The organism is Novosphingobium sp. BL-S-34 (assembly GCF_056857015.1).
The window spans coordinates 1,305,172-1,361,199 of sequence record NZ_CM166473.1; the positions used below are offsets into that span (position 1 = coordinate 1,305,172).

The window sequence follows — 56,028 nt, forward strand, 5'->3', positions numbered from 1 at the left end:
AGGGGTGTTGAGATCGGGACTGCTCAAAGAGGCAGAGACCCCGAGGGCCCAATCCCCACCCCCGACCGGGCCCCGTCACTCCATCAAGGCCGCCCCCATGCACGGTGGGCGGCCTTTCCATGTCCGGCGTAACGGCAAGACGGGCTTTTCCGGCGATCTGGGCGGTGGGTTATGGCCGCCGACCGCTTGTTGTCGGCGCAAACCCGCTCTAGAGGCCGCGCCCGGGTCCTCGCCTCTAAACAACGATGGACCGGGGGGCGGTGGCGCGCTGCGTTGCCGCCCCCTCCTGCTCGCTATCGTCCGCGGACCATGTGAAGAATACCGCGAATGTCAGAAAGAACGCGCGCCTTCGCCTTCATGGTCGGGATCGATCCGGGAGCGCAGCCGGTCGAGCAGATCGGGCACCAGATCGCGAAGATGGATCAGATCGAGGCGCGATCCCACCCGCGATGCGGCAAGATCGTAAAGCCGCTGGGCATGGTCGATCAGTTCGTCGTCGGTCATCGCAGGCGCATCCTCTGTTCGGCCATCCGCGCAAGCCGCTAGTCTTCCGCCGATGCCTGCACAAGCAGGCGCCCCGCACTATCCCCTTTCACGTCGATGGACCCTGCCGCCTCGACTTGCGGCGGCGGGCGCTCAGACCCGAACGTCCAGCATAAGGTAGCCCGGATCGAAACTGCCGCGACCGGCCAGGGCGTCCCAGTTCTCCACGCGCACCCGCCCCTGCTCGAAGAGAAGGCCGCATTCCTGGCGCAAGGCGGAGACCGTGCGATTGACGTGAACGGTGGTGAGGCCCAGCGCATCGGCCATCTGGGCCTGGGTGATCGGCAGGGCGAAATCGTCCCGCGCGTCCAGCCCGTGCGCTTCCATCCGCATGCCCATCTCGCAGATCAGGTGCGCCGTGCGGGTGACGGCATCGGCCCGGCCGAGATTGGCCGTCCATTTCGCCAGGATGGAGGCATCCGTCACGGTGTCGCGCCAGAACGCCCTGGCAATCGCGGGACGGGAATCCGCAAGCCTGCGCAAGTCGCTGTGCGGAATGTGCAGCACGACCGACGGCACCAGCGCCTGGATGCCCCAGGCAGGGAGCGGCATCGGCACCGAATGCAGATCGGCCATGTCGCCGGGAATGTGCAGCGCCGTGATCTGCCGCTTGCCGTCCGCCATCTGGTCGAACCGGGCCAGCAGGCCGTCCACCAGCAGGATCGCATGGTTCACGCCGTGGCCCGGAAGAACCAGATCCTGCCCGCGCGAAGCATGGACGCGGCGGCCGCCAAGCTGCTGCATCGCCTCCACTTCCTCGGCGGAAACCACGCTTCTCAGCTGGATACGCCTTACGAACAGAGCGACGGCGTCATGACTGTGCACAGGCGTTCTCCCCGTCTGCAGGTGCGCAAATTCCATGCGGGCACAATGGATCAGCCGGCCGTAAGTTGCGTGAGATCTGCTTCCGGCCATCTCGGGCGCGCGCGGCAAGGGCAGCCTCAGGATTCGTGGCCCATGATCTCGGCGTAGCGAGCCTCCGCGACGCCGTAGAACGGCCCGCAATACTTCACCAGGCCCGCGCGGTCTCGGATATGCACCAGTCCGCGCTGCGCCCTGATCCAGCGCTCGGCTTCGAGGTTGTGGATGGCGTGAGTTATGCTGGCCCGGCGCACGCCGAGGATGATCGACATCGCCTCATGCGTGAGCGCAAGATCGTCGTTGCCGATGCGGTCGTGGTACATCAGCAGCTTGCGCGCCAGGCGTTGCTGCACAGTGGCCCGCACGCCGGCGCTGGCGGCAAGGCTGATCTGCACGATCTGCGTCTGGATGTAACGCAGGAGGTAGCGCAGCAGCGACGGACTCGTTTCCAGCAAAGTCTGGAATTCCCCGCGATCCAGCGAAAGCGCCTCTCCTTCGATCTGGACGCAGCTGTCCCGTTGCGGAAGCAGGGTACAGATCGCACTGGCGCCGACGATACCCTCGCAGCCGACCACGCCGACTTCCAGCGGTATGGGAATGTCGCTGGTCTCCAGGTTGGAAACCACGCCCGATTCGATGAAGTAGACCTTTTCCTGAAGTTCGCCGCGTCGCTCCAGATACTGCCGGGTGGCAAGCCACTCCCGGCGCAGCAGCGATTCGACGCGCCCGCGGTCGTCTTTCGACATACCCAGCAACAACTTGTTGCAGGTCTTTCCCGTCTTCAATCCGCCTGTCATCGGCAGAGCCCTCCCCCTGGCCGGACCGACCAAGAGATATTCCATTTTATCAGGAAAATACAACGATCGATGCGCGCCAAGGTTCCTTGAGATGCGGCTTTCCCGACGCACCACGCAAGTATCTGCAAAAGCACCGTATTTTTACATATACTCATTTTCGATCAGTAGAGTTACCCTTTCGGGCTGCCCCAAACCACTGTACGCGGCCGTACAAAGTTTTCCTCTTTTTAAAACCGAGTGCGAACTGTAGATAAGCCCTCGCAAGAACGCCAAACGGCATACAATAATAATAAGTATACGATTATCGCCGAATGCACCGGCAAAGCGCCAGGGAATGCGCGTCCGGTCTTGCTGACTTATTGCGAGGAGGAACTGGATCGTCATGAGCATCGGCTCGAGGAGAGGGCGGACGAACCTGCGCGGATCGTCGTATGTCGCGGCACCGGCGCACCGGTCATGGTCACGCTCGGACAAGGATGGGCGTCCTTCGCTCACGCCTTCGGAATCGGCTGCCCTGCAGCAGCGGCTCTGGGCCCTGCTGGACGGAGACTAAGGGCGCTTGGGGCTTCGCGTCTCCCCTGGAGGCCCCAAGCACGGACGTGATGCATTCGCGACTTCGAAAGCAGCTATTGGACAGAGGATGAAGCATGATTGAGTTCGCAGGTTTCGAACAAGGCATCGATCGCGCCAGGTCCATGAGCGAGCACCTCGCCTCGACCACGCGGATCGCCGCGGAACAGATGCTCGAAAACGGCCAGGAAATTCAGGCGCAGATCGTGGCCCAGGTCTCGACGGCACGCGAACGGCTGCTGACCTGCCTGGACGGCATGGCCAAGGCCGGCGATCCGGCCAGTGCCTCGCAAGTCGGGGTGTCGTTTATCACCGATTCCGTACGCGCCTATACCGAGAACATGGCGCAATGGAGCGACCTGGTCCTGCGCAGCTGTCACCGCGGCCTCGATGCCGCCCAGCCGATCGCGGGCGAGCGAACCGTTCCCGCCGCATAACCGCCAGGCCCCGGCCTCTCCGGGACCGATCCATCGAAATTCAAAGTGCGACCCTGACTGGGCCTCGCGCGCTGGTGTGTGCGGGGCCTCATTGTCGTGCCGAAGCGGCGCAAGTCCTGCGCGTTTCACGCCCTCACCCTACCCGGCGCGGCTATCGGCAATCGTTGTCAACGGTTCGTCGCAATCGCGCGACCGGGTTGGCTAACCCGATCCTATGAATAGTTCGAGCGCATCGCGGCGCCATCGAGGAAAAGGGTTCAGGGTTCGTGGAATTGTTTGGTCTTCCGCCATATGAAGGCATTGCAACGCTGGTGTTTCTGGCGCCTCCCGTGGAACTGGCGTTCCGTTCGCACCGCAACGCGAAACCCGCTTCGGTGGAATGGCTGACCCGGCAATTCGACCGTATCGGCGACGAGACCCTGCGCGCCCGTACCGCCCAGGAACTGCGCAAGCTGGTTCGCGCCACCAAGGATATCCGCCGCGCCGATTTCACGACTGCTCTCGAACGCGCCCGCGCCGCGCTGCAGTCTCCGGCCGGCGAAGAGGCAGCGCACGCCGTCAACTGACGGGACTGCCCTCGCCGGCGCGATCTACCCCTGAGCGGCAGGCGCCTTGCGCACTTTCCCGTTTATCATGACGTGATCGAACACGATATCTTCCACGCCCTGCCCGTGGAGTTCCCCGTCGGCCAGTTGCAGAGCGAAGTTCTTCAGCAGCACGTCGCGGATTTCCGTCTGCCCCGGATTGGGCCTGATCGTGCCGAGCGCGCCGAACCGGCCGCTGATGCCGGAAAACTCCAGCCCGCGCACCCATGACATCGGCGGCGCCATGCCCTTGAGGTCGGTATACTGGCTCCAGGGCTCCACCGCCATGACCGTGCCTTCGGCATGATCCAGGCGGATGTTGCGGAAGCGGATATCCTCGTAACGCTGCGGCGTGTCGGCGCGCAGCTTGAGGCGCGCCAGCACCATCCTGCCGGTGACGCGGCAGTTCTCCATCACGACATCGCGCACGACCGTGGCCTCGCTGCCGCAGGCCAGGGCGTGATGGCCGCGCCGGAAGTGGCAGTTGCGCACGCGCAGCCCCTCCACCGGGGGGCTGTCCTTGTCTTCCAGGGCATGCGGCCCTTTCGATCCCTTGGCGGCGATGCAATCGTCCGTCACCGAGAACGTGCAGCCGTCCACCGTCACTTGCCGGCAACTGTCGACATCGATGCCATCGGTACTGGGCGCCTGGGCATAGTCGTCCGGCACTTCGAAGCGCGCATAGCGCACCAGCACGTCCTCGCAGCGATAGAGGTGCAGGTTCCAGAACTGGGAATCCTTGAAGGTCACGCCTTCGACAAGGACGTTCTTCGAATTCTCGATCAGGGCCAGGCGCGCGCGCGGCAGGCCCAGGTTCGGGAACTCGTCGGGAACGGGCGCGGCATTGCGCAGCTTCCAGAAGCGGTCCCAGACCGGGCGCCCCGCCCCGTCCAGCGTGCCGCTGCCGGTGATGCGCAGCCCGTGGCAGCCATCCGCATTGATGAGCGCCGGGGTAAAGCTGGGCTCGAAATGCCCCTCGATGCGGGTGCGGCGCGGCGGGAAATTTTCCATCCGCGTGGTACAGCGCAGCACCGCTCCTTCGGCGAGATGAAGGTGGACTCTCGGCTTGAGAAATAGCGCGCCGCTGACGAAAACGCCCTTCGGCACCACCACCGTCCCGCCGCCCCGTTTGGCGAGACTGTCTATCGCCGCCTGGATGGCGCGGGTGTTGATGGTGACGCCATCCGCCTTTGCACCGAAGCTTACGATCGACACCGCAATGTCCGGCTCCGCCCCCGCCCCGCCGGCCTGCGCCAGAAGCGGCAGCGCCATCACGGATAATGCGAAAGTACGGCGATCGCAGTGGCTGCTGGACATTTATGCTCCCGGTTCGGGTCGAAAATCGATCCCATATGGTGTTATCTTATTCCACCATACATGACCGCAAGCCCAAGGGAAGCCTCTGCATCAGTCGGTGAAGGCCGCCTCCGGCACGGCATATCCGCTCTGAACCGGCGTGATCAGCCCGGACAAGTCGAAGCCCTCGCGCTCGGCCGCTCCCAGGAAGTCCGCCGTCACGTCCGGCGCAAGATCGGCGGTGCGGGACAGGAGCCAGAGGTTGTCGCGATCGGGCGTGCCGACCAGCGCCACCGTATAGTCGGAGGATATCCGCAGCACCCAGTAGTCGCCCTTGGTGAAGGGGATCCAGCGCAGGAACTGGGGCAGGAAGCTGACTTTCAGGCGCGCATTGCTGCCGTCGATCGGGAAGGCCTGCCCGATCGATCGGTCCGGGTTCCCGTCCTTGTCGATGCAGCGGTTTTCCACCCGGACGCTGCCGTCGGGGTTGCGGGAATAAGTGGCGGTAATGTCCCGGGCTTGCGCATCCTCCCACTTGAGAGGCAAGCGGCAGATTTCGAACCATGTTCCAAGGTAGCGATCGATATCGAGCGCCGGAACGGTAGAGACTTCGCTGTCGTGGTCGGCCATGGGCTACTCCGTTTTGCGAGGAAACGAAGTGGTGCGCCGAGTTGTTCCGGCCCGCCGGAGCCGTGCTCAGCGCAATTGGCTGTCCTTGCTGCCACGCCGGTTGATGCCGGAGAAATCCGGCCGCTTGTCGCGCTGGGACTGGCAGGAAACGCATGTCCGCGCGCCGGGGAGTGCACGGCGGCGGGCGGGGGGAATGGTCTCTCCGCAGACCTCGCAATCCTCCAGCCCCTCACCCTGCGGCAATCTTGCCCGGGCGATGGAGACGGCGTCCTTGAGGCTGTCGTCGATCTGGTCCTGAACGGCGCCGTCGGGCGCCCAGCCGTTGGCCATGTGACTTTCCTTGCATGCCCCCTTCCGCCCGGTAGCGATATGGGGACGCCGGCCGGCGATTGCATCGGCTTTTCGGGAAACGGCTCTAGCTCTGGGGCTTCTGGCTGCGCAGGTAGGCGATCAGGTCCGCGCGGTCGAGCGGGTCCGGCACGCCGGGGAACTGCATCGTCGTGCCCGGAATCAGGGCGGAAGGCCCGGCGATCCAGGTGTCGAGGGTCTTCGCGTCCCAGGTTCCGCCCGCGCGCGTAAGCGCGGCGGTGTAACCGTAGCGCGTGCTGTTGGTGCCGAAACGCTTGCCGAATACCCCGAAAAGGTTGGGCCCGCCGCGGTCCATCGCGCCCTCGATCACGCTATGGCAGGCCGCGCATTGGCGGAACTTGCGTGCGCCGGAATCGGCGTCGGCCACTGTCATGAGGCGTTCGAACGAGGGATCGGGTCCGGCCGCGCGCAAGCGCTCCTCGCGCCGGTCGTCCCCGCAGCCTGACACGAGGGCGGTGGCGGCCAGCAGGACCGGCAGGGCTCTTTGCCATGTCATCGCCGTCAGTCGCGGTGGAAGAACGGCGGCCGGCCGCCCAGCACATTGCGCGCCATCTGGCCGCTGTCGTGCAAGGCCAGCGCACCGCCCGGCGTCGCCTCGTCCCAGAAACCGGGATCGGCATATTGGCCCAGCGCTTCCTCATATCGACGCAGGACATCGGCCTGCACCGAGAGCATCTCGACCGCAGCACGAACCTCGGGAAAATCGTCCCCCTCGCCCGCGCGCACCATATGCGAGAGATCGGCTCGTCCCGCCGCCTCCAGATATCCCGACACGAAACTGCGCGCCATCCCGATCACGGCGTGGCCGTAGCGGTCAGGCATCATGCTTTTCCGCCCTTGCGTTCAGGTCGGCCCAAAGCTTCTCGGTCCCGGCTTCCTGCGCCTTGTTCACGTATTGCGAGGCGACCAGCCAGCCCTTGATATATTGCAGCGGCACGATGCACCCGATCCCCAGCAGCGGGAAAGAGGTCAGCAAATGGACCCAGAACGGCGGCTCGAACGCGACCTGCAGCCAGACGGCGAAGAACGTTAGCGGAAAGGCGACGATGCAGAGCGAGAAGAACGCCGGGCCGTCGTCGGGCGCCGCAAAGCCGTAGTCCAGCCCGCATTGAGGACAGGTATCCTGCAACTTCAGCCACTTGCGAAACATCGCGCCTTTTCCGCAGCGCGGACACAAGCCCTTCAGCCCGCAATGGAAGATCCAGCGTCCCTTGCTGGGCGGCAATGTATCCGGCTGCGTCATGGTCCGATCCGAAAAATGTCCCTGGAGTCGATATTGCATCATATGGGTTTTGTATGCATACCAAGTCAATGCAAATCACATCGCAAAAATGGCTGCCGGAGATCGACCCGGCCCTCGGGCCTGTCTACCTGGCGATATGCGCGGCCATCGGGCGCGATCTGGAGCAAGGAAAGCTCGCCCCCGGCGACCGTCTTCCCCCGCAGCGCGAATTGGCGGAAGCGCTCGGCATCGACACTGGAACGGTCACCCGCGCCTATGCCGAAGCGCGGCGGCAGGGGCTGATCGATGCCGAGGGTCGCCGCGGCAGCTTCGTGCGCAATCGGCCTGCAGGCGGCATTTCCAGCGAAGTTGCGCCTTTCGATACCGGGATGAACCTGCCCCCGGTCCCCGCTGCCGGCACTTTCGCGCGGCGCTTCGCGCAGGGCCTGCAGCAGGTACTGGACGGACCGGCTGCCGCCAATCGTCTCCAGTATCAGCCCGCAGGCGGCGCGCCCGAGGACCGGGTGGCTGGAGCGCTATGGCTCCGTGCATCGGGGATCGAGGCGAACGAGGACAATGTGGTGGTCACCAGCGGCGCGCAGACGGCGCTCCATGCCGTGGCCAGCGCCATCCTCCAGCCGGGCGACGCGGTATGCACCGGCGCTTTCGTCTATCCGGGCTGGACCGCGATCTGCCGCAGGCTGGGCATGGCCATCGTGCCCCTGACCGGCGACGAAGAGGGTATCGACCCTGAGGCGTTCGAACGGGCCTGCACCGCCCAGCCGATCCGTGCGCTCTATCTCGTGCCCGAGAACGACAATCCCACGACCGGCACGCTCAGCCGGCAGCGGCGCGAGCGGATCGTGGAGATCGCGCGCCGCCACGACGTTCTCCTCATCGAGGACGATCCCTACTCGCGCCTGGACAGGACCGATATCCCCGCCCTTGCCGCGCTGGCGCCGGAGCGGACCTGGCATGTCGCCAGCCTCTCCAAGCTGATTTCGCCCGCGCTGCGGATGGCCTATCTGCGCGCGCCGCTGCTGCGCGACGCCATGCGGCTTGCCACGGATACGCACGAGACCACGATCATGCCGCCGCCGCTCAACATGGCCGTGTGCACGCAGTGGCTGGTCGACGGCACCTGGGCCGCCCTCGTCGGCGAAGTGCGCGAGGAATGCCTGGCCCGGCAGGCCATCGTCGCTTCCACTCTGCCCGCAGGCGCCTACCGCACGGCGCCTGCGGGCTATCATCTCTGGATCCCTTTGGGGGGGGAGACCCGCGCTTACGAACTGGTGAGCGCGATGCGCCCACTCGGCATCTCGGCAGTCTCCAGCGAGCACTTCCGCGTCGATCCGGCGTGCCAGCGCCATGCCGTGCGACTCTCGATCGGCGGCAGCGTGGACCACCCGCGCCTCCACCGCGCGCTCGAAACGGTAGACGCCCTGCTTCACCACCGCGACGGTCGGGCCAGCCCGATGGTCTGACGCCTTGCGACAAATGTCGCAGATCGCAACGCGCTGGCGATGCTGCAACTGCACATGCAATTTTGTCTATTGCGCTGCACCGCAACATGGCGCAAGAAGGACGGGCCTTTCAGGCATCCTCTCCCAAAACTTTTCAAGCCGGTCCCATGGGCCGGCTTTCTTTTTGCTGCGACTGCGTTGCGGCCGCCTCGCCATTTTTCGGCAGGGACCGGCGCCTGCTGGCAATTGTCACGGTTCGGTAACATTGGATGCCGATAGCCCGGCCATCATGACCGAAACCCGCCCCGCCGCCCCTCTCGCCTATTCCCGCCGCGCCGTCATGGGAGGCGCGCTGGCCGCGGGGACGCTGTTTTCGATCGGTGCACATGCGGCGGCCGGCCTGCCGCCGGGCCTGTTCACGCTCGGCGTCGCCTCGGGCGATCCCGAACCCGAAAGCGTGATTCTCTGGACCCGCCTCGCGCCCCAGCCCATGGCGCCCGACGGCGGCATGACTTCGGCCCCGGTGGACTTGCGCTGGGAGGTGTCCGAGGATGAACGCTTCTCGCGGATCGTGCGCTCGGGCGTGGCCCGCGCCGAGTCGCGCTGGGGCCATTCGGTCCATGTCGAGGCTGGGGGCCTGCGACCCGGCCGGGCCTATTTCTACCGCTTCATCGCCGGCGGCGAAGCCAGCCCGGTGGGCCGCACGCGCACGGCCCCGGCACGCGGGGCTGCCGTGGACCGCCTGCGGCTCTGCTTCGCCTCCTGCCAGAAATACGAGGTCGGCTTCTACGCGGCCTGGCGCCATGTCGTGGAAGAAGACCCGGACCTGATCCTCTTCCTGGGCGATTACATCTACGAAGGCGCGCCCAACAAGAAGGACGCTGTTCGCCTCCACCGCAATCCCGAACCGATGGATCTTGCGGGCTATCGGGTCCGCTATGCCACCTACAAGCTCGACCCGCTGCTCCAGGCCGCCCACCACGCCGCGCCCTGGGCGCTGACCTGGGACGATCACGAGGTGGCCAACGACTATGCAGGGGCGCTGGACCAGGGCAACGGCGATCCGGCCGCATTCCTGCGCCGCCGTGCCGCCGCCTACCAGGCCTATTACGAGCACCAGCCGCTGCGGGCGCGCCCACCGCGCGGGGCGGACATGCGGCTCTATCGCACGCTTGACTGGGGAAGCCTGGCCCAGTTCCAGATCGTCGACGACCGCCAGTACCGGGGGCCGCACGCCTGCCAGCCCGAGGGCCTGATCGAGGCGCACCAGCCCTATCACAGCCGCATCGGCAACTGCGCGGACCTCTATACCCCCTACCGCACAATGCTGGGCGCGGCGCAGGAGCGTTGGCTGGACGAGCGCCTGGGCAAAAGCACCGCGCAGTGGAATCTGCTCACCCAGCAGACGCTGATGCGCCAGACGGTTCAGCATTACGAGGATGGCGCCGCGGAATACTCGGCGGACAACTGGTCCGGCTATCCTGCCGCGCGCGACCGGATCTTCCGCCGCTGGGCCGAGGCCGGAACCAGCAACCCGCTGGCTCTGGGCGGAGACATCCACGCCTTCGCAGCCGCCGAAATCCACAATCCCGACCGTCCGGACGATGCGCCGATCGCCGCCGAATTCGTGGGCGGATCGATCACCTCGCTCCGGCCGGATCCGGACTTCAAGCGCCTGGCCGCCACCAATGGGCTGGCCTTCGCGGAGAACGACGTGCGCGGCTACGGCCGGATCGACATCGATGCCCGCGGGGCGGCCGTCACTTATCGCGGACTGGCGGACGCCCGGCGCGAGGATTCGGGGATTGCCGACATTGCCCGCTTCTCGCTGGAAGCCGGCAAGCCCGGCCTCCACGTGGAAAGCGTCGGGTAGCCGGCGCCTAACAGGGTTCGAAGGTTCCCGTGAGGTGCAGCCACCATGCGGGGGTCAAGTCGGCAAGGTGCTGGCGCAGCACGCCCGCAATGAGGGGCAGGAAGGCAGCCAATCAGCACGCCATCGTCAGCGGCCTCGATGCGTTTGAACAAGAACAGCTCAGCGTGCTGCTCGCCAAATTGCTGGCGACCGCGGAGTAAGCGCGCGGCGCGCAAGGGGGCAAGGATCGGGCACTATCCCGCCGCAACGTCCCTGTCCGACGGTCAGGAACTTCCAGCGCCAGAGCGCCCTGCCAGCGCGAGATGAGGGCTGCGAACATACGGTCCGGTGCGCGGTTCCGGCATGATCCTAGAGACAGCTGCGAACCAGGGCCCGCCGCAGGATCTTGTCCTCCAGCGAGTAGTACAGCCAGATGTCGTCCCCGATCACGAGGCAAGAGGCCGCGAAGGCGATGTCGGTCGCATCGCGGCTCCTTGCCGGAGGCGGCATGATGAGCGGTTCGAGGCCGCGTCCGGTCACTTTGCCGAAGTCGGGGGAGAAACTGATCCAGCCGATCCGCCACCGGGCGTCCATCGTGGCGCCGTTGTAGAACATCACCGGGTCGCGCCCGTCCTGCTGAACGATCGGGCCGGTCGACAAGTGCCAGTTGTCCCAGCCCTCTTCACGGATCGAAAAGGGGTCCTCCACCACGGTCCACGGCCCCTCCACCGTCGGGCCGATCGCCATTCCGATCCGCGAGGCATTGTCCCTGGCATATTCGTAGAACAGCCTGAAGCAGCCGTCCGTCCCCTGCGCCAGGGTCGCTTCCTTGATATTACCCTCGCCGCGCGGCGCCGTGAGCATGACACGCTGCTCGTGAAGCTCCGTGAGCGCCGGACCTTTGGCCACCAGCAGCGAGCCTTGCTGACGTGCGGCGTCTACCCCGGTATAGAAAACGAGATAGGCGCCGTCCTCGCCCCGCACGACCGTCGGGTCCTCGCATCCACCAGCGTCGTCGGGGTTGGGCCCCGGTATGATCGCCGGAGTTTCGCGCATCCGGAAATGCAATCCGTCATCGGAATCGCCGCCCCAGATGACGCCGGTAGGGTCTGCTGGACCCAGCGGGCTCGGCAGCACGCGGACGAGCATTCGATATGTCTCTCCTTCCGTCCAGACGAACGGGCTCATCAGATCGTGATGGGCGAGCCGCCCCTCAGGCCCCGCCACATCGAGCGTCACATCCTCCAGCGCCTCCACCACATAAGCGACCATGGGCTCAGGCTCCCTGGGCGACGGTGAGCGACAGGGCTCCGTCGATCGTCACGGTCGTTCCGGTGATGTAATCGGCGGCGGGCGAGAGCAGGAACAGGATGAGATCGGCAACTTCTTCCGGCGTGCCGGCCCGGCCCCAGGGTATCGCGGCCTCCTTTCGCTGCAACTCCTCCGGATGGTCCAGCGCGCTCTGGTTCATCGGCGTCAGGATCATGCCGGGGGCAATGCCGTTTACCGCGATATGCTTCGGTGCCAGTTCGAGCGCGAGCGTGGCGGTCAATTGTGCCAGCCCGCCCTTGGCGGCGTCGTAATCCGCCCCGCCTGGACGCGGCGCGCGTTCATGGATCGAAGACACGTTGACGATCCGGCCCCCGCGTCCCGCATCTTCCAGACCACGCACCATCCGGCGGCAGCTCAGAAAAGGTCCGTAGAGATCGACGCGGACAAGCCGGTCGAACTGAGCCAGCGCCATGTCCCGCAGCATGACGCCGGACATGTTCAAACCGGCAGAGTTGATGAGGAGATCGACGGTACCGAACCGCTGTTCGGCCATCGTGAAGAGATTCTCCACGGCCTGCTCGTCGCTGACATCCGCCTTTATTGCCGCTGCCTGGCCCCCGTCCTGGGCAATGGCGGAGACAACGGCATCGGCCGCTTCCGCATCTTCGAAGAAAGTCAGCACCACGGGGACGCCGCGTTTCCCCAGCTTCAGGGCGGTGGCACGGCCGATGCCGGATTCGCCGCCCGTCACGATTGCAACCGAGGTCTCTTCGAAGGGAATGCCGAGATGTGTCATGCAATCGGCAACACCTGAAAAGACCGGGAGTGCCGTCCCATGTCGAACAGCGCGCAAAAAGTAGCAACGGCGCCTGTCAGAACATCGCGCGCGCGCCGAAGACCGCCGAAACGCCCGAGACGCCCTCGCCCGCGGCACGCGCGAAATCGGCAGTCCCGCCCAGCTTGCGCTCCCAGTTCACGCCCACATAGGGTGCGAGGGAACGATTGCGCTCGTAGCGCAGCCGCAAGCCCAGTTCGAGCCGTTCGAAACCAGCGCCCACATTCAGTTCCGGCACGTCCTGGAAGGCGAAATCCACTTCGGCTTCGGGCTCGAACACCAGCGACTGGGTGATCCGCTGAGTATAGCCCGCCTTGCCGCGCGCGTGGATGTCGCCCTTGTTCGAGACCAGCAGCTGGCCTTCCAGTTCGAACCAGTAAGGCGCCAGTCCCTCGATGCCGAGCAAGGCGTAAGTGCGCCGCGGATCGGGCCGGAAATCCTGCCGCATGCCCAGTTGCAGATTGAACCACGGGTCCAGCGCATGACGCCAATAGGCGCCCAGTTCGATGCGCTCGGCCCGTTCGCCGAACAGGCCTTCGCCCTCGCTGGCCAGCACCACGCGGTCGATATCGCCCCCGTACCAGGCCTGTCCTTCCCAACCGAAGCCGTCGCCGCCCTTGCCCGACCGCCATTCGAGCTGATCGACCTGAAGCGCGAATGTGCTGAACGTCATTTCCTTCACCATTGCCGCACGCGACACCGCCATGCGCGCAGGCGGGAAGAAGCGATCGGCGGGAAAATCGGTTGGCACCGGCGGCGGCGGAGCATCGCCCGGTTCGTCGGAGGCGTTGACTTTGGGCATGGCATGCGCGGCGTGATCCATTCCGTTCATGTCACCCGCGCTCATGTCCATCTGCGCATGATCCATGGAGCCGTGATCGCTTCCGGCATGTCGTTCGGCCTGCGGTGCTGTCGCATCGGTTTCCTGCGCCTGCGCCTGCGCCTGAGCGTTCGCCTCCAGCGCCAGCATGGCACCGGGCAGCAACAGCGCGGCAAGGATCGGGAAGCGCCTCGTCATCAGGCTTCCTCCGCCCTGCGTACCGTCACGACGCGCATCATCCCTGCGTGCATGTGGAGCAGCATGTGGCAATGGAAGGCCCAGTCTCCCTCGCCGTCGGCCGTGAGGTCGAAGGAGACCTTGCCGCCGGGCAGCACGTTGACGGTATGCTTGCGCGCCCGGTGTCCCGGCTCTCCGTTGACGAGTTCGAAGAAATGGCCGTGCAGGTGGATGGGGTGCGGCATCATCGTGTCGTTGACCAGGTTGACGCGCACGCGTTCACCCAGACGGAACGGGATCGGCGCCGGGTTCTCCGACATCGCCTCGCCGTCCATGGACCACATGTAGCGCTCCATATTGGCGGTGAGGTGGACGTCGATCTGGCGGCTCGGCGTGCGCGGATCGGGATTGGCGTCGCGTGCGCGCAGCTGCGCATATGTCAGGACGCGGTGTTCCACCGTCTCCAGCCCGGTCGGCCGATCAGCCAGCCGGTCCACCGGCATGGGAGACAGCATCGCGACCCCCGGGCCCATCTTCACGCCCGGCGCGACGGACGGGTCGCGCATCGACATCGAGTGACCCTCCATGTGGCCGGTCATTTCGCCGGACGCCGGCTGGCTGAGGTCGATGACGCCGCCGGCTCCCATGTCCATGCCGGACATATCCATACCCATGTCGCGCATGGTGAGCACCGGGCGGGCGCGCAGCTTCGGCGCCTCGGCCACCAGGCCCGGCCGCTGCGCCAGCGTGGCGCGGACGAGGCCGGAACGGTCTATCGCCTCCGCCACGATGGCATGGCTCGGGGCCGTCCCCGGCTCGACGATGAAATCGTAAGTCTCGGCAATGGCGATCTGGACTTCGTCGGTCTCGACCGGCTGCACGGGATTGCCGTCCGCCGCCACCACGGTCAGCGGCAGGCCGGGAATGCGGAAATTGAAATTGGTCATCGAAGAGGCATTGATGACGCGCAGGCGCACTCTCTCGCCCGGCGCGAAGAGCCCGGTCCAGTTCTCGGCATGGCCGTGGCCGTTGATGAGGAAGCTGTAAGTGGAGCCGGTCACGTCCGAAATGTCAGTGGCATCCATCCGCATCTGCGCCCAGGCGAGCCGCTCGGCCAGGGTCTGGTCCCGCCCGGCCAGCAGGCCCGAAAGCGTCTGTCTCTGCCGATTGAAATAGCCGCCCTGCATCTTGAGCCGGCGCATCTGCTCGTGCGGATGGATCGGGCTCCAGTCCGACAGCACCAGCACATGCTCGCGGTCGCAAGCCAGCGGATCGACGCCTACAGGATCGATCACGATGGGCCCGAACAGCCCTTCGGCTTCCTGCATGCCGGAGTGCGAATGGTACCAGAACGTGCCGGAATGGGTGAGCGGGAACTCGTAGAGGAAAGTCTCGCCCGGTTCGATGCCGGGGAAGCTGACGCCGGGAACGCCGTCCATCTGGAACGGTACGAGCAGACCGTGCCAGTGGATCGAGCTTTGCACTTTCAGGCGATTGGTGACAGCGATCCGCACCTTGCTGCCTTCCCGCAGGCGCAGCAGCGGCGCGGGCAGCGTGCCGTTCACGGTCACGGCATGGGCAGAGCGGCCTCCGGTGGTGAAGTGGCTCTCGCCGATCTCCAGCGCGATGCTGTCTCCATAGAGCACTTCCGATCCCGCGCGGGCGTGAGCCAGTCCGGCCGTCCCGCTGCGCGCCCAGGCGGGAAACATGCCGAGCGTTCCGGCCACGGCACCGCCGAGAGCGAGAAAACGCCTGCGTTCCAGCAGGAGGCGAAACTGACTATCGTGAAGCGACATGCATCCGATACGCGGCGCGGCGCCCTATCCCTCGGAGAGAAACGACAATTTCTGCCGCGCGCGGTAGATCCGCGTTTCCACGGCCTTGCGGCTGATGCCCAGGATCGCGGCGGCCTCTTCCTGAGAAAGCCCCTCCACGGCGCAGAGCAGCAACGGCTCCTTCAGGGCATCGGGCAGTGCGGCAACGGCAGCGTGAATGCGCTCCACCGCGCGGCGGGAGGAGAGCGTTTCCTCCGGGCCGGACGCCGGGTCGACAAGGCCGGCCGCCGCCTCGATCGGCAGGGCGAAAGCGAAGAAGCGCCGCACTTTGCGCCGGCGCGCCCAGTCGTGGCATTTGTTGAGGGCGATGCGCAGGATCCACCCGCGAAACGGACGTGCCGGATCGTAACGGCGCAGCGCCAGGAAGGCGGCGACGAAGCTCTCCTGCGTCACGTCGAGCGCATCGGCCTCGTTGCCCAGATGGCCGCGCACCATGCGGAACACCGCGTCGCGGTGCCCCTCCATCAGCGCGGAAAAACCGGCCTGCCGCCCGGCCAGCGCCGCCGCGGCCGCTTCGGCCTCCCAGCGGACCGCTTGCGTGGCTGCCCCGGACACGCCGGGTCAGTCCTGCGGCGCGGTGGTCAATGCCTGGGCGACGGCCCGGTCGAAGCGAGCGGTCTGGTCGGCGCGCAGCACCGCGCGCATGGCGAAGACGTGCCGGAGCGTGGCTTTCTGCAATTCGCCCATGGCCACGTGCGAACGGTCGACCGCTTTCTCCACGTCCGGGCCATAGGCATGTTCATGTGCGATGGCGCGGGCGAGATCGGCGTTGGCAGCCGTCAATTCGCCTTCGAGCTGCTTCCGCCGCCCGGCGAAATCCTGCTCCAATCCGTCTATCCGCCGCTTCTGGCCAGCGTCCAGATCGAGTTCGCCGTGGAGCAAGGCGTGAATGCGGCTTTCGTCCGGCGCATCGGCGCGCAGCTTCTGGCCGATCCACAAGGCGGCCAGCGCCACCAGGAAAGACAGCAGGGCGACGAGTCCATAGCGATAGGCCTGCCGCACGATCAGGAGGCCAGCAAGTGCGAGGGAGCAGCCGCCGGCATGCCCAGCAGCGGTTCGACATGGGCATGGCGATGCTGCGTCGGTGCCAGCGGCATCGACAAGCCGCCCCAGAGCCCGACCACCGCCGCCACGCCGCAGGCCAGCACGAAGCCGCGCCGCGCCGACAGTCGCTCCCGTCCGGCGGCCAGACCTGCCATGACCGGCCCCTCCAGCCCGCCGAGCGCCGCGGGCACGGATTCCCGGCGCAGCCGCGCCAGCATGTCGTCGAGTTCGTTCATCGGCCCGGTTCCATTTTCCAACCTTCTGCTCGCGATACGCACGGGCGTAGCGCATCCCTTGAAGGCCGCGGGTAAAAATTCCTGCCGAGCGCGCAAGGGATCGGCTGAGGCCCTGCGTATGGTTTCAGGCGAGCCGGAGCAAGCAGCATCGCCCGGCCCCCTTATCGGAGCTTTCATGCGTTTTCCTGCATTCCCGCTTTCCTTGCGATCCGTCCTGGCCCTGCACCTTGCCCTTGGCGCGGCCGGGCTGGCACCCGCGGCATTCGCCCGCCCGGCCCTCGTCGCCGCCGATCCCGCTGCCGATGCCGCCGTGACCAAGCCGACTGTCCTGACCCTGACGTTCTCCGAAGCGCTCGACGCGACGCTCTCGGGGCTGGACCTTGTCATGACCGCGATGCCTGGCATGGCCCGCCATCAGCCGATGCCGATCAAGGGCTTCCCGGTGAAGGTCGAAGACCGCAGGATCGCCGCCGCGCTGCCCCGCGCCCTGCCGGCCGGCACTTACCTCCTGACCTGGCATGCCGCCGGCGCCGATCGCGACGGTGCCACGGGCAGCTTCAGCTTCACGGTGCATTGAGCCTCTGTTCCGGCGCGGTGAATTGGGGCACAGTCAACCCATGGCCGCGCTGAGGATTCCCGGGCCCACCCAGGCCCTGCGCAACCTGCTCGTGCGGCAGGTTCGCGCCGTGTTCAACGATCGCAGCAAGGGCGAAACGCCCGTCGTGCCCTCCCGGCATGCCCTGTTCGAACCGGACAGCCCCATCCGCATGGTGCATGCCGATGTCGTGGCGATGATGGTGGGCGGCATGCGCGCCCTGCTGCTGCAGATGCTCCATCCGGCCGCACTTCAGGGGGTGCTGGACCATTCCGATTTCCGGGAAGACGTGGAAGGCCGCCTGCGCCGCACCGCGCGCTTCATCGCCGTGACCACCTATGGCCATCGAGACGAGGCGGCACGCGTGGTCGGGGTGGTGAACGCCATCCATTCGCGCGTCATGGGGACCCTGCCAGACGGCACGCCTTATTCGGCCACCGATCCGCGTGTGCTCGCCTGGGTGCATCTGGCAGAAGCGACCAGCTTCCTCGAAGCCTATCTCGCCTACGGCAACCCCGCGATGCCACCCGAGGCGCAGGACCGCTATTTCGAGCAGAGCGCCGTGGTCGCCGAGATGCTGGGCGCCGCGCCGGTCCCGCGCGATCGCGCGGAAGCGGCGGCGCTGATGTCGGAAATGCGCCAGGACCTGCGCGGCAGCGCGGCAGCCCGCGAGGTTGCCGCGTTCCTGCTGGAGGGAGAGGGAGCACGGCGGCCCGGCACCGCCATGCGCGCGCTGGGCGCGGCGGCCGTCGACCTGCTGCCGCCCTTCGCCCGCACGATGCTGGAACTGCAGCGGCCGGGCCTCTCGGCCATTCCCGCACTGGCCGGAACCCGCGCCATGGCCGGCGCCATTCGCTGGGCCTTCGCGGGGAGCGGCTGAGCGCGGCACAAGCGGCGCGCGAGGAACGGCGCCCTGCGCGGGCCGAATGGTCGGCCGGCGGGGATATATCGCGCTTCCGCCCGCGTTCTGCTTCCATGTCCGACCAGCTCGCGTCCGACAAGCTCGTCACTGAAAAGGAAGTTCACATGGCAGATCTCAGCGCAATCGCCGAACACATGGAAATCATCGGCGCCGACGGCGTCCACATCGGCACCGTCGATCATGTCGAGGGCGACCGGATCAAGATGACCAAGGCCGACAGCGGCTCCCACGGCAGCCACCACCACTACATTCCGGGCGGACTGGTCGCTGCGGTGTCGGACGGACAAGTCCGCCTCTCGGCCGCGGGCGACGTGGCGCTCCTGTTCGAAGAGGAACAGGGCGGCGAAGCCATTTCCGACCATCGCGCCTGATCGACCCAATACGCGGGATCAAGCTGCGCGATCAGGCAGGCTGATCAGGCAGCGAGAGGCAGTTCGCGTGCGGCGGCAGGAGCTTCGGCTTCGGTCGCCGCAGGCGTTTCGGCCTGGGCAGTGGCCTTCGCCAGCGCGGGGATGTGGCGTTCGGCCATGACGACATCACGGCGATAGGCGAAATAGAGCGAAACAAGCGAGAACATCGGGAATACCTTTGAGGCGTGCAGCGCAGTGCTGCATTGCAACATTCCCGCTATGTGATCTCAACTTGCGCTTGCTGCAAATGCAAGCACTTCGCTTTGGATTGCATATTGCGCAATTGGGAGCCGGTACGACTGTAGAGATGTCGCTACCGGCGGCGCCATTCTCGGCAAAGCAACGCAATTGACGCTAATGCAAGCGTGATCGTGCAAACCGGGCAAAGTGTGCTCCCTGCCCCTTGCACCTTTGTCCCCTTCATGAAGAAAGACGGGACGGTTCGGCCGGACAAAACCCGGCTGCCTATACGGTTGGGAGCGGCAAAAATCGGCTCGCTGCCGCGAAAACTCAGACCGCGATCCGAGATTGCGTATAACGCAATTTTGCATGTGCGAAGCGAAACAGACCGGCAATCTTTGCGAGTCGACCGCCGCGCCGTGTGGGCGCGGCGGTCCTCTGCTTATTCCTCGTCCGGATAAGGGCCCTTGCCGCCATCCTTGATAAGCTGGTCCACGCGCTGATCGATCAGCGGCAGCGGCACGCCGCCCAGTTCCAGCACGGCGTCATGGAAGGCGCGGATATTGAACTTGGGACCGAGCGCGGTCTCCGCCTTCTTGCGCGCGTCCACGAAGGCGAGCTGGCCCATGTAGTAGGACAGGGCCTGCCCTGGCCAGGAGATGTAGCGGTCCACCTCGGTCTCGATCTCGTGATCGGAAAGCGCCGTGTTGTCGCGCAAGTATTGCTGAGCCTGCTCGCGGGTCCAGCCCATGGCATGGATACCGGTATCGACCACCAGGCGCGAGGCGCGCCAGGCCTGATAGCTGAGCATGCCGAAGCGGTCATAGGGCGTTTCGTACATGCCCATGTCCTCGCCCAGCGCCTCGCAATAGAGCGCCCAGCCTTCGCCGTAGGCCGAGAGGTAGCTGTCGCGGCGGAAGGCCGGCAGGTCCTTGTTCTCCATCGCCAGCGGCATCTGCATGGCATGGCCCGGCGCGGATTCGTGCAGGGTCAGCGCGATCTGCGAGTAGAACGGGCGGCTGGGCAGGTCGTAGGTGTTGACCAGATAGATGCCGGGACCGCCGCGGCCACCCGTGTAGAAGGGCGCAACGTCGTCCGGCACCGGCTTGATGGCGAAGCGGCTGCGCGGCATGTGGCCGAAGAACTGGTCCGCCTTGCCGTCGAAGGTCTTGGCGATCCAGGCAGCGCGATAGAGCAGCTCGTTCGGGGTCTTGGGATAGAATTGCGGATCGGTGCGCAGGAAGTGCAGGAACGCCTTGAGGTCGCCCTTGAACTCCACCTGCTGCATCACTTCGGCCATCTGCGAACGGATGCGCGCCATTTCGCTGAGGCCGATCTGGTGGATCTGCTCCGGCGTCCTGTCGAGCGTGACGAACTCGGCGATCTTCGACTGGTAATAGGCCTTGCCGTCCGGCAGGTCGTAGGCCGCCAGCGACTTGCGCGCGCCGACCTCGTATTCGCTGCGCATGAAGGTGAGCAGCTTGGCATGGGCCGGCACGACGCCGCCGGAAATGAGCGTGCGGGCCTCGGCGCGCAGCTTTTCCTGCTCGGCGGCAGGGATCGTCGAAGGTAGCTTGCGCAGCGGCTCATAGAACGGCGAGGCTTCCGCCGTCTTGGCCTGGACCACCAGCTCGATGCCCTTGTCACGTCCGGTCAACGTCACTTGCGGGCCGGTGAAGCCGCGCTTCAGGCCCGCGCGCATGTTCTCGATCTGCTGGTCGTAATAGCGCGGGATCTCGCGCAGCATCGCCAGGTAGTTCTCGGCGGCGGCCTGGTCCTTGACCGGGTTGCGCGCCCAGTCGGCCAGATCGCCCCAGAAGCTGGTGTCGGCGTTGAACGGCTTCTCGTAGTCGCGGAAGCGCTGCGAGGCGAGGAGCGCGTCGACCTGGCCCTTGTAGACGGCGAAGTTCACGCGGTTGGCGGGCGAGAGTTGCTTCTGGTCGATGGCGGCAAGCTGGCCTTCCACCTGCTCCCAGCGCGCGAGGCGCTCGGCCTGCGCCTTGGGGCCGAGGTCGGGCAGGGTGATCTTGCAGTCCTTGGGCGTGTCCTCGCAGGGCGCGAACTGACTCTGGCGCCAGGTATATTCCGCCGTGTAGACCGCCTCGAACGCCTGGTCGGCGGTCTGCTTCACGGCATGCTGGGCGGCAGGAGCGGCGGCAACCATGGAGGGCGAGGCGGCCAGAGCGGCGCCGGCCAGCAACATGGCCCGGCCAACCGAATTCTTCACGTCATTTCCCCTTTCGAGAACCTCGAGAATGTCCTGGTGGAACTTCGCCGGAATGCGCAACCCCTCCTTGTCGGATCGTGCGCGCGCGATCAGGCGGCGCGATCCCGGCAGGCGCGCGCCCTGCCCTTCGATCATGTCGAACATGGCTTCGGCGCGGCGCAGATGCTCTTCTACACCCGCGCCCAGGAAGCCGGCCGGGTCGATGGCGATGATGAATTCGCCGCCGATGGGAGAGCCGCCGCGGTCCTGATCGGCCGCCATCGATTCCGCGCTGGTCATGTCGCCGATCAGCGGACCTGCCAGCAGTTCGACCATGGCTGCGAGTGCCGAGCCCTTGTGGCCGCCGAAGGTGCGCATGGCGCCATCGAGCACGGCCTTGGCATCGCTCGATGGATTGCCCTCCGCGTCATAGCCCCAGTCGAGCGGGATTTCCTTGCCCGCGCGGCGGTGCAGTTCGATCTCGCCGCGCGCCACCGCGCTGGTGGCGAAGTCGAACACGAAAGGCGTGCGATCGGGGCGCGGCCAGCCGAAAGCGATCGGATTGGTGCCAAACACCGGCTTGGTCCCGCCCGCTGGCGCCACCCACGAGTGGCTTGGCGTGAAGGCGAAGGCGACGAGCCCCTGCTCGGCCAGCGCCTCGACCTCGGGCCAGAGCGCGGCAAAGTGGACGACATTGTTCAGCGCCATGGCGGCGATGCCGAACTTCCGTGCCTTCTCGACCAAGAGCGGCATGCCGCGCTCGAAGGGAAGCTGGGCGAAGCCGCCCTTCCCGTCCACGCGCACCAGCGCCTGGGCAGGCTCGCTCACTTCGGGCACCGCATCTGGCACCACGACCCCGCGCTCGACCGAATTGGCGGCAACGAGCAGGCGGTAAAGCCCGTGCGAGGTGCAGCCGTCGCGCTCGCCCGACACCATGGTGTGGGCGACCGCGGCGGCATGATCGGGCGCAAGGCCCCAGGCTTCGAGCACCGTGCGGGCGAGTTCGTCCGCCTCGGCTATCGTCAGGGCAACGTCTTCACTCAAGGATAGGCTCACTTCTTCTCGGTAAACAGGCGCACGCCGAAGACCGGACCGGCCGAGCTGCGATCATGCGGCACGAAGCGCACCTTCACGCTGCTCTTGCCCTTGGTCAGCGCCTCGGGCAGCGGATAGTCAACATCGAAGAACTTGCCCGCCGCATCGTTGTCGAGCTTCTGGGTGGCGATCTTTACGTTGTCGACCAGGATGTCGAACACCCGCGAACGCTCGCTGCCCCAATAGCTCGCCTGAAGCAGCAGCGGGCCCGGCTTTACCTTCATCTTGAACTCGAAGAAGCCACCCGAGCGGGCATCGCGTCCGTTGCGGCCACGATAGGAGACCGGGTACGAGATTTCCGAGGTCAGCTCGTGGTCGCGCTCGGGCTGCATTTCGCCCAGGTGCATGACGTCGATCGAGCGGGCGGCGAGGTCCTTCTGGCGTGCCTGTTCGGCCAGGAACGCGGCTTCTTCCGTCTTCCAGCCGCTTTCGGTGAAGCGCTTGAAGTAGACGGCGCTGCGGCGGTCGTACTGGCTGTAGAACGGCGCGAACATGCGGTCGCCCGGACGGATGATGCCGGTGGTCTGGTAGCGCGGACGGTCCGAGACCATCGGCGCGAAAGCGGCCAGCGGATTGTCTCCCACCATGGCGGGCTCCACCCCGGTGAACTCCATTTCGGCCGGGCCGAGATCGGCGGCCATGACCATCGGGCCGCGAACGACGGCCACCACGTCCTGCGAACCCTGCGCGGTTTCGAGGCGCAGTTCCAGCGGCAGGTTGAGCGCGATCACGTCGCCCTTCTTCCAGCGGCGGTCGATCACGGCATAGCCGCCGACGGGCGTAGCAGGCACCGGCGCGCCGTTGACGGTGATGGTGGCCTTGCCGTTCGACCAGCCCGGAATGCGCAGCGCCACGGCGAACTTGCCCTGCTTCACCGCATCCAGCGTGATCTTCACGTCGGACTTGAAGGGATATTCGGTGGCGATGGTGAAGGCCGCGCCCTTGGCCTTCCACTGCCCGGTCGAGGGGATGTAGAGGTTGACGAAGAAGGTATCATCGCCTTCCCAGAAAATGGAATCGCCGTGCTTGGAATGACTTTCCATGCCCGAGCCGACACAGCACCAGAAAGCTTCCTCGCCCGGGCCCGAATAGCCGCGCGGGGCGCCGCTCATCATCGGGGTCATGTAGGTGAAGCCGCCCGTCTCGGGGTTCTGCGCCGACATGACGTGGTTGAGGTGCGCGCGTTCGTAATAGTCGAACAGCGCGCCGTCCGGCTGCCACGCGTAGAGCTGACGCGTCAGCTTCAGCATGTTGTAGGTGTTGCAGTGCTCACAGGTCGATTCCGTGAGGTGCAACGCGACGGTATCGGGCTCGAAGAAATACTCGCGGTCGGCATTGCCGCCGATCACGTAGCTGTGGTGCTGGGTCACGCGTTCCCAGAAGAAGCGGGCGGCGCGGCCCGGCTCGTCCTTGCCGGTCAGTTCGTGGATGCGCGCCAGGCCGATCAGCTTGGGCACCTGGGTATTGGCGTGGAAGTTGGAGAGCTTGTCCTCCTGCGCCACCAGCGGATCGAGCACCTTCTTGTCGTAGATGCGCTCAGCCACCTTGAGCCAGCGCAGGTCGCCGGTCTGCGCGTAGAGTTCGGCATAGCTTTCGTTGAGGCCGCCATATTCGCAGCCCAGCAGTTCCTGCATCTGCTTGTCGTCAAGCGCGGCGAAGACCTTCTCGAAGTAGCCGCCCAGGCCGATCACGACTTCCAGCGCCTTGGCATTGCCCCAGGCCGAATGGATATCGAGCAGGCCCGCGAAGTACTTGTGCACGGTGTAGAGCGGCGACCACGATCCGTTGAGGTCGAACCCGCCGGACTTGATCTCGCCGCGCATGACCTCGGGGAAGATTTCCCGCCCGTCGACGACCTTGCCGTCCTTGGTCTTGCGGCCGAGCGCACCGATGTAGCCGTCCTGGCGCTGCGCCTGGCAGAGCGCCAGTTCGTCGACGATATAGTCGGCGCGGCGGCGGCATTCGGGGTTGCCGGTCTGCTGCCAGGTCAGCACCAGCGCGGTCATGTAGTGGCCCAGCGTATGGCCGGCGATGGTATCGGATTCCCAGCCGCCGTAGATCGGCGCCTTGGGCTCCAGCCCGGCGTACTTGCGGAAGTTGTGCAGGAAGCGATCGGGGCTGAGCGACATCAGGTAATCGACATTGACGTCCACCGCCGTGGCATAGTCCGACGGCGCCAGGCGCACGTCGGTCAGCGGCAGCGGCTTCGCCTTGATCGGCAGCTTGGGAGCGACGACGGCCGCAAAGCCCTTGAGAGGGACAGAGCAAATAGCCAGCGCCGCCACGCCAGCCATCCATTCGCGCCGATTGGCCTGCATTTTAAAACCCCTATCGAATATCGTATACGGTATTGATAGAACGAGGGGGTCTGGAGTCAATCCTTTCTTTGCAGCAATTCCGTCACGACTTCAGCGGCGCAGCGCCACTTGGGTATCGGCATGGGCGAGTTCGATCAGCGTGATCATCGCCTTGCGGGCCTTGGCGGGATTGCCCTCGGCGATCTGCGCATAGAGGGCGTGATGCTCGGGCATGGGATCGCGCGGACTGTCCTGCATGCCGTGCTTGATCGCCGTCGTCGAGGCGATGGCGGTCGAGATCGAGTTCGACAGCGCCAGCAGCATCTCGTTGCGGGTGGCCTCCATCAGCAGTTCGTGGAAGCGGATGTCCGCCGCCCGGCCCTTGGGGCTGGTGAGGGTATAGCGCTCCATCGAATCCAGCGCGTTGGCCATGTCCAGCAATTGCCGCTCGTCTCGCCGCAGGGCAGCCATTTCCGCTGCTTGCGGCTCCACCACCATGCGCAGTTCGAACAAGTCGCGCAGGAATTCGTCACTGGCGCCGCACTGGATCTGCCAGGAGAGCACATCGGGATCGAGCAGGTTCCATTTGCGCCGCTCGTTCACGCGAGTCCCCGCCTTGGGCCTGCTGCTGACCAGGCCCTTCGCCGTCAACATGCGAAACGCCTCGCGCAGGACCGAGCGCGAGACGCCGAGCAGTTCGGCATGCTCCACTTCGGCCGGGAATACGTGCCCCGGAGGATAGTCGCCATTGACGACATGCGTGGCCAGTCTCTGGGCCACTGCATGATGCAGGCGCCCGCTCAACAGCGGAAGCGCTTCGCCGGCCTCGCCTGATTCCATGCCCGGCCTCTTGTTTGCCATCATGCTCGCTCTCGTCGTTTGCATTTGGTCTGTAATATCGAAACCGATCTGGCTAGCCTGAAAATGAACAGATTATATATCGTATATTTTTTTAAGGCATCAAGAACGTCGAATGGCGGGTGGAAGATGGCCCTGCAGCGGCATGCTATAACGGCCTGACGGGAAAGCGCAGCACCACGCTCAGGCCCGGACGATTGTCGCTGAAAACGACCCTCGCCCCGTGAACTTGCGCGATCGCGGCGACCATGCTGAGCCCCAGCCCTTCACCGGGGATTCCCGCCGAACCCTCGGCGCGGTAGAACGGCTCGGTCACCCGCGCAAGATCGGCGGGGGACAGGCCCGGCCCGTTGTCCGCCACGGCCAGCAGAAGCTCTGCGCCCTGCCGCCCCGCCCGCACATCGACGCGGCTGCCGTCCGGCACATGCTTCACGGCATTGTCGAGCAAGTTGGACATCGCCTGGAACACCATGTCCAGATCGAGATCCGCCACCAGCGGCCGCCGCGCGTCGAGCACCAGATCGATACCGCGCCGCTCGGCCTCGGGCTGGTAGAATTCCACCACGTCTTCCAGCAGTTGCACAACGTCTGTGCGCTGAAGATGCACCGTCGCCCGGCCGCCTTCCAGTCGCGAGATGCGGATCAGGGCTGCGAAGATCGCCCGCAACCGGTTGGCCTCGACGATAGCTTCGGCCACTGCCTGCCGCGCGGCGGGATCGCCTCTGAAATCCTCGCCAAGATCGTGTTCCAGCACTTCCAGCTTGCCCGCCAGACGCGCCAGCGGGGTGCGCAGCTCGTGCGCGACATTGTCGGACACGCGCCGCACCGCCTCGAACAGGGTCTCGATCCGCGACAGCATCAGGTTGAGCGTCGCGCAGAGCCGGTCGAAATCATCGCGCGTGCCGCGCACCGGGACACGGCCGGACAAGTCCCCCTCCATCACCTGGAGCGCGGTGTTCACCACCGCCTCGATCCGCTTGCCGATGGCCTGGCTCATCAGCCAGCCGCCGGTTATGCCCAGCGCCAGCGAGCCGAAGAGCATCCAGAGAGCGCCGGTGCGCAGCAGGTCCTCGTCATCGACGATGTCCTGCACGTCGCGCCCCACGATCACACGCGCGCCGTCCGGCATGGCCCGGTCGCGGACGAAAGCGGAATGGTCGATCTCGAACCCGTCGACGAACTTGTCCGCCTCGATCACCGAAAGATCCCGCGCCGGCCGCGGCGGCCAGCTCGGCAGATTGGCGGCCACGATCTCGCCATCGGGCGCCACCAGCACATGGAAGGGCACGCGCGCCGCAGCGGTATGCGCGCGCCGGTCCAGCGCCGCGCGGGCCGCGGCGATCCCCGACTTGCGATAGATCCGCGCCACCTCGCCCGCCTCGGCCTCCACCGTGGCCCGCACGTCCGCCATCGGCCGCACCACCCGCCACCAGTACCCCGCGCCGAACAGCAGGCCGACGGACAGGCTGAACAGCAGCGCATAGGTCAGCGCCAAACGGAACGACAGGCTGCGAAAAAGGCGGGTCATGGCCGCATCATCCCGGTATCAGGCCGCGGTCATTCGGGGCGCATGACATAGCCGAGGCCCCTGATCGTATGGATCAGCGGCGCCTCGTCCTCCCGCGCGATCTTCTGCCGCAGCTTCGAGATGTGCTGGTCGATGATATTGGTCTGGGGGTCGAAATTGTAGTCCCAGACGTTCTCCAACAGCATGGACCGCGTCACCACCCGCCCGGCATTGCGCGCCAGATAGGCCAGGATTCGCAGTTCCCGCAGGGTCAGGTTGATCCGCCGCCCGGCGCGCGAGACGACATGGGCGACAAGGTCGATCTCCAGGTCCGCCACCCGCAAATGGTCGCTCGGCTCCGCAACCGCCGCGCCGCGCCTGCCCAGGCTCTCGACCCGGGCGAGCAGTTCGGACATGGCGAAGGGCTTGGCCATGTAGTCGTCCCCGCCCGCCCGCAGGCCGCGCACGCGCTCGTCCACATCGCCCAGCGCACTGACGATCAGCACCGGCGTGGCGTTCTCCGTCGCCCGCAGCGCCGCCAGCAGCTTGAGCCCGTCGAGCGAAGGGAGCATGCGGTCCAGCACGATCACGTCGTAGATCTCGCAAGTCGCCTGGACCAGGCCCTCGCGCCCATCAGCGCAGTGTTCCACGACATGCCCGGCCTCGCGAAGCCCTGCCGCGACATGGGCGGCCAGGCTTTCATCGTCTTCGACCAGCAGTATCTGCATTGTTCGTGTCCGGGCGGGATTAAGGACGGGAATCGTGCTCGTACCGGCACGAGGCCGCGCCGTCGAGAGCGGGGTCGGCCCGGCAAGATGGGCAAATCCAAATGTTTCCGCAATCATCCCGCGACGGAAATCGCGCATGGGGGCAGGATGTCCGCTTTGATTGCAGCCCCCTCGCACGTTCCCATGCCGCCGCCCGCCACCACGCTGCGGGGCGCGAAGCCCGGCCTCATCCATGTCCTGGCGATCGGCGGCGCGCATCAGTTGCCCCATATCGTCCCGGTGGCCTGCGAACTGGAGCGGCGCCATCCGGGCACGGTGAAGATCTTCGTGCCCAAGGCCGCCGATGCCCGCGCAGTGCGCGATCTTGCCGCCGGCATGGGGCTGCCGCTGCCGGCCCTGGTGGAGATGCGTCTTCCGCCCGCACTCGGCGCGATCGTTCCGGGCTTCGCGCGCAAGCTGGCCCGCCTGCTCTACTGGTCGCCGCTGCTGCGCGATGCCGAACTGATCCTCTGCGCCGAGCGGACCTCGACGATCCTGCCGCGGCTGTGGAAGCAGTGTCCGCCGCTCGTGCACATTCCCCACGGTGCCGGAGACCGCGCCGTCGGTTTCGAGAAGCGCTTCGAGCTGTTCGATCACGTCATCGTGGCCGGCGCCAAGGACCGCGACCGCCTGCTGGAGGCCGGTCTCGTCACCCCGGAACGCTGCACGGCCGCCGGCCCGATCAAGCTCGCCGCGATGCTGCGAACGGGGATCGACCGCGCGCCGCTGTTCGCGAACGGGCGCAAGACGATCCTTTACAACCCGCACTTCACCAGGAAGCTCAATTCCTTCGATGCGTTCGCCCGGAAACTGATCGAGGCCGTGGTCAAGGACGGCCGCTACAACCTGGTCGTCGCGCCGCACGTCCGCATGGCCGCGCGCTGGTCCGCGCGCCAGCGCCGCGAATGGGAAGCGCTGGCCGTGCCGGGGCAAGTGATCGTCGACCTGGGCTCTCCGCGCTGCAACGACATGACGTATACCTGCGGCGCGGATCTCTACCTGGGCGACGTCAGCAGCCAGGTCTACGAGTTCCTGATCCGCCCGCGCGCGTGCCTCTTCGTCAATGCCCATGGCGCCGACTGGCAGGACTGCGAGGACTACGCCATGTGGCACTTCGGGGATGTCGTCACGCCCGATGCCGACCCGATCGCCGCGATCGACCAAGCCTTCGCCGATCACCGCGCCTACGTGGCCTGGCAGAAGGAGCGGATGCGCTATTCGATCGGCGGCCTCGACTGGAAGCCCGACGGCACCCCCTTCATCGCCGGCGAGGATCCGATCCGCATTGCGGCGGATATCGTCTCGCGCACGGCCGGGCTGCAACCCGCGGCGGCCTGAAACGCGGAAATGCGCCCGTTCCTTCCGGCACGGGCGCATTTCCTTGCACTTCATTCGTCGTCCGAGCGGTGTGAGCCCTAGCTCATCCCGCCCATGGCGCGGACGTAAGCCACATTGGCCCGCATCCGCGATGTCTGGACGCTGATCCACGAACGCTGCGCGTCCAGCGCGTCGGTCTGCGCCGTCACCACTTCGAGATAGTCCGCCGCGCCGTCGCGGTAGCGCGAGAGCGCGATCTCGCTGGTGCGCTTGGCTGCCTGGGCCGCCTCGCTCTGCGCGCCGGCCTGGTTTTCGAGGTGATGCATAGCCGCGATCGCATCCTCCACGTCCTGGAACGCGCCCAGCACAGTGGAGCGATAGTTCGCCGCCACTTCCTCGTACTCCGCACGCGACATCTTCACTTGCGACTTGCGCGCGCCGCCGTCGAACAGCGTCAGCAATGCCGAGACCGGGCCGAGCGACCAGAACGTGTTGGGCGTCTTCAGCAGATCGCCATGCGTCGTCTGCCAGCCCCCTGCCGCGCCGAGGCCGATCGACGGGAACCATGCCGCTTTCGCCACGCCGATACGGGCATTGGCGGCAAAGACCCGGCGCTCTGCCGCCGCGATGTCGGGACGGCGCTGGAGCAGCTCCGACGGCACGCCCACGGAAACGCCCGGCACGTCGAGCGGCTCGCTGCGCATCGGCAGGGAGAACTCGGTCGGCGTCAGCCCGATCAGCGCGGCCAGTTCATGCTCGGTCGCCGCGCGTTCGTTGGCGACGGCCGAGACTTGGGCGCGGGCATTGCCGAGCACCGTGCGGGCGCGGTTGACGTCGATGCCCGAGGCGATACCGCCCGAATGGCGCGTATCGGTAAGCTTCAGCGCCCGTTCGAACGCCTCCACCGAGCGGTTCAACAGGTCTGCCTGCGCATCCAGCCCGCGCAGACGCAGATAGGCGTCCGCCACCGAAGCCTGCAGACTGAGCCGCGCCGAGGCGAGATCCCCGCCGGTAGCGACCGCTTCCGCATCGGCTGCCTTCACCGAATTGCGTACCCGGCCCCAGAGGTCGAGTTCGTAGGACAGGCTGCCGCCGACCACATAGTCGTTGTAGGTCCGTGCCGAGCCGGTCGACAGCGGCCGGCCCGCCGAGACGCGATCGCGCGAGGCTTCGCCGCTGACGCCGACCGTGGGATAGAGGTCCGATGCGGTGACACCGGCAGCGGCGCGGGCCTGGTCGTAGCGGGCGAGCGCGGCGGCCAGCGTGGGGCTGGCGGTCTCTGCGCGCTTTTCCAGATCGTCCAGCGTGGGATCGCCGAACATCGTCCACCAGTCACCGCGGGCCTCGGCATCGCGCGGGGCGGCCTGCGACCAGCCCGCAACCTCGCGGAAAGCGGGCGGAGCAGCGGTTTCGGGCGCGTGATAGTCGGGCGCCATGGAGCACCCGGCCATCGAGCACCCCGCAAGCAGCAGCGCAGCGGCTGCGCCGAACCTAGCCGCCATGGGCCGCGCCCTTGGCATCGGCAGGGGCTGCAGGCTTCTGGATCTTCACCGCGTCCCCGCTGCGCATCGAATCCGGCGGGCTGTCCACCACCCGCTCGCCCTGCTTGACGCCGACCGAGACCACCACCGTCTTGCCCAGATCGCGGGCGATGGTGACGGGGCGCACCGTCACGCGGTTGTTGGCGCCGACGATGGCCACGCTCGGGCCCTTGTCAGTGTAGAGGATCGTGCTGCCCGGCAGGGTCAGGCCCTGCACGCCGCCCGCCACGTCGAAGTGGGCCTGGACGAAAGCGCCCGGCTTCAGCGCGCCTTCGCTGTTGTCCGCCTGCACTTCCACGAGCACGGCGCCGGACTGGGCATCGACGGCCCCGGCGCTGCGGGTGACGGTGCCGGGGAATGTGCGGCCCGGATATTCGGGCAAGCTCAGGTCGACACCGACGCCCTGCTTGACTTGCGCCGAGTATATCTGCGGCACGCGGACATAGACGCGCATGCGGTGGACGTCGGAGACGGTGAACAGCGGCTGCGCAGCGGCATTGCCCGCCACGACAAGCGCGCCGATCTGCGCCGAACGGCTGGTCACGATACCTGCGAACGGCGCGGAGAGCCGGGTGAAGCCGCGCGTGGCCTCAAGCTCGCGCACGCTGGCGAGCGCGGCATTGGCAAGCGCGGTCTTGGCGGCGAGATCGCCCGCCTTCTCGTCCACTTCCTGCTGCGAGACCGCGTCCTGCTTGAGCATGGCGCTCCAGCGCTTGGAGGTCGTGGCGGCAAGGCGCTGGTTGGCCAGCGCGGTCTGATAGTCGGCCTTGGCCTGCGCCAGCTGCTGGTCCACTTCCGGTGCGTCGAGCACGGCCAGGGTCTGTCCGGCCCCCACCTTGTCGCCGATGTCGGCCTGCCAGCTGCGCACGTAGCCGTTGGTGCGGGCATAGATCGCCGCGCTGTTGAAGGCCTGCGCGGTGCCGGGCAGCGCAAGGCCGCCGGCATCGGCCGCGCCGGCCGGAGAGACGACCGCGACGGTGGGCACCGCGGCGTCTTCGGCCACGACTTCCAGATCGCGCGTGGCGCTCAGGCGGCTGGCGATGCCCGCGCCGACCACTGCCAGCGCGATCACCGCGGCGCCGATTCCGACGCGCTTGAGGGTGCGGCTCTCCGGTCCGGTGGACTGGTGAGCAGGTTCAGAGGTCGAATCATGCATGGGCGGCCTGCACTTCCTGGGGGGCGGCCTTCTCGCGGCGACGGCCGTGGACGAAGGCGAAGACGGTGGGAACGAAAAGAAGGGTTGCGATAGTGGCGCAGATCAGGCCGCCGACGACGGCGCGGCCGAGCGGAGCGTTCTGTTCGCCGCCCTCGCCAAGGCCGAGTGCCATGGGGCCCATGCCGATGATCATCGCCAGCGCCGTCATGAGCACCGGACGGAAGCGGACGAGGCCCGCCTCCATGGCCGCCTTCACCGCGTCGCCGCTTTCCGCGAGCTTCTCGCGCGCGAAGCTGACGACCAGGATCGAGTTGGCCGTGGCCACGCCCATGCACATGATCGCGCCTGTCAGGGCCGGGACCGACAGCGTGGTTCCGGTCGCGAACAGCATCCACACGATCCCTGCCAGGGCGGCCGGCAGCGCGGTGATGATGACGAAGGGATCGAGCCAGGACTGGAAGTTGACCACGATCAGCAGGTAGATCAGAACGACCGCTGCCAGCAGCCCCCAGCCGAGGCCGGAGAAGGCGGTGTTCATCGTCTGGTACTGGCCGCGGATGGTGATCGTCGAACCCTTCGGCGCCTCGGCCTTGAGCGAGTCGATCGCGCGCTGCACGTCGCCTGCCACGGCGCCGAGGTCACGGCCTTGCGGCGTGCCGTAGATGTCGATGACCGGCGCGATGTTGTAGTGCGAGACGACCGGGGCCGTGGTCGAGCGGGTCAGCGTGGCCAGCGCGCCAAGCGGCTGCGGGCGGGTACCGGCGGCGGCCCCTGAAACCGGCAGGTTCGACAGCTTGCTCATGGAATCCACCGCATATTCCGGTGCCTGCGCCACCACGGCATATTGCACGCCGTTGTCGGGATTCACGAAGAACACCGGCGCGGTCTGCGAGGTTCCTGCCAGCGAGTTGCCGAGGCTGGTGGTCACGTCCTTTTCGGTGAGGCCATACTGACCGGCGCGAGCGCGATCGACGTCGACGTCGAGCTGCGGCGAATTCGCCGGCTGCTGGAGACGCATGTCGGCAAGGCCGGGGATACGCGTCAGCTTGGCCATGAGCTTGCGCGCATAGACGCGCGAGGCGGCCAGGTCCTTGCCGGCGATCTGAACGTCGATCGGCGAAGGCGAACCGAAGTTCAGGATCTGGCTGGTGATGTCGGCCGGCAGGAACGAGAACTGGGTGCCGGGGAACGCGCGCGGCAGTTCGCGGCGCAGCCGCTCGACATAGCCGTCGGTCGGGGCATGGCCCTTGTTCAGCGTGATCAGCATGTCGCCGTCCTGCGGACCGATGGTGCCGCTGTTGTTATAGACGGTGTTGATCGAGCTGACCGGCAGGCCGATATTGTCGGTGATCGAGGCCACTTCGGCCGCGGGGATCATCTGCCGCACTTGCGCGCCGATGCGTTCGAAGCGCAGCGCCGTCTCGTCGATGCGGGTGCCGACCGGCACGCGGACGTGCATGGCGATCTGACCGGAATCGACGGTGGGGAAGAAGTTGCTGCCCAGGAACGGCATCAGTCCGAACGAGATGACGACGACCGCCAGGAAGCCGATCATGAAAGTCCGCTGCCCCTGAAGCGCCCGGTGCAGCAGGCCGAGATAGCCATCGCGCAGCTTCTCGAAGCGGGCTTCGAAACCGCGCTGGAAACGGACCAGCGGATTGCGCGAATCCGGCGCGCCGGCATTGTGCGAATTCTCGCCATGCGGGGCGTGCGGCTTCAACAGGTACATCGCCATGGTCGGCACCAGGGTACGCGACAGGATGAACGAGGCGATCATCGCGAAGACCACCGAAAGCGCCATCGGCACGAACAGGTAGCCTGCGACGCCTGGCAGGAAGAACATCGGCACGAAGACGATGCAGATGCAGAGCAGCGAGACGAAAGCCGGGGTGACGATCTGGGCGGCGCCGTCGAGGATCGCCTCCATCACGCCCTTGCCCTGTTCGAGGTGCCAGTTGATGTTCTCGATGGTCACGGTCGCGTCGTCGACGAGGATGCCGACCGCCAGCGCCAATCCGCCCAGCGTCATCACGTTGAGGGTCTGCCCGAAGACCGCCAGCATGGCGATCGCGGCCAGCACCGCCAGCGGGATCGACAGCGCGATGATAACCGTCGAGCGCCAGGAGCCCAGGAACAGCAGGATCATCAGCGAGGTCAGCGCGGCGGCAATGGCGCCTTCGTGGATCACGCCGTTGACCGCGGCCTTCACGAAGAGCGACTGGTCGCCCACCGGCAGGATCTTGAGATTGTCCGGCAGGGTCTCGGCGATCTTGGGCAGGGCCGACTTCACGCCGTCGACGATCGAAAGAGTGGACGTGGCGCCGTTCTTGAGCACGGTCAGCAGGGCCGAGCGGCGGCCTTCCACATGGACGACGTTCTGCTGCTGGGCGCTGCCGTCGCGCACGAAGGCCACGTCGCGCATGTAGATGGTGGCGCCGTTCACGACCTTGACCGGCAGGTCATTGAGCGCCGCGATCGAATCCGGGGTGTTGTTCAGGCGCACCGAGTACTGGGTGGCGCCGATCTTGACGAAGCCCGCCGGGTTGATCTGGTTCTGCGCGGCGATGGCATTGCCCACGTCGACCGCGGAAAGGCCCTTGGACTGGAGCGCCTGCGGATCGAGGTCGATCTGGACCTGGCGCTGGCGGCCGCCCGAGGGGAACGGCATGGCCAGGCCCGGAATGGTGACGAGGCCGGTGCGGATCTGGTTCTGGCCGATGTCGAAGAGCTGCTGCTCGGTCATCCCCTCGCCGGACAATGCCAGCTGGAGGATCGGCACGGTAGAGGCGCTGTAGTTCAGGATCAGCGGGGGCGTGATGCCGGGCGGCATCTGGCGCAGCACCGTCTGCGAAACCGAGGTGACCTGCGCCGTGGCGGTGCGGATGTCGGCGCCGGGCTGGAAGTAGATCTTGACGATCCCCATGCCCTGGAACGACTGGCTCTCGATATGTTCGATATCGTTGACGGTCGTCGTCAGCACGCGCTCGTATGGCGTGATGATGCGATCCGTCATGTCCTGCGGGGCGAGACCCGAATAGGTCCAGGCCACCGCGATGACCGGCACCTTGATTTCGGGAAAGATGTCGACCGGCGTGCGGAAGGCCGCCAGCAAGCCGCCGATGGCGATGATGATGGCCATGACGATGAATGTCAGGGGGCGGTGCAGCGCGGTCTTGACGATACCTAGCATCGAGAACTCCATAGGCCGCCCGGCACGCGGACACGCGCACCGGACAGGCGAATTCCTCTCCGAATCATTTTTTGGTTGAGTCCCCGCCGCTGCGACCCTCCTCTGCCGGAGCAGCGGAAACGGACGGGAAATCCTGCTGGAATAGTTAAGCCCCTAACGACCCTCTCGGCGATAGAAAAATGCGCTGAACGGAATACTCTCATGAATCGGTTTCATGATTGTTGCTGGTCGGTATCGCCGCCGGCCTGATAGCCAAGCGATTCAGCCGCGCGTTTCCGCGGGTTGCAGGAAGACCACCCGGAAATCGCCACGCTCCACGTCCGCCAGCGTATGCTGGGTAAAATGCAGCAGGCCCCGATCGGGGTGGCGAAAACTTCGCGTTCCGCCCTCCCGCGCCAGCACCGTCTGCGCGTTCCACGACTCCCGGAACTCGGGGCTCTGTTCCTGCAGCCACTGGACCACGCCCTGCACGCGCGGATCTGCCAGGCCGTGGCTGTAGTCGCGCCGGAACTCCGCGAGCAAGCGCCCGGCACGGGCGTTCCAGTCGGGCAGAAGCGCGCGTGCGGCCGGGTGCGTGAAGACATAGCGCAGCAGGTTCGGCGCGGGATCGTCCTCGAACAGCCCCACGAACAGCTGCCGGGCGGCCGGATTCGCCGCGCAGAGCGTCCATGCCGGGTCGAGCGCATAGCATGGCCACGCGATCTCCCCCACCAGGGCGGCGATGGCCGGAGGAGCCGCCTGCCCTGCATCGGCAAAGGGATCGACCGGATCGTGCCGCCCGGCGAGAGAGAAAAGATAGTCGCGCTCCGCCGCCGACAGGCTCAGCCCGGAAGCCAGCCGCGCCAGTGTTTCGGCGGAGGGACGCACGTCGCGGCCCTGCTCGATCCAGGCCACCCAGGTGGTGCCGATGGCTGCGCGGGCCGCTAGCTCCTCTCGCCGCAGCCCGGGCGTGCGGCGGCGCCGGTCGTGTCCCTCGGGCGTCATGCTCTCGCGCCGCGTGCGGACGAAAGCGCCCAGCAGCCGTCTTTGCTCCTCGTTCCGCATGGTAGCCTTTATAACAGGATAACAATGTTCATTGTAACAGGCTATAGTTGCGCCGATCGGGGCTTCGCAAGGAGAAACCCATGACTGAAGACCAGACCAAACCCAGCCGGCATGCGCTGGTGGACCGCCAGTTCGGCGCCACGGCCGCCGCCTACGTCACCAGCAAGGTCCACGCCGCCGGCGCCGATCTCGACCGCATTGCCGAGCGGGCGCGAGAAGCGCGGCCCTCCCATGCGCTGGACCTCGGCGCAGGCGGCGGCCACGCCGGGTACGCCATGGCACCGCATGCCGGAAAAGTGACCGCCTGCGATCTGGCGCCGAGAATGCTGGAAGTGGTGTCCGCCGAAGCGGAGCGCCGCGGTCTCGCCAATATCGCCGTTCAGCCCGCCGCTGCCGAGGCGCTGCCTTTTGCCGACGGCACCTTCGACTTCCTCGCCTGCCGTTTCTCGACCCATCACTGGCGCGGCGCGGAAGCGGGCCTGCGCGAGGCGCGCCGCGTGCTCGCGCCGAACAGCCCGGCCATATTCATGGACGTGGTCGCACCGGCCGATCCGGCGGCGGACACGCATCTCCAGGCAGTCGAACTGCTGCGCGATCTCTCGCACGTTCGTGACTATTCCGCGGCGCAATGGCTGGCCATGCTGGGCGGCGCAGGCTTTGCCGTCACCCGGATGACGAGCGCGCGCCTGCGTATGGACTTCGCCGACTGGACCGGCCGCATGCAGACCCCGCCCGCCCAGGCCGCCGCCATCCGCGCGCTCCAGTTGGCCGCGAGCAGCGAGGTATCGGCGCACTTCGAGATCGAACCTGACGGTTCCTTCACCATCGACACGCTCCTGATCGAAGCGGTCTGAGCCGTCGAAGCCTCCGCGCGCGAACCGGTGTTCGCGCGCAGTTGCCAAGGCGCCCCGCATCGCCAATCCGTGGGGCCGCCAGCGCGAAGTCCGCGCCGCCGATACGCGGCAAGGCCGCAAGCGCGGATCACCAAGACCATTGCGATCCCCCGCCCCTGGGCCTACGCGAAACGGACAAACCTGCAGAGACGAATTATGACATTCCAGACATGGTGGCTTTACGCCTTCGCCGTTTTCCTACTTTCCGGCACGCCCGGACCGAACATGCTTCACGTCATGACGCGAAGCGTGGAATTCGGCTTCCGCCGCAGCATGGCGGCCATGGCGGGCTGCATGCTGGCCATCACACTGGTCCTGGCCGCCTCGGCCGCGGGCCTGACCGCCCTGCTCAAGGCGATCCCCGGTGCCTTCGAGGTGCTGCGCTACTTCGGCGTCGCCTACCTCGTCTATCTCGGCATCAAGTCCTGGCGTGCGAAAGTCTCTGCCGAAACCGTGGTCGACGAAGGGCTGACCCGCCGCAGTTCGCCCGCCGCACTGTTCCGCGGCGGCTTCACGATCGCGATCAGCAACCCCAAGCTGCTGCTGTTCGCGGCGGCCTTCTTCCCCCAGTTCATCAATCCCGCAGAGCCCAAGGCACCGCAGTTCGCCCTGCTCGTCGGTACGTTCGCGGTGATCGAAATGCTCTGGTACTGCACTTACGCGCTGGCAGGCGGATCGCTTTCCACCCACTTGCGCAAGCCTTCGGTGAAGCGGCTGTTCAACCGCGTCACCGGATCGATCTTCGTCGGCTTCGGAGCGGCGCTGCTTACTTCCCGCACGGCCTGAGGCCCAGCGCGCCGCCAGGCTTCAAGCTCGCCAAGCTTCAAGCGCGGCTGGCTTCAAGCGCGGCTGGCCGTGCCGGCATGGTGGCGCGCGGCCCGTTCCGCCAGCAGGAAAGCGCCGACAAGGCCCGAGGGCTCGCGGCAGGCGGGGCCGACGATCCGCTGCTCCATCGCCGCCATGTCGCGCGCGCCCTGCACATAGCCGCCCAGCAGTTCGGCGGTTCGCGCCCGGATCAACGGCAGCAGCCGCTCCTGCTTCATCACCCCGCCGCCCATGACGATGCGCTCCGGCGCCATCGTCAGGAACAGCGTCATGCAGAGCTGCGCAAGATAGTCGGCTTCCACCGCCCAGAAGGGATGATCGGCCGGCAGATCCGAAGCGGGAGAGCCCCATGCCGCGCTGACGGCGGGTCCGGCGGCAAGGCCTTCCAGGCAGTCGCCATGGAAGGGGCAGGTTCCGGCGAAATCCCCATGCGCGGGATGGCGGCGGACCAGGATATGGCCGGCCTCGGGATGGCCGATGCCGTGGACCGCCCTGCCCTCGCTGACCAGCCCGACGCCGATCCCGGTGCCGACCGTGACATAGGCAAGCTGGCGCAAGTCACCGCCCACCGCTTCGACTTCGGCCAATGCCGCGGCATTGACGTCAGTGTCGATGGCAAGCGGGACATCGCGGAATGCGCGGACGCGGGCGAGCAGGTCGGTCCCTTCCCAGCCCGGCTTGGGAGTCGCCAGGATCCTGCCGTAATCGGGCGAGGCCGGATCGACGCCCACGGGCCCGAAGCTGGCGATGCCGATCCCCGAAACCGGGCCCAGATCGGCGGCATCCTCGAAGAAGGCCGCCACTTCGGCGAAAGTGCTGTCGGGATCGCGCGTGGCAATCGTGGCCGTGCGGAGCGAGCCCGTTTCGGCGGCGCCCACGGCGCAGACGAACTTGGTGCCGCCGGCCTCTATCGCTCCATGGATCGTCATGCGCTGGATCATCCTGCAGTTTCGACACGGCCGGGAACAGCAATGTCCCGCGCCGCTTCATCTTCTCCATTTCGCCTGTGCCATTGCCGATGGGCAGGCTGCAACCGTCTTGACCGCCGATAGAGCTGCGCCCGCGGATCCGGCTGGACTCGCGGGCGCAGAAAGGAGCGTTGGAGACGTCAGGCGACGGAGGAGAGACGGAACTCCTGCCTGCGCGCGCCGGTATCGAAGCGGGCGGCCTGGTCGTTGAGCGATCCGGCCTCGGTGGTGAGATTGCGGGCGGCGGCGGAAGTTTCCTCCACCATCGCCGCGTTCTGCTGCGTCGAATGGTCCATCGTCGAGACCGCCACGCTGATCTGGGTGATCGCGGTGGACTGCGCCTGGTTGTCCTGCGCCATCTGGCCGAGCAGGGCATGGACCTCGCCCACGCCTTCCGAGATCGTCTCGAAGGCGCCATCGACGCGCTGGACGGCATCGACCGCGGTGCCGATGTCGGTCTGGGTGGCGGTCAGCTGCTCGCGGGCACGCTTGGCTTCCTCTTCCGAGCGCATGGCCAGCGCCGAGACGAGATCGGCCACGACCGCGAAGCCGCGCCCGGCATCGCCGGCCCGGCCCGCCTCGACAGCGGCATTCATGGCCAGCACGCGGGTCTGGAAGGCGATCTTGTCGACGCCCTCGATCACCGAATCGATGCCCTTGGCGCTCTGGCTGACGCGGTCCATCGCCGCCACCGCCTCACCGGCCACGGCGCGTCCGCCCGAGACCGTGGAGAGTGCCTCGTCGGCACGGCGCACCGTCCGGGTCGAGGCCGAAGCCGAAGCCTTGAGGCGCTGGTCGATCTGCACCAGCGCAGCGGACGTTTCCTCCAGGCTGGCGGCATTGGCCTCGGTGCGGCGGGCGAGATCCTCGGAAGCCTGCGCGATTTCCGCCGAGCCGGTCTGGATACCGCTGGCGCTGCCCGCGACCGCACCGATCATGCGGCGCAGTTCGGCCAGGGCGGCGTTGAAGTTGTCCTTCAGCGCGGCATAGCCGGCCGGGAAGGCTTCGGTGATGTCGCGCGTGAGGTCACCCTGGCGCAGTGCGTCGAGCCCGTCGCCCACGGCGCTGGTGACGATCTTCTGCTCCTCGGCCGAGCGGCGGTCGGCTTCCGCGCGGTCGGCCGCGGCCTGGCGGAACACGTCGGCGGCGCGGGCCATGGTGCCGATCTCATCCTCGCGGCCCAGTTCGGGGATCGCGCAATGCTCACCCTTGGCCAGGCGGTCCACCGCGCCCGAAAGCTTGGCCATCGGACGGCCGATGATGCCGCCAGCGGCATAGAACAGCGTGGCCAGCACCGCCGCGACAATCACCAGGCCGCCGATCACCAGCTGCCAGGCCATGCTGCGTGCAGGCGCGGCAATCGTCGCCTCGGGAACGTCAAGGACCAGCGCCCAGGTGGTGCCGAGGCCCTCCAGGACGACCGGCTGGATCACGCGGCGGGTGGCCACGCCGTCGACGTCGATATCGGACACGACTTGCACCTTGCCGCTGGTGAGCGCGGCCTTCACTTCGTCGAGGCCCGCGCCTTCGTAAGGCTTGCTGAGCTTGGAGGAATCGGGATTGGCGACCCAGGTTGCCGAGGCGGAAAGGAGCATGACCCGGCCCGTGCCGAACGGCTTGAGCTTGGACAGGCGCTCGGACACACCGCCGAGGTCCATGTCGACGCCGACGACCCCGATCACGCGCTCGCCCGAGCGGACCGGATAAGTGATCGACGTCATCAGCATCGTCGTGCCGTTCACGTCATAGGAATAGGGGTCGACGATGGCGCCTGCACCGCTTTCGAAGGACTTGCGGAAATAAGGCTTTTCATAAGCATCCGCCTCGTTGTTCGGAGACATCGTCAGCACGCCGGCAGCCTTGACCCAATAAGGGCTGAAGCTGCCATTGCTTCCCGATCCGGGCTGGCCGCCCTTGCCGGCGTCGCCGCCGTCCCACTGGTCCGGTGCGATCATGGCCCAGCTGCCCTGGGCGACCTTGGACTTGAGCAGGTCGGTCTTCAGCACGCTCACCGCCAGGCCGCGATCGCGCGTGCCGCGCGCGTGCATGTCACCCAAAGTCGAGGCCAGCGCGCGGGCCGTTCCGGCGAAAGTCGCGACTTCGGTCTCGACCCGATTGCCCTCGGCATCGGCCTGCGCCACGGCGGACTGGTCCGACAAGGCACCCACGGCCGAGCCGGTCTCCACCACCACGGCGGTGAAGCCCAGCAGCAGCAGCACGGCGATGGCCAGTCCGGCGACCGTCATCAGCTTGCCCGCTATATGCATGCGGTTGAAAACGTCTCTCATTTTCCAGCTCCAGGAGGTATCTTCAGAAGGCCGCGGTAAGCGAGAAGAGCGCGGCGGCATCGGCAGCGGAGGCGCTGCCCAGATCGGTGTCGACATAGGCAAGGCCCAGAGTGACGGGTCCGAGAGCCGCGTCGGCGCCCAGCGACCAGTCGTAATATCCGCCGGGTTTCGGGCTGATCGCGCCCTTGCTGCGGCCACCGTGCGCTCTCAGCGTCAGCGGCGTTCCGGGGATCGGCGCGGCGGTCTCTCCGAAGAGATAGAGGTGGTCGCCGCCAAGTGCCGACTGGTCCCAGCTATAGCCGGAACCGACCGTGGCACTGAGCGGGCCGAAATCGTGAGTGAGCCGGGCGGTCGTCTCGAAATACTCGATTTTCGCCGCGCCGCTCCCCGTCGCCGGGCGTTCGCCGCCGGGATAGCTGTAATAGGCCAGGGCGACGTCGAGCGTGGTGGCGGCAGCCACCGTCCCGGCCCAGCCGCCGTAGAAATCCACCTCGGTGGGGCCGTAGCGATCGCCCATGTCGAGCGACGAGGCCCAGGTTCCGAGGTAGACCCCGCTCTTGTGCGAGAGATTGATCGTCGCCTGGACCGCCGGATCCTTGCCGGTCAGCGAAATTCCGCGAAAGCGATAGTCGCTGATGATCGTGGCGGCACCCGAGACAGAAAAGTCGGGCGTATCGTCGGCGGCCTGGGCAGTGACGGGCAGGAAGAACAGCGCCAGGACCAACCCGGCGGAAGAAGCGAAATGCATGGAAGTCCTGTTATGGGACGATAGGGGGCAGTGGCATTATAGGACGCCATGCCCCCGGACGGCCGGGATGCGCGTCGCTCCCCGCCGATCCCGGCAACAGAAATTTACAAATGCTTCATTCGACTGGAAAAAATTCCGCGACCGGCCGGGCCGGGCGCGGCATCGCGGTTACGCCGGGGCCAGGTCTACCGGCCCATCGGCCTGCTCGATTGCGGCCCGTTCATCCGCTGCCGCCTCGCCCCGCGCAGACTGGCCGATGGACGCGGCCTCGAAAGGTGTCGTCTGGTAGATCTCGTTGATCCAGTTGCCGAAGAACAAGTGGCCATGGCTACGCCAGGCATTGATCGGCGGCAGCGAGGGATCGTCGTTCGGGTAGTAGTTTGCCGGGATCGGGCCGCCATCCCTGTTGTATTCGTTGGCCAGCGTGTCGCCGTCGTACTCCAGATGGTTGAACATCAGCAGCGCGCGGCGGGCCGGATCGTGGAGCAGGCAGAGCCCGCTGTCGTCGCTCTCCGCCAGCACCCGCAAATCGCCGCCCTCTGGCAGGTCGGCGCGGCGCACTTGCGTCCAGCGCGAGACCGGCACTGCAAATTCGTCCGAGATGCCGCGCAGGAACGGCGAGTTCGGCGCGCGGTTGCGATGGGGGAATACGCCGAAGGCCTTGGCGTCGAGCGCATGCTTGGGCACGCCGTGGAAGTGGTGGAGGAAGGCCTGCGCGGCCCAGCAGATCGTCAGGCAGCTATGGACGTGCGTACGCGTCCAGTCGAAGATGCGGCGCAGCTCCGGCCAGTAGCGCACTTCCTCGAAGGCCATGCGCTCCACCGGGGCGCCGGTGATGATGAAACCGTCGAACCGCTCGTGCTGGACATCGCACCAGGGGCGGTAGAACGCTTCGAGATGCTCGGCCGAGGTATTGCGGGCGACATGGTCGCTGATCCGCACCAGGGTCAGCTCGATCTGCAAGGGCGTGGCGCCCAGCAGGCGGGCGAGCTGCGTTTCCGTGCTGACCTTGTCGGGCATGAGGTTGAGCAGCCCGATCCGCAGCGGACGGATATCCTGCCGCACCGCATCGCTTTCGCGCATCACGGCCACGCCTTCGGCTTCCAGGATGGAGCGGGCGGGCAGATCGTCGGGAATCTTGATGGGCACTTGCGTCGGTCCTATTTCGGGGATGACGCTGGTGGCTTGATCCGTTGATTGCCGGGTCGGCCACATCCTCCCCAAGGGGAGTGCCACCTTGCCCGGATCGGCAGGTTGGCGTTGGGCGTCATCCCAACTCTTGATGCTGGGAAGCGTCATAAGCGCTTCGGCCCGATCTTGCAACGGCCTGTCCGAGAGGCGATGAATGGGCGCTTGGGCGATGCGACAGCCATCGGCCGGTCCAATTGACGAAAGCGTAAATCGAGCCTAGCGGCCGGAAAGCCCAGCGGAATTGCCTGATCGCGGAAAAATCGTCTTCGCTGCAGAGACCGCGATATGCTAAGGACCATCGAATGAGTTTGCCGGCTGCCGCCGTGGCGTTGTTGATGACGGGCCCGTCGGTGCCCGACGCTCCTGTTCACTTCGCCGTCGATACCGCGGCAGAGGCAGGTGATCTGCAAGCTGGCAACCCGGAAGCTGGCAGCCCGAAAGTTGGCGCCCTTCAGCTGGCGGCACTTCAGCCTGCCGATGCGACTACCCCGCCGGTCTCCGATCCTGCGGCCCCGGCAAATCCGGCCCCGGTAAATCCGGCCCCGACGGTTCCTGACGCGTCTGCGCCGGCCGCCTCTGCCACCCCGTCGGAAGCCGCTTCCGACGAGCCCGAATCGGTCATCGTCGTCACCGCGCCCGAACCGGCACCGCCGGGCGATCCGCTGCAGAAGCTGAACATCGAATCCTTCAAGGCGGTCCAGGCCGTCGACCAGGCCGTGCTGGAGCCGGTCGCCAAGGCGTACAACAAGGGCCTGCCGCGCCCCGTTCGCCAGGGGCTGCGCAATTTCTTCACCAACCTGAGCGAGCCGGTGGTCTTCGCCGCCTACCTGTTGCAGTTCAAGCCCGGCAAGGCGGCGGAGACCGCAGGCCGCTTCGCGATCAACACGACGCTGGGCGTGGCCGGCCTGGTGGACGTGGCCAAGAAGAAGCCGTTCAACCTGCCCTATCGCCCCAATGGGCTGGCCAATACGCTGGGCTATTACGGCGTCGGCCCCGGTCCGTTCTTCTATTTGCCGATCGTCGGCCCGACGACGCTGCGCGACATCATCGGCGATTCGGTCGACAGGCTGCTGGTGCCCGCCGTCGTCGGCAAGCCCTTCACCAATCCGGCGGTCGTGCTGCCGATGACCATCGTCGACCAACTGGGCGAGCGCGCAGCCTTCGACGAGCGGATCAACAAGATCCGCAAGGAAGACAAGCCTTACGCCGCCTACCGCGAACTCTACCTGAGGCAGCGCAAGGCGGAGATCGAGGCGCTCCACGGCCGGATCACGCCCGACGTGGTGCCGGTCTACGGCCCGAGCATGAAGACGGCCGACAATAAGGACGAGGCCAAGGCGAAGGAAGCTGAAGCGGAAGCCAAAGCCAAAGCCAAAGCCGAAGCGACGAAGGACGTGACGGAGCAAACACCGGCACCGGCACAGCCCGCCGTGCCCGCACCGCAGGGCAGTCCCCCCGCGGCCCCGGTCCAGCCGGCCCCTTCCGAGCCCGCTCCTGCCACCACCGCCGCTCCCGCCGCTCCCATGCCCACCCTCGAAACGGTACCCACGCCCTAAAGTACGGAGGCTCCTGCCGGAAACCGGCGGGGAGTGCAGCGCTTGGGGTGGCCTTCGGGCCACATCCCGGTTAGGCTGGCCGGTATCTGCAAAGGCATCGGGCCATGTCCGCCGCCTTTTCCCGCCCGCCATCCCGACGAGAACGCTCGACATCGATGCCCCTGCTCAAGCGCCCCCGTTCCGCCCTGCGCGCCTTCCTGCACAGTGAGGCGTCCGGCGGCATCCTGCTGATGGTCGCGGCAGCTTTGGCGCTGATCGTGGCCAACAGCCCGCTTGCCGACACCTATTTCCACACGCTGCACGTCATGATCGGGCCGATGTCTCTCGCCCACTGGATCAACGACGGACTGATGGCGCTGTTCTTCCTGCTCGTCGGCCTGGAGATCAAGCGCGAGTTCGTCGACGGACATTTGTCCACCTGGTCCGATCGCGCGCTGCCCGCGATCGCCGCGGCCGCCGGCATGATCTGCCCGGCGGCGATCTACCTCGCCATCGCCGGGTCTACGCCCGGACTCGCGCGCGGCTGGGCCATTCCCGCGGCTACCGACATCGCTTTCGCCATCGGCGTCATGGCGCTGCTCGGCAAGCGCGTGCCCGCCTCGCTCAAGCTGTTCCTGACGACGGTGGCCATCGTCGACGACATGGGCGCCGTCGCGGTGATCGCGCTGGCCTATACCAGCGAGATCAACGGCGCCGCCCTGCTGGCGGCCAGCGTCATCATGGGCGTCATGTTCGTGCTCAACCGCGTGGGCGTGAAGGCCTTGTGGCCCTACCTGATCCTGGCCGCGGCGCTCTGGCTGGCCGTGCTGCTGTCGGGCGTCCATGCGACCATCGCCGGCGTCCTGGCCGCAAGCCTGATTCCGATCCGCGCCACGCCCGGCGCGCCGGACAGCGAGGAATCGCCGCTGCACCGCCTCGAACACGGGCTTCACGGCTGGGTGGCTTATGCCATCGTGCCGCTGTTCGGTTTCGCCAATGCCGGGGTTTCGCTGGCGGGCCTGGGCATGGAGCATCTGATCGCGCCGCTTCCCATGGGCGTGGCAGGGGGCCTGTTCCTGGGCAAGCAGATCGGTGTGTTCCTGGCGCTCTGGCTCTGCGCCCGTCTCGGCATCGCCAAGCGGCCCAGCGGCGCCACCTGGATGCAGACTTACGGCATGTGCCTGCTCTGCGGCATCGGCTTCACCATGAGCCTCTTCGTGGGCGGGCTGGCCTTCAGCGATCCGATCCTCATCGACGAGGTCAAGATCGGCGTGCTGGGCGGCTCCATCGTGTCCGCCCTGGCCGGATTCGCCGTCCTGCGCCTCACGGCCTCGCGCCGGAAGGCTCCGGTCGAGGCGGCCTGAAAGGACTGAACATCCGGGCGCCGCAAGGCCGGACGGCCCGGGAACGAAGGAAGAGAAGGGACCGCGCATGGCAGAACAACGGGGACCGGTACTCGTCGCCACGGATCTCAGCCCGCGAAGCGACCGCGCGGTGGACCGGGCGCTCATGCTCGGCGGACAATGGCAGGTGGAGACGTGCGTGCTCCACGCCCTCCGCCCCGAGGAACGGGTGGCCGAAGAGGATGTGCGCCAGACGCTGCCGGCCGATCCCGGCAATGTCCGCATCCTCCTGCCCGCCGGTCCCGCCCCGGACACCATTGCCGACGTGGCGCAGGACCTTGCCCCCTCGCTCATCGTGACCGGCATCGCCCGGTTCAATCACCTCGGCGACTATTTCCTGGGCACGGCGGTAGACCATATCATCCGCAATGCCGCCGCTCCGGTGCTGGTGGTCAAGCAACGCGCCCGCACGCCGTACCGGCGCATGCTGGTGGCCGTCGACTTGTCGGTGGATGCCTTGCGGACCTTGCGCACTGCCGGCGAACTCTTCCCCCAGGTACCGATCGAGGTGGTTCACGCCTATCACGTACCGTTTCGCGGCTGGGTCGATTCCGACGGCATGCGCGAGGAACTGCGGCGCGAGGCAGGCGCCCGGCTCGACGAATTTCTCGCTAACGAAGCCCTGCCGGCGGCGCTTGCCGCCAGGATCACGCCGCGTCTGGAACTCGGCGCGCCCGACGAAGTGCTCGCCCGTGCCATAATGCAGTTCGCGCCCGATCTCGTGGTCGTGGGCAGCCGCGACCGGAGCGGACTGGCGCAGGCGACTTTCGGCAGCAACACTTCGGCGCTGCTGGGCTGGATTGCCGCCGATACGCTTGTCGTCAAAAAGACGCCCGAAGGCTGAAGCATGTTCCAATCGGGTGGAAACACCTGATGACCTGGAAGATCCGGCGAACCAGAAACCTGGCCCGCCTCAAAGCTCTCCGGCTGCGAAGCCCAGCACATCGAGCAAGGCAGCGCGCGCGGAGCGGCAACGGTGCCACAAGTCCGGCTCGCCAAGGTCCTCAGGAGCGATGCTTTCCGGCCATTCCCGCGCGATCACCGCCTCGATCCGGTCGCAGGCGCGCTCGTCCAGCAGGAACCGCGGATCGATGGCGGCATGGGCTTCCCGCGATACCGCCACGCGCAGGCGAAGGCAGGCCGGGCCGCCGCCGTTGCGCATGGATTCGCGCACGTCGACCACTTCCAGACGGCGAATGGGATTATCCGCCGCGACCACTTCCTCCAGCCATTCCCAGACAGCAGAGGCCTCCCGCGCTTCCTGCGGCAGGATCAGCGCCATGTCTCCGCCGGGCAGCGTCACCAGCTGCGAATTGAACAAGTAAGTGCGGATCGCGAGGTCGAGGCTTATCCGCGCGGCCGGTGCCTCGACGATGACCGCGCCCGGCACTCGCTGGCGCAGGACGCGGTAGACCAGATCGCGGTCGGCAAAGGCCTGTTCGTGAGTGAACAGCACGTTTTCATTGGCCACGGCGACCACGTCATTGTGGAAGGCTCCCGCCGCGATGGCGATCTCGCCTTGCGGGACGAGCGTATGATCGGCGGCGGCAAGGCCGTGGCGACGGGCGATGGCCGCGCTGGCCGCGCGGTGCTGGCGGGCGGGAAAGACCTGCCCTGCACTGCCCTGGACCGCACGCTCTCCGTAGACGAACACCTCCAGGCTCCGCTCCGCGTGGCTTTCGCCCAGACGCATGAAATTGGCGGCGCCTTCATCCCCCAGACCGGGCGGCAGGGCCGGATGAACCGCAAAGAAGCGCGCGTCGGCAAAGGCCAGCCGCAACTGGCGGAGGGTCTGGTCATGCTCGATGCCGCGGTGGAGCATGGTGGAGAGGTTGGCCACGCTCAGATGGCAGCGTCCGTCCGCCGTATCCGCCGCGGGCGAGACGGTGGCGGCATTGGCGGTCCACATCGATGAGGCCGAGAACGCATTGCGCAGCAGCGCCGGGTCCTGCTCCCAGGCGGCGCGCAGAACCGCATCGTCGCTGCCCGAAAAGCCCAGCTTGCGCAGCCAGTCCGCATCGGGCCGGTCCTGCGGCAGGAGCAGCCCCTGCGGCAGGCCCAGTGCCAGCATGCGCCGCATCTTGCCCAGCCCTTGCAGCGCGGCCATGCGCGGGGCCGACGTGGCGCCGGCATTGGAAGCGGAAGCGATGTTGCCCAGCGAAAGGCCCGCATAGTTGTGGCTGGGCCCGACCAGCCCGTCGAAATTGATCTCGCGCATCCCGCAGCTCCTTCCAGCCTTGGCAGCACCGTCGCACAAGGCGTCCGCGCGGCCAAGCGCGGCGATTTTCATGCATATTTGACATGTTGGCCGATATCTTTTCCGCTAATAACCCCAATTCCACGCATGACGATGTGAGCGAATGGAATGAAGCCGGACGACCGCCGCTACCTGCCACCGATGGCCATGCTGCACGCTTTCGAGACCGCGGCCCGCCTCGGATCCTTTTCCCGCGCCGCGGAGGCGATCGGGCTGACGCAAGGCGCGGTGAGCCGCCATGTCGCCAATCTCGAAAGCTGGCTCGGCACCGCACTGTTCGACCGGCATGGCCGCCGCGTGGTGCTGAACGCGGGCGGAAGTGCCTATCTGGAGGAGATTGCCCCCGCCCTCGCCGCAATTCGGCGCGCCACCGGCCGCCTGATCGACCCCGAACCGGAGCATGTGATCGAACTGGCCGTCCTGCCGGGCTTCGGCATGCGCTGGCTCGCCCCCCGCCTGCCGCGGCTCACCCGGCAGCACCCGGACCTGGTGGTCAACATCGCCGCGCGGACCGACATCTTCGATTTCTCCGCCGAGCCCTTTCACGCCGCCATCCACGTCGGCGCAGCGGACTGGCCGGGCGCGGAGCACGACCTGCTGTTCCAGGAGCATGTCGTGCCCGTCGTCGCGCCAGGCCTGCGCGACAGCCACGGGATCGCCGCGCCGGAGGACCTGCTGCGCGTGCCGCTGCTGGTGCAGTCCGCGCGGCGCGATGCCTGGTCGCGCTGGTTCGCGATGTTCGGGATCGCTGCGCCGGCCATGGAGGGACTGCCCGGCCTCGGCCATTTCCTGATGCTGGCGCAGGCGGTAAAGGCCGGCGGCGGCGCGGCGCTCCTGCCCAGCTTCCTGATCGCGCCCGAACTGGAAGCCGGCGAGCTGGTGATCCCCATCGACGCCCCGCTGGCCGAAGACCGCAGCTATTGGCTGGCCTACCCCGAACACGCCCGCAGAAGCCCCGCCCTGGACCGCTTTCGGGCATGGCTGGCGCAGGAGTGCCGGCCCCAGCCATGATCTGTCATGGAACAAAGCGGCGCGGCGCAAGGTTGATCGGGGACACCCTTTATCAGGCGCACCCCCTAGCATGCTCGAAATTCCGACGCCGACCGAACCGCACAGTTTCGACCCGCCCCCCGAGGCGGCGGCGTTCTATGCCGACAGCCTGAAACTGCTGGGGTCCTGGGACATCCCCTACCTCCTGTCCGGCACATATGCGCTGACCTGCCACACCGGCGTCGTCCGCCCGACCAAGGATATCGACGTGTTCTGCAAGCCGGGAGACGCCCCCCGGCTGCTCGCCCGCTTCAAGCAGGAGGGTTACGACGTCACCGTGGAGGACGAGCGCTGGATCGCCAAAGTATGGTCCGGAAAGAACTTCTTCGACGTGATCTTCAACATGTCCTCCGCATCGATCCCGATCACCGACGCCTGGTTCAGCGATGTTTTCACGGCCGAGGTCTATGGCACCCAGGTCCGCATCACCCCGCCGACCGAATTCATCGTCTCCAAGGCCTTCATCCAGGATCGCTATCGCTACGACGGAGCGGACATCGCCCATACCATCCTGCGCAAGCATGACGAGATCGACTGGCACCGCCTCCTCTCGCTGATGGAACTGCATTGGGAAGTCCTGCTGCTCCATGTGCTCAACTTCCGCTTCATCTACCCCACCGAGCGCGAGGCGATCCCGCGCTGGCTGTTCGACACGCTGATCGAACGCATCCGCGCCCAGGCCGAACTTCCCCCCGCCGAAGTGCGGATCTGCCGCGGACGCCTGTTTTCCCCGCGGGACTACGTGATCGACATCAGCGAATGGGGCTTTGCGGACCTGGTAGGAAAAGGACTGGACGAGAAGCATGAACGACATGTCTGACACGCTCCGCCTGGCGGCGATCGGCGACCTTCACGTCACCGAGCAGGACGGCGGTTCCTACCGCGACCTGTTCCGCGAAATCTCCGACAATGCCGAAGTCCTGGCGCTGTGCGGAGACCTCACCAATTTCGGCAAGACCGGCGAGGCCGAGCGCCTGGCGGCCGATCTTTCGGCCTGCTCGATCCCCGTCGTGGGCGTGCTGGGCAACCATGACTACGAATGCGGACAGCCGGAGGAAGTCGCCAATATCCTGCGCCAGGGCGGCGTCACCATCCTCGACGATCAGGCCGTGGTGGTGAAGGACGTGGGCTTTGCGGGGGTGAAGGGGTTCGTCGGCGGCTTCGGGCGCGGCGAGCTGGGCGCCTTTGGAGAGGCGGCGATCAAGAGCTTCGTCGACGAATCGCTCAACGAGGCGCGCAAGCTGGAGAACGGCCTGCGCTCGCTGCGGACGGAGCGGACGGTGGCCGTGCTCCATTATGCCCCGATCCCGGAAACGGTCGCGGGCGAGCCGCCGGAAATCTTCCCGTTCCTGGGTTCCTCCCGCCTTGCCGATGCGGTGGACCGGTTCGAGAACGTCAAGGCCGTGGTCCACGGCCACGCCCATCGCGGCACGTACGAGGGCAAGACCACGCGCGGTGTGCCGGTCTACAATTGCGCGCAGTTCGTGGTCTCCGCCCGGTTCGGGCGCCCTTACGCCCTGCTGGATGTCTGAGCGACAGCGCGGGAGCATGGAAGCCGCCGACGTCTTCACCAAGCTGGACCTGGAGCTGCGGCCCGATCCTGCGCGCACGGTGATAAGGCCCTTCCACTTCGCCTATCCTGCCGCCTTCGCGGATCACCACCCGCCCAAGCCCCAGGTCATCGTCCAGCGCATCCTCTCGCTGAACGAGGACGTGCGCGAGCGGATGATCGACTTCGTGATGGGTCCGATGCGCGAGCGCCATTGCCACGCCGACGCCTTCTTCCTGCGACAGGTCGACAGCCTGGCCGACGAACTGGGCGATATTTCCGGGCTGAACCACCGCGACCGCCTGCTGCTGGGCGCCTACTTCAGCCAGGAATACGCCTTCGAATCCGCCGCCCTGTTCAATCCCAGCATCGTGCGGATCCCGATCGAGGCGCAAGCACAGGAGGCGCTTGGCCCCGGCGCGCCCCTGCGCTTCCTGCTCTCGCTGCGCGGCATCGGCGAGGGGCACATTTCCTCGGTAACTTTCCGCACCGGTTCCTGGGACGGCGGCGAGACCGTCACCATCGATCCGGCGTGGCCGCACTGCATCCCGCCCCGCATCGAAAGCGACAACGAGGGCTGGGTCCGCCTCCAGTGCGAGGACAGCCAGGACGTATCGGAAACCGTGATCTTCCCGGTCCTGCCCGAACAGCGGCAGGGGGTGGAGGACCTCCGCATGGTCATGTTCGTGGAGGACGACGGCCAGCGCTTCCTGATCGGCACTTACACGGCCTACGACGGCCAGAACACGCGGCAGGAGATGCTGCGCAGCGTGGACTTGCGGACCTTCGAGATGCGCGCGCTGGCAGGCCGGATGACCGGATACAAGGGCATGGCCCTGTTCCCCCGCCGGATCGACGGCCAGTACGTCATGCTCGGGCGGCAGGATGGCGAGAACATCTGGCTGCTGCGCTCGGACGACTTGTTCACCTGGGAAAGCGGGGAGCCGATCCTCGGGCCGGCCTACCCCTGGGAATTCGTGCAGATGGGCAATTGCGGATCGCCCATAGAGATCGACGAGGGTTGGCTGGTCTTCACGCACGGCGTCGGCATGGTCCGCGGCTATTGCATCGGCGCCTGCCTGCTCGACCGCGACGATCCCTCGCGCGTACTGAAGCGCACGCGGGCACCGCTGGTCTTTCCCAGCGCCGAACAGCGCGGCGGCTACGTTCCGAATGTGACCTACAGTTGCGGCGCCCTCGTCCACGGGCGGCGCGTGCTTCTGCCTTACGGCATCGGCGATGAGCTTACCGGCTTCGCCACCTGCTCGCTGGACGATCTGCTCGGTGTGCTGGTCCCTGCCTGACAACGTCGAAGCCCCCCCCTTCTCACGGCCCGCTTCGATCACCATCTTCGCCCGCAAGGAGAACCGATCCATGCCGACTTACGAAAAGACCGAAGAAGCCATCGCGCGCCTGACGCCCGAGCAGTTCCACGTCACTCAGCGCAGCGGCACCGAACGCCCCGGATCGGGCGAATACCTGAACAACAAGAAGCCCGGCATCTATGTCGATATCGTCTCGGGCGAACCGCTCTTCGCGTCCTCGGACAAGTACGAATCCGGATGCGGCTGGCCCAGCTTCACCAAGCCGATCGAACCGGCCAACGTGAACAACCTGGTGGACCACACCCATGGCATGACCCGCACCGAAGTGCGCTCTGCCCATGGCGACAGCCATCTTGGCCACGTCTTCGAGGACGGCCCGCGCGATCGGGGCGGCCTGCGCTACTGCATCAATTCCGCCTCGCTGCGTTTCGTCCCCCGCGAGGACATGGAGGACGAAGGCTACGCCAGCTACATCGACCAGGTCGAAGACATCGACTGATCCGGCCCGACCGCATGCCTCACCGTGCCCTTGCTGTCAGCTTGCGGCGTCGGTGAGGTAGGCACGCGGCTTCACGTCGCGCATCGCCAGCGTCGTGTTGAAGTGGCGCACGCCCGGAAGCCGGCGCAGGCGGTTGCGCAGGAAGTCGTCAAGGTCGGGAACACCGCCGGTCATCACCAGAAGCAGATAGTCGAAATCCCCGACGACAGCGTGGCACGTCAGCACCGCCGCTTCATCCAGCACCGCGCGTTCGAACGCCTCGTGCCGGTCGAATTCGATCGAGACATGGACGAAGGCGCTGGTGCCCAGCCCGATCGCTGCCGGATCGATCACCGCACGATAGCCGGTGATGACGCCAGCCTTCTCCATGGCCTGGACCCGCTTCCAGCTCGGCGTCTTGGACAGCCCCGCCACCTCGCCCAGCCCCGCAAAACTGAGCCGCGCGTCCTGCTCCAGCGCCGCCAGGATGCGCTTGTCCGCCGCGTCGAGGGTCATGCCCTTCTCCACCGAAACGTTCGTTCTCCCATCTTCACCGTACCGCGCCAATCGTTCTTCAGGAATAGCCTATGCCTTGTGGATTGGGACCAATGTCCCGCCCGGCCAGTGCTAATGTCCTCTCACAGCAAGCCCGGGAAGACAACATGGAACGCCGCAAGGTCTACGAACTGCTCGAAGCGCCCGCCGCGCTCGACTACGAACTCTATCTCCAGACCGATCGTCTGCTGACCTGCCAGAAGCCCTTCGACGATCTGGCCAATGCCGACGAACTGCAGTTCCAGATCGTCCACCAGGTCGAGGAGCTGTGGATGAAGCTCATGGCCTATACGATCGTCGCCGTGGACGAGCACTTGCGCGCGAAGCAGGCGTTCCGGGTGACCACCCTGCTCGGCCGCTGCCACCGCATCATGCGCATGATGACCGAGCAGCTCGACCTCTTGGAAACCATGTCGCCCAAGGAATACCAGCAGATCCGCCTCCAGCTCGGCAACGGCAGCGGCCAGGAATCTCCGGGCTTCCGCGTGCTGCTCCGCATCATCCCCGATCTCTGGCAGACTTTCGATGCGGCTTACGTTTCCGGCGCCGGGCGGACGGTGCGCGACATCTACGACCATGGCTATGCGCATGACGAAGCTTATGCCATCGCCGAGGCGCTGATGGAGTTGGACGAACTTTTCGGCAAGTTCCGCTGGCACCACTTGTTCCTCATCCACCGCTCGATCGGGATGGGCTCGGCCTCGCTGAAGGGGCGCTCCGTCGATCTGCTCCAAGCCGGTGCGAAACATCGCTTTTTCCCCCAGCTCTGGGACGTGCGCGTGGAAATGACCGACGAATGGGGCCATGACTATGGCCGCGTGCGCGACAGCATTGCGGAAAAGGCGAGCCAGTGATCGATGCGTGACCTGTTCCATGTTCCCGAGGGTGGCCCCTATTTGATGAGCCACTCGGTCGGCTGCCTGCCGCGCGCGGCGCGCGCCGCGCTGGACGCGTGCTATCTCGGCCCTTGGCAGACCACCGGCGGCGCTGCCTGGGGGCCGTGGCTGGAAACGATCGAGAAGTTCCGCGCCGCCCTCGCCGGGCTGATCGGCGTGGCGGCGAACGAAGTCGCGCCGCAGCAGAGCGTCTCCTCCGCGCTGTTCTCGCTCCTCTCCGGGCTGCGACCGACCCCGGAGCGCAACCGTGTGCTGATGTCGGAGCAGGCCTTTCCGACCGTGGGCTATGTCGCGAAGGGGCTTGAACGACTGGGCTTCGAGACACGGCTGATCCCCGCGGCCCAGTCGCCCAGCGACGCCGCCACCTGGGAAAGCCATTTCGACGAGAGCGTGGCGGCGGTCGTCGCGATGCACGTTCACTCGAACACCGGCGTCACCTCTCCGCTTGCCGAAATCGCCGCGATGGCCCGTCGCCACGGGGCGCTCTCCATCGTCGATGCCGCCCAGTCCGCCGGGATCCTGCCGGTAGCACCGCACGCCTGGGGCGCGGACGCTGTGATCGGATCGAGCGTGAAATGGCTCTGCGGCGGCCCCGGTGCCGCGTGGCTCTGGCTGCGCGGCGATCTGACGCCCGGCATCGAACCGCTCGACCTCGGCTGGTTCGGCCACGAAGACCCTTACGAATTCGACATCCGCAGCTTCCGCCCCGCTGCCGACGCGCGCCGGTTCCAGGGCGGCAGCCCGTCCATCGCGCCTTTCGCGCTCGCCCTTTCCGGCATCGAGACGGTGACCGCGCTGGGGCAGGACAGGATCCTGCGCCACAACCGGGACTGCATCGCCGCCTTTGCCGAGGCCGTGGACCGGCCGTTCGACATGACCGGCCGCGGAGGAACGCTCTGCCTGGAATTCGCCGATGTCGACCGCCTTCACGCGGTGCTCGCGCCCGGCGATTTCCGCTACGACGTGCGCGGGCGCTGCCTGCGGGCCTCGTTCCACGCCTGGAACAGCCCGGAAGAAGCGAAGGCACTGGGCCGGGCGATCACCGAAGCCCAGCTCGAGTTTCGCCTCGTTTCGTGATCGGACCGCGGTCCATCGTCGATAGTGCTGGCGTTCGGCGTCCGCGACTGTCGAAATCATAAGGTATACATATCGACATACGTCGGGGGATCGGCATCATCGGCCGCCTTGGATCGACCCGATTCAGCACGCCATCAACGGCCGACCGGCCAAGGAGTATCGATGACCTCCCCCACGTTCCGCGCCCCGCGCAGCGCCCTGCGCGCTCTGGCCCTCGGCGGCCTTCTTTCGGCATCGGTCATGGCTTCCGTGGCCCTGGCGGCGCCCGCCGCACCCGCCTTCGACGTCGCCCGCATTTCGAACGACATCAAGACGCTCTCCAGCGACGCCTTCGAAGGACGCGGCCCGGCCACCCCGGCGGAAAAGAAGACCATCGATTACATCGCCGCGCAGATGAAGGCCGCCGGCCTCCAGCCGGCCGGGCAGAAGGGCACCTGGTTCCAAGACGTGCCGCTGCGCAAGTCGGAGATCGTCGGCGCGCCCAGCCTGGCGATGACCATCGGCGGGGCCGCCACGCCCCTGTCGCAGGGCCAGCAGATCGCCGTCCGCGCTGCGGAAACGGGGCAGTCCTCGGTGGCCATCAAGGACCTGCCGCTGGTCTTCGTCGGCTACGGCGTCAAGGCTCCGGAACGCGGCTGGGATGACTTCAAGGGCGTCGACCTCAAGGGCAAGATCATGGTCGTGCTGGTCAACGATCCCGATTTCGAAGGCGGCGGTGCGGCTGATGGCGGGGCCGATTTCGGCGGCAAGCTGATGACCTATTACGGCCGCTGGACCTACAAGTACGAGGAAGCCGCCCGCCAGGGCGCGGCCGGCGTGCTGGTGATCCACGAGAGCGAGCCCGCCTCCTACGGCTGGGCGACGGTCAAGAACAGCAACACCAACACGATGTTCGACATCGTCCGCGCCGATCCTAAGTCTGCGCATACGCAGATGGAAGGCTGGATCCAGAAGGACCTCGCCGTGCAGCTCTTCAAGGCTTCGGGGCTGGACTTCGAAGCCGCCAAGGCCGCCGCGCGCAAGACGGACTTCAAGGCCATGCCGCTGAAGGCAACGATGAGC

The 56,028-nt window shown here is 66.6% G+C and carries 54 protein-coding genes and 1 riboswitch (1 of these 55 only partly in view); of the genes, 22 read left to right on the plus strand and 32 right to left on the minus strand.

Annotated elements, in window-relative coordinates; all coding sequences use genetic code 11:
• Positions 1–330 precede the first annotated feature (330 nt).
• The 3 genes from AC1VV3_RS19540 to AC1VV3_RS19550 form a co-directional block, all read right to left on the minus strand.
• Positions 331–504, minus strand: a complete 174-nt coding sequence (locus AC1VV3_RS19540) for a hypothetical protein (RefSeq protein ID WP_482962201.1) — start codon at positions 502–504, stop codon at positions 331–333.
• A 132-nt stretch (positions 505–636) separates the two neighbouring features.
• Positions 637–1,368, minus strand: a complete 732-nt coding sequence (locus AC1VV3_RS19545; RefSeq protein WP_482962202.1) for a Crp/Fnr family transcriptional regulator — start codon at positions 1,366–1,368, stop codon at positions 637–639.
• A gap of 116 nt (positions 1,369–1,484) precedes the next feature.
• Positions 1,485–2,150: a Crp/Fnr family transcriptional regulator gene (locus AC1VV3_RS19550; protein WP_431567081.1), complete on the minus strand. Its 666-nt coding sequence runs from the start codon at positions 2,148–2,150 to the stop codon at positions 1,485–1,487.
• A gap of 433 nt (positions 2,151–2,583) precedes the next feature.
• On the opposite strand from AC1VV3_RS19550, the gene AC1VV3_RS19555 reads away from it, so the two are divergent.
• The 3 genes from AC1VV3_RS19555 (at position 2,584) to AC1VV3_RS19565 (ending at position 3,774) form a co-directional block, all read left to right on the plus strand.
• Complete coding sequence (locus tag AC1VV3_RS19555; protein ID WP_314468502.1) at positions 2,584–2,754, plus strand: hypothetical protein; 171 nt, start codon at positions 2,584–2,586, stop codon at positions 2,752–2,754.
• Positions 2,755–2,848: 94 nt separating this feature from the next.
• Positions 2,849–3,208 (plus strand): hypothetical protein, encoded by a 360-nt coding sequence (locus AC1VV3_RS19560; protein ID WP_134096131.1) that lies wholly within the window; start codon positions 2,849–2,851, stop codon positions 3,206–3,208.
• Between the two features lie 311 nt (positions 3,209–3,519).
• Positions 3,520–3,774 (plus strand): hypothetical protein, encoded by a 255-nt coding sequence (locus AC1VV3_RS19565; protein ID WP_314468505.1) that lies wholly within the window; start codon positions 3,520–3,522, stop codon positions 3,772–3,774.
• 24 nt (positions 3,775–3,798) lie between these two features.
• Here AC1VV3_RS19565 and AC1VV3_RS19570 read toward each other — a convergent pair whose 3' ends face one another.
• From AC1VV3_RS19570 to AC1VV3_RS19595, 6 genes are all read right to left on the minus strand, one after another.
• A complete protein-coding gene (locus AC1VV3_RS19570) occupies positions 3,799–5,109 on the minus strand; it encodes a glycoside hydrolase family 28 protein (RefSeq protein WP_482962203.1) in 1,311 nt (436 codons plus the stop codon).
• Between the two features lie 90 nt (positions 5,110–5,199).
• Positions 5,200–5,718 carry a lipocalin family protein gene (locus AC1VV3_RS19575; RefSeq protein WP_132269324.1) on the minus strand — a complete coding sequence of 173 codons (519 nt, stop codon included), beginning with the start codon at positions 5,716–5,718 and terminating at the stop codon, positions 5,200–5,202.
• 66 nt (positions 5,719–5,784) lie between these two features.
• The gene (locus tag AC1VV3_RS19580) at positions 5,785–6,048 is read right to left on the minus strand and encodes a DksA/TraR family C4-type zinc finger protein (protein ID WP_132269322.1); all 264 of its coding nucleotides are present in this window, start codon (positions 6,046–6,048) and stop codon (positions 5,785–5,787) included.
• A gap of 85 nt (positions 6,049–6,133) precedes the next feature.
• A complete protein-coding gene (locus AC1VV3_RS19585; protein WP_482962204.1) occupies positions 6,134–6,583 on the minus strand; it encodes a c-type cytochrome in 450 nt (149 codons plus the stop codon).
• Positions 6,584–6,588: 5 nt separating this feature from the next.
• Entirely contained in the window at positions 6,589–6,909 is a 321-nt protein-coding gene (locus AC1VV3_RS19590; protein WP_243841264.1) for a hypothetical protein, read from the minus strand.
• Positions 6,902–7,330 (minus strand): DUF983 domain-containing protein, encoded by a 429-nt coding sequence (locus AC1VV3_RS19595; RefSeq protein ID WP_132269318.1) that lies wholly within the window; start codon positions 7,328–7,330, stop codon positions 6,902–6,904. Before AC1VV3_RS19595 ends, AC1VV3_RS19590 begins: the two co-directional genes overlap by 8 nt.
• 68 nt (positions 7,331–7,398) lie before the next feature.
• Here AC1VV3_RS19595 and AC1VV3_RS19600 point away from each other — a divergent pair, with 68 nt between their 5' ends.
• Positions 7,399–8,793, plus strand: a complete 1,395-nt coding sequence (locus AC1VV3_RS19600; protein ID WP_482962205.1) for an aminotransferase-like domain-containing protein — start codon at positions 7,399–7,401, stop codon at positions 8,791–8,793.
• A 268-nt stretch (positions 8,794–9,061) separates the two neighbouring features.
• Positions 9,062–10,645 carry an alkaline phosphatase D family protein gene (locus AC1VV3_RS19605; protein WP_482962206.1) on the plus strand — a complete coding sequence of 528 codons (1,584 nt, stop codon included), beginning with the start codon at positions 9,062–9,064 and terminating at the stop codon, positions 10,643–10,645.
• A gap of 348 nt (positions 10,646–10,993) precedes the next feature.
• Here the strand turns inward: AC1VV3_RS19605 and AC1VV3_RS19610 are convergent, their stop codons facing one another.
• The 7 genes from AC1VV3_RS19610 to AC1VV3_RS19640 form a co-directional block, all read right to left on the minus strand.
• Positions 10,994–11,896: a glycoside hydrolase family protein gene (locus AC1VV3_RS19610; protein ID WP_482962207.1), complete on the minus strand. Its 903-nt coding sequence runs from the start codon at positions 11,894–11,896 to the stop codon at positions 10,994–10,996.
• Between the two features lie 4 nt (positions 11,897–11,900).
• Entirely contained in the window at positions 11,901–12,692 is a 792-nt protein-coding gene (locus AC1VV3_RS19615) for an SDR family NAD(P)-dependent oxidoreductase (RefSeq protein ID WP_482962208.1), read from the minus strand.
• A gap of 76 nt (positions 12,693–12,768) precedes the next feature.
• Positions 12,769–13,749, minus strand: coding sequence for a copper resistance protein B (locus tag AC1VV3_RS19620; RefSeq protein ID WP_482962209.1), 981 nt, complete (start codon positions 13,747–13,749; stop codon positions 12,769–12,771).
• Positions 13,749–15,524 carry a copper resistance system multicopper oxidase gene (locus AC1VV3_RS19625; protein ID WP_482962210.1) on the minus strand — a complete coding sequence of 592 codons (1,776 nt, stop codon included), beginning with the start codon at positions 15,522–15,524 and terminating at the stop codon, positions 13,749–13,751. Before AC1VV3_RS19625 ends, AC1VV3_RS19620 begins: the two co-directional genes overlap by 1 nt.
• 24 nt (positions 15,525–15,548) lie before the next feature.
• Positions 15,549–16,118, minus strand: a complete 570-nt coding sequence (locus AC1VV3_RS19630; RefSeq protein ID WP_482962211.1) for an RNA polymerase sigma factor — start codon at positions 16,116–16,118, stop codon at positions 15,549–15,551.
• 6 nt (positions 16,119–16,124) lie between these two features.
• Positions 16,125–16,565: a periplasmic heavy metal sensor gene (locus tag AC1VV3_RS19635; RefSeq protein WP_132269308.1), complete on the minus strand. Its 441-nt coding sequence runs from the start codon at positions 16,563–16,565 to the stop codon at positions 16,125–16,127.
• 2 nt (positions 16,566–16,567) lie between these two features.
• The gene (locus tag AC1VV3_RS19640) at positions 16,568–16,843 is read right to left on the minus strand and encodes a hypothetical protein (RefSeq protein ID WP_134096120.1); all 276 of its coding nucleotides are present in this window, start codon (positions 16,841–16,843) and stop codon (positions 16,568–16,570) included.
• Between the two features lie 175 nt (positions 16,844–17,018).
• Between AC1VV3_RS19640 and AC1VV3_RS19645 the strand changes: the two genes are divergently transcribed.
• The 3 genes from AC1VV3_RS19645 (at position 17,019) to AC1VV3_RS19655 (ending at position 18,731) form a co-directional block, all read left to right on the plus strand.
• Entirely contained in the window at positions 17,019–17,420 is a 402-nt protein-coding gene (locus AC1VV3_RS19645) for a copper resistance protein CopC (RefSeq protein WP_482962212.1), read from the plus strand.
• Positions 17,421–17,460: 40 nt separating this feature from the next.
• Positions 17,461–18,318, plus strand: coding sequence for an oxygenase MpaB family protein (locus tag AC1VV3_RS19650; RefSeq protein ID WP_482962213.1), 858 nt, complete (start codon positions 17,461–17,463; stop codon positions 18,316–18,318).
• 146 nt (positions 18,319–18,464) lie between these two features.
• Positions 18,465–18,731: a DUF2171 domain-containing protein gene (locus AC1VV3_RS19655; protein ID WP_132269302.1), complete on the plus strand. Its 267-nt coding sequence runs from the start codon at positions 18,465–18,467 to the stop codon at positions 18,729–18,731.
• A 44-nt stretch (positions 18,732–18,775) separates the two neighbouring features.
• Here the strand turns inward: AC1VV3_RS19655 and AC1VV3_RS19660 are convergent, their stop codons facing one another.
• The 6 genes from AC1VV3_RS19660 to AC1VV3_RS19685 form a co-directional block, all read right to left on the minus strand.
• Positions 18,776–18,937, minus strand: a complete 162-nt coding sequence (locus tag AC1VV3_RS19660; RefSeq protein WP_482962214.1) for a hypothetical protein — start codon at positions 18,935–18,937, stop codon at positions 18,776–18,778.
• A gap of 455 nt (positions 18,938–19,392) precedes the next feature.
• Complete coding sequence (locus tag AC1VV3_RS19665) at positions 19,393–22,200, minus strand: DUF885 family protein (protein ID WP_482962215.1); 2,808 nt, start codon at positions 22,198–22,200, stop codon at positions 19,393–19,395.
• An 8-nt stretch (positions 22,201–22,208) separates the two neighbouring features.
• Positions 22,209–24,569, minus strand: a complete 2,361-nt coding sequence (locus tag AC1VV3_RS19670; RefSeq protein WP_482962216.1) for a beta-L-arabinofuranosidase domain-containing protein — start codon at positions 24,567–24,569, stop codon at positions 22,209–22,211.
• A 90-nt stretch (positions 24,570–24,659) separates the two neighbouring features.
• Positions 24,660–25,388, minus strand: coding sequence for a FadR/GntR family transcriptional regulator (locus tag AC1VV3_RS19675; protein WP_132269299.1), 729 nt, complete (start codon positions 25,386–25,388; stop codon positions 24,660–24,662).
• A 166-nt stretch (positions 25,389–25,554) separates the two neighbouring features.
• Positions 25,555–26,934 (minus strand): sensor histidine kinase, encoded by a 1,380-nt coding sequence (locus AC1VV3_RS19680; RefSeq protein ID WP_482962217.1) that lies wholly within the window; start codon positions 26,932–26,934, stop codon positions 25,555–25,557.
• Positions 26,935–26,963: 29 nt separating this feature from the next.
• On the minus strand, positions 26,964–27,641 hold the full coding sequence (locus tag AC1VV3_RS19685; protein WP_132269296.1) for a response regulator transcription factor: 678 nt from the start codon (positions 27,639–27,641) through the stop codon (positions 26,964–26,966).
• 147 nt (positions 27,642–27,788) lie between these two features.
• Here AC1VV3_RS19685 and AC1VV3_RS19690 point away from each other — a divergent pair, with 147 nt between their 5' ends.
• Positions 27,789–29,018 carry a glycosyl transferase gene (locus AC1VV3_RS19690; protein WP_465127169.1) on the plus strand — a complete coding sequence of 410 codons (1,230 nt, stop codon included), beginning with the start codon at positions 27,789–27,791 and terminating at the stop codon, positions 29,016–29,018.
• A 77-nt stretch (positions 29,019–29,095) separates the two neighbouring features.
• Here AC1VV3_RS19690 and AC1VV3_RS19695 read toward each other — a convergent pair whose 3' ends face one another.
• The 4 genes from AC1VV3_RS19695 to AC1VV3_RS19710 form a co-directional block, all read right to left on the minus strand.
• Positions 29,096–30,499, minus strand: a complete 1,404-nt coding sequence (locus AC1VV3_RS19695; protein ID WP_482962218.1) for an efflux transporter outer membrane subunit — start codon at positions 30,497–30,499, stop codon at positions 29,096–29,098.
• Positions 30,489–31,694, minus strand: a complete 1,206-nt coding sequence (locus tag AC1VV3_RS19700) for an efflux RND transporter periplasmic adaptor subunit (protein ID WP_482962219.1) — start codon at positions 31,692–31,694, stop codon at positions 30,489–30,491. Before AC1VV3_RS19700 ends, AC1VV3_RS19695 begins: the two co-directional genes overlap by 11 nt.
• Positions 31,687–34,884 carry an efflux RND transporter permease subunit gene (locus AC1VV3_RS19705; RefSeq protein ID WP_132269291.1) on the minus strand — a complete coding sequence of 1,066 codons (3,198 nt, stop codon included), beginning with the start codon at positions 34,882–34,884 and terminating at the stop codon, positions 31,687–31,689. The genes AC1VV3_RS19700 and AC1VV3_RS19705 overlap by 8 nt, the downstream gene beginning before the upstream one ends.
• A 261-nt stretch (positions 34,885–35,145) precedes the next feature.
• Positions 35,146–35,928, minus strand: coding sequence for a helix-turn-helix transcriptional regulator (locus tag AC1VV3_RS19710; RefSeq protein ID WP_431567063.1), 783 nt, complete (start codon positions 35,926–35,928; stop codon positions 35,146–35,148).
• 80 nt (positions 35,929–36,008) lie between these two features.
• On the opposite strand from AC1VV3_RS19710, the gene AC1VV3_RS19715 reads away from it, so the two are divergent.
• Together AC1VV3_RS19715 and AC1VV3_RS19720 are read left to right on the plus strand one after the other, a co-directional pair.
• A complete protein-coding gene (locus tag AC1VV3_RS19715) occupies positions 36,009–36,782 on the plus strand; it encodes a class I SAM-dependent methyltransferase (RefSeq protein ID WP_482962220.1) in 774 nt (257 codons plus the stop codon).
• Between the two features lie 195 nt (positions 36,783–36,977).
• Entirely contained in the window at positions 36,978–37,607 is a 630-nt protein-coding gene (locus AC1VV3_RS19720; RefSeq protein WP_132269285.1) for a LysE family translocator, read from the plus strand.
• A 53-nt stretch (positions 37,608–37,660) separates the two neighbouring features.
• Here AC1VV3_RS19720 and AC1VV3_RS19725 read toward each other — a convergent pair whose 3' ends face one another.
• From AC1VV3_RS19725 to AC1VV3_RS19740, 4 genes are all read right to left on the minus strand, one after another.
• The gene (locus AC1VV3_RS19725; protein WP_482962221.1) at positions 37,661–38,575 is read right to left on the minus strand and encodes an ROK family protein; all 915 of its coding nucleotides are present in this window, start codon (positions 38,573–38,575) and stop codon (positions 37,661–37,663) included.
• Between the two features lie 179 nt (positions 38,576–38,754).
• Entirely contained in the window at positions 38,755–40,902 is a 2,148-nt protein-coding gene (locus AC1VV3_RS19730; RefSeq protein WP_482962222.1) for a methyl-accepting chemotaxis protein, read from the minus strand.
• A 22-nt stretch (positions 40,903–40,924) separates the two neighbouring features.
• The gene (locus tag AC1VV3_RS19735; protein WP_431567725.1) at positions 40,925–41,650 is read right to left on the minus strand and encodes a TorF family putative porin; all 726 of its coding nucleotides are present in this window, start codon (positions 41,648–41,650) and stop codon (positions 40,925–40,927) included.
• A 168-nt stretch (positions 41,651–41,818) separates the two neighbouring features.
• Positions 41,819–42,799, minus strand: coding sequence for a homoserine O-succinyltransferase (locus AC1VV3_RS19740; RefSeq protein ID WP_482962223.1), 981 nt, complete (start codon positions 42,797–42,799; stop codon positions 41,819–41,821).
• Positions 42,800–42,833: 34 nt separating this feature from the next.
• Positions 42,834–42,941: riboswitch (SAM-I-IV-variant riboswitch) on the minus strand.
• A gap of 202 nt (positions 42,942–43,143) precedes the next feature.
• Between AC1VV3_RS19740 and AC1VV3_RS19745 the strand changes: the two genes are divergently transcribed.
• The 3 genes from AC1VV3_RS19745 to AC1VV3_RS19755 all read left to right on the plus strand — a co-directional run bounded on the left by AC1VV3_RS19745 (position 43,144) and on the right by AC1VV3_RS19755 (position 46,623).
• Positions 43,144–44,397: an MlaA family lipoprotein gene (locus tag AC1VV3_RS19745; protein WP_482962224.1), complete on the plus strand. Its 1,254-nt coding sequence runs from the start codon at positions 43,144–43,146 to the stop codon at positions 44,395–44,397.
• 155 nt (positions 44,398–44,552) lie between these two features.
• Positions 44,553–45,740 carry a Na+/H+ antiporter NhaA gene (gene nhaA / locus AC1VV3_RS19750; RefSeq protein WP_482962225.1) on the plus strand — a complete coding sequence of 396 codons (1,188 nt, stop codon included), beginning with the start codon at positions 44,553–44,555 and terminating at the stop codon, positions 45,738–45,740.
• A gap of 67 nt (positions 45,741–45,807) precedes the next feature.
• Positions 45,808–46,623 carry a universal stress protein gene (locus AC1VV3_RS19755; protein ID WP_482962226.1) on the plus strand — a complete coding sequence of 272 codons (816 nt, stop codon included), beginning with the start codon at positions 45,808–45,810 and terminating at the stop codon, positions 46,621–46,623.
• 69 nt (positions 46,624–46,692) lie between these two features.
• Here AC1VV3_RS19755 and AC1VV3_RS19760 read toward each other — a convergent pair whose 3' ends face one another.
• Entirely contained in the window at positions 46,693–47,997 is a 1,305-nt protein-coding gene (locus AC1VV3_RS19760) for an N-succinylarginine dihydrolase (RefSeq protein ID WP_482962227.1), read from the minus strand.
• 147 nt (positions 47,998–48,144) lie between these two features.
• On the opposite strand from AC1VV3_RS19760, the gene AC1VV3_RS19765 reads away from it, so the two are divergent.
• The 5 genes from AC1VV3_RS19765 (at position 48,145) to msrB (ending at position 52,459) form a co-directional block, all read left to right on the plus strand.
• On the plus strand, positions 48,145–49,047 hold the full coding sequence (locus AC1VV3_RS19765) for a LysR family transcriptional regulator (RefSeq protein ID WP_482962228.1): 903 nt from the start codon (positions 48,145–48,147) through the stop codon (positions 49,045–49,047).
• Between the two features lie 70 nt (positions 49,048–49,117).
• Complete coding sequence (locus AC1VV3_RS19770; RefSeq protein ID WP_134093681.1) at positions 49,118–49,906, plus strand: nucleotidyltransferase family protein; 789 nt, start codon at positions 49,118–49,120, stop codon at positions 49,904–49,906.
• Positions 49,899–50,618, plus strand: a complete 720-nt coding sequence (locus AC1VV3_RS19775; protein WP_243654420.1) for a metallophosphoesterase family protein — start codon at positions 49,899–49,901, stop codon at positions 50,616–50,618. Before AC1VV3_RS19770 ends, AC1VV3_RS19775 begins: the two co-directional genes overlap by 8 nt.
• Before the next feature lie 16 nt (positions 50,619–50,634).
• Positions 50,635–51,939: a glycoside hydrolase family 130 protein gene (locus AC1VV3_RS19780; protein WP_482962229.1), complete on the plus strand. Its 1,305-nt coding sequence runs from the start codon at positions 50,635–50,637 to the stop codon at positions 51,937–51,939.
• Positions 51,940–52,009: 70 nt separating this feature from the next.
• On the plus strand, positions 52,010–52,459 hold the full coding sequence (gene msrB / locus AC1VV3_RS19785) for a peptide-methionine (R)-S-oxide reductase MsrB (protein WP_314468572.1): 450 nt from the start codon (positions 52,010–52,012) through the stop codon (positions 52,457–52,459).
• 36 nt (positions 52,460–52,495) lie between these two features.
• Here msrB and AC1VV3_RS19790 read toward each other — a convergent pair whose 3' ends face one another.
• Complete coding sequence (locus tag AC1VV3_RS19790; protein ID WP_132269258.1) at positions 52,496–52,954, minus strand: Lrp/AsnC family transcriptional regulator; 459 nt, start codon at positions 52,952–52,954, stop codon at positions 52,496–52,498.
• 146 nt (positions 52,955–53,100) lie between these two features.
• On the opposite strand from AC1VV3_RS19790, the gene AC1VV3_RS19795 reads away from it, so the two are divergent.
• From AC1VV3_RS19795 to AC1VV3_RS19805, 3 genes are all read left to right on the plus strand, one after another.
• On the plus strand, positions 53,101–53,847 hold the full coding sequence (locus tag AC1VV3_RS19795) for a tryptophan 2,3-dioxygenase family protein (RefSeq protein ID WP_482962230.1): 747 nt from the start codon (positions 53,101–53,103) through the stop codon (positions 53,845–53,847).
• A 3-nt stretch (positions 53,848–53,850) separates the two neighbouring features.
• A complete protein-coding gene (locus AC1VV3_RS19800) occupies positions 53,851–54,966 on the plus strand; it encodes an aminotransferase class V-fold PLP-dependent enzyme (RefSeq protein WP_482962231.1) in 1,116 nt (371 codons plus the stop codon).
• Positions 54,967–55,128: 162 nt separating this feature from the next.
• Positions 55,129–56,028: the 5' portion of a M28 family metallopeptidase gene (locus AC1VV3_RS19805; RefSeq protein WP_482962232.1), read on the plus strand. 795 nt of this gene lie beyond the right edge of the window; the window shows 900 of its 1,695 coding nt (coding positions 1–900); its start codon is at positions 55,129–55,131; its stop codon lies beyond the right edge, outside the window.

Coding starts and splice junctions, on each gene's coding strand:
- AC1VV3_RS19540 (WP_482962201.1), bottom strand. CDS start 504: ATGACCGACGACGAACTGATCGACCATGCCCAGCGGCTTTACGATCTT.
- AC1VV3_RS19550 (WP_431567081.1), bottom strand. CDS start 2,150: ATGTCGAAAGACGACCGCGGGCGCGTCGAATCGCTGCTGCGCCGGGAG.
- AC1VV3_RS19555 (WP_314468502.1), top strand. CDS start 2,584: ATGAGCATCGGCTCGAGGAGAGGGCGGACGAACCTGCGCGGATCGTCG.
- AC1VV3_RS19560 (WP_134096131.1), top strand. CDS start 2,849: ATGATTGAGTTCGCAGGTTTCGAACAAGGCATCGATCGCGCCAGGTCC.
- AC1VV3_RS19570 (WP_482962203.1), bottom strand. CDS start 5,109: ATGTCCAGCAGCCACTGCGATCGCCGTACTTTCGCATTATCCGTGATG.
- AC1VV3_RS19575 (WP_132269324.1), bottom strand. CDS start 5,718: ATGGCCGACCACGACAGCGAAGTCTCTACCGTTCCGGCGCTCGATATC.
- AC1VV3_RS19580 (WP_132269322.1), bottom strand. CDS start 6,048: ATGGCCAACGGCTGGGCGCCCGACGGCGCCGTTCAGGACCAGATCGAC.
- AC1VV3_RS19585 (WP_482962204.1), bottom strand. CDS start 6,583: ATGACATGGCAAAGAGCCCTGCCGGTCCTGCTGGCCGCCACCGCCCTC.
- AC1VV3_RS19590 (WP_243841264.1), bottom strand. CDS start 6,909: ATGCCTGACCGCTACGGCCACGCCGTGATCGGGATGGCGCGCAGTTTC.
- AC1VV3_RS19595 (WP_132269318.1), bottom strand. CDS start 7,330: ATGACGCAGCCGGATACATTGCCGCCCAGCAAGGGACGCTGGATCTTC.
- AC1VV3_RS19600 (WP_482962205.1), top strand. CDS start 7,399: ATGCAAATCACATCGCAAAAATGGCTGCCGGAGATCGACCCGGCCCTC.
- AC1VV3_RS19605 (WP_482962206.1), top strand. CDS start 9,062: ATGACCGAAACCCGCCCCGCCGCCCCTCTCGCCTATTCCCGCCGCGCC.
- AC1VV3_RS19610 (WP_482962207.1), bottom strand. CDS start 11,896: ATGGTCGCTTATGTGGTGGAGGCGCTGGAGGATGTGACGCTCGATGTG.
- AC1VV3_RS19615 (WP_482962208.1), bottom strand. CDS start 12,692: ATGACACATCTCGGCATTCCCTTCGAAGAGACCTCGGTTGCAATCGTG.
- AC1VV3_RS19620 (WP_482962209.1), bottom strand. CDS start 13,749: ATGACGAGGCGCTTCCCGATCCTTGCCGCGCTGTTGCTGCCCGGTGCC.
- AC1VV3_RS19625 (WP_482962210.1), bottom strand. CDS start 15,524: ATGTCGCTTCACGATAGTCAGTTTCGCCTCCTGCTGGAACGCAGGCGT.
- AC1VV3_RS19640 (WP_134096120.1), bottom strand. CDS start 16,843: ATGAACGAACTCGACGACATGCTGGCGCGGCTGCGCCGGGAATCCGTG.
- AC1VV3_RS19645 (WP_482962212.1), top strand. CDS start 17,019: ATGCGTTTTCCTGCATTCCCGCTTTCCTTGCGATCCGTCCTGGCCCTG.
- AC1VV3_RS19650 (WP_482962213.1), top strand. CDS start 17,461: ATGGCCGCGCTGAGGATTCCCGGGCCCACCCAGGCCCTGCGCAACCTG.
- AC1VV3_RS19655 (WP_132269302.1), top strand. CDS start 18,465: ATGGCAGATCTCAGCGCAATCGCCGAACACATGGAAATCATCGGCGCC.
- AC1VV3_RS19660 (WP_482962214.1), bottom strand. CDS start 18,937: ATGTTCTCGCTTGTTTCGCTCTATTTCGCCTATCGCCGTGATGTCGTC.
- AC1VV3_RS19670 (WP_482962216.1), bottom strand. CDS start 24,569: ATGCAGGCCAATCGGCGCGAATGGATGGCTGGCGTGGCGGCGCTGGCT.
- AC1VV3_RS19675 (WP_132269299.1), bottom strand. CDS start 25,388: ATGGAATCAGGCGAGGCCGGCGAAGCGCTTCCGCTGTTGAGCGGGCGC.
- AC1VV3_RS19680 (WP_482962217.1), bottom strand. CDS start 26,934: ATGACCCGCCTTTTTCGCAGCCTGTCGTTCCGTTTGGCGCTGACCTAT.
- AC1VV3_RS19685 (WP_132269296.1), bottom strand. CDS start 27,641: ATGCAGATACTGCTGGTCGAAGACGATGAAAGCCTGGCCGCCCATGTC.
- AC1VV3_RS19690 (WP_465127169.1), top strand. CDS start 27,789: ATGTCCGCTTTGATTGCAGCCCCCTCGCACGTTCCCATGCCGCCGCCC.
- AC1VV3_RS19695 (WP_482962218.1), bottom strand. CDS start 30,499: ATGGCGGCTAGGTTCGGCGCAGCCGCTGCGCTGCTGCTTGCGGGGTGC.
- AC1VV3_RS19700 (WP_482962219.1), bottom strand. CDS start 31,694: ATGCATGATTCGACCTCTGAACCTGCTCACCAGTCCACCGGACCGGAG.
- AC1VV3_RS19705 (WP_132269291.1), bottom strand. CDS start 34,884: ATGCTAGGTATCGTCAAGACCGCGCTGCACCGCCCCCTGACATTCATC.
- AC1VV3_RS19710 (WP_431567063.1), bottom strand. CDS start 35,928: ATGCGGAACGAGGAGCAAAGACGGCTGCTGGGCGCTTTCGTCCGCACG.
- AC1VV3_RS19715 (WP_482962220.1), top strand. CDS start 36,009: ATGACTGAAGACCAGACCAAACCCAGCCGGCATGCGCTGGTGGACCGC.
- AC1VV3_RS19720 (WP_132269285.1), top strand. CDS start 36,978: ATGACATTCCAGACATGGTGGCTTTACGCCTTCGCCGTTTTCCTACTT.
- AC1VV3_RS19725 (WP_482962221.1), bottom strand. CDS start 38,575: ATGACGATCCATGGAGCGATAGAGGCCGGCGGCACCAAGTTCGTCTGC.
- AC1VV3_RS19730 (WP_482962222.1), bottom strand. CDS start 40,902: ATGAGAGACGTTTTCAACCGCATGCATATAGCGGGCAAGCTGATGACG.
- AC1VV3_RS19735 (WP_431567725.1), bottom strand. CDS start 41,650: ATGCATTTCGCTTCTTCCGCCGGGTTGGTCCTGGCGCTGTTCTTCCTG.
- AC1VV3_RS19745 (WP_482962224.1), top strand. CDS start 43,144: ATGAGTTTGCCGGCTGCCGCCGTGGCGTTGTTGATGACGGGCCCGTCG.
- nhaA (WP_482962225.1), top strand. CDS start 44,553: ATGCCCCTGCTCAAGCGCCCCCGTTCCGCCCTGCGCGCCTTCCTGCAC.
- AC1VV3_RS19755 (WP_482962226.1), top strand. CDS start 45,808: ATGGCAGAACAACGGGGACCGGTACTCGTCGCCACGGATCTCAGCCCG.
- AC1VV3_RS19760 (WP_482962227.1), bottom strand. CDS start 47,997: ATGCGCGAGATCAATTTCGACGGGCTGGTCGGGCCCAGCCACAACTAT.
- AC1VV3_RS19765 (WP_482962228.1), top strand. CDS start 48,145: ATGAAGCCGGACGACCGCCGCTACCTGCCACCGATGGCCATGCTGCAC.
- AC1VV3_RS19770 (WP_134093681.1), top strand. CDS start 49,118: ATGCTCGAAATTCCGACGCCGACCGAACCGCACAGTTTCGACCCGCCC.
- AC1VV3_RS19775 (WP_243654420.1), top strand. CDS start 49,899: ATGTCTGACACGCTCCGCCTGGCGGCGATCGGCGACCTTCACGTCACC.
- AC1VV3_RS19780 (WP_482962229.1), top strand. CDS start 50,635: ATGGAAGCCGCCGACGTCTTCACCAAGCTGGACCTGGAGCTGCGGCCC.
- msrB (WP_314468572.1), top strand. CDS start 52,010: ATGCCGACTTACGAAAAGACCGAAGAAGCCATCGCGCGCCTGACGCCC.
- AC1VV3_RS19790 (WP_132269258.1), bottom strand. CDS start 52,954: ATGACCCTCGACGCGGCGGACAAGCGCATCCTGGCGGCGCTGGAGCAG.
- AC1VV3_RS19795 (WP_482962230.1), top strand. CDS start 53,101: ATGGAACGCCGCAAGGTCTACGAACTGCTCGAAGCGCCCGCCGCGCTC.
- AC1VV3_RS19800 (WP_482962231.1), top strand. CDS start 53,851: ATGCGTGACCTGTTCCATGTTCCCGAGGGTGGCCCCTATTTGATGAGC.